Origin of the sequence: Mesorhizobium sp. M1428, from assembly GCF_040317515.1 — a bacterium.
GTDB lineage: Bacteria > Pseudomonadota > Alphaproteobacteria > Rhizobiales > Rhizobiaceae > Mesorhizobium.
Window position 1 is genome coordinate 1 of sequence record NZ_JAMYKT010000029.1, and the last position, 54,213, is coordinate 54,213.

The window sequence follows — 54,213 nt, forward strand, 5'->3', positions numbered from 1 at the left end:
CCTTCTCTTCCGGCGCCGCATCGATCTGGTCGTAGCGCTTGTATTCGCCAAAATACTTGGTGATCGCCGCCGTCAGCGACGTCTTGCCATGGTCGACGTGACCAATCGTGCCAATGTTCACATGAGGCTTAGTGCGCTCGAATTTACCTTTTGCCATAGTCTCTTTCCTTGGACGGCCTGGGGACGGCCTGGACCTTCAGTTCAGTCGAATGCGGGGCGATTAGCGACTAAGGCCGAAAAACACAAGTGCCTTGTCGCCGAGCGCGCCCGCCCGCCCGAACGCTTGTTCCGGTTTCGGAGAATGTGGCGCGGATATAGGAACGAACAAGGGCAAATGGAATGGTTACGGCGGCGGCTGACGGCTTTGACGGATTTACAGCCGGATCTGGCCCATTGCCGCCCTGGCGCGGGTCTGATTTCGTGGGCCGATGCATTTCATCCCGACTGCCATACGAGGCCCGCTGTTCATGGTCGTTTCGACCGGGTCCTACATCGTCAACGACACGATGATGAAGCTCGCAACCGCGGGACTGCCGCCCTATGAGGTGCTGTTCCTGCGCGGCGCTGCGGCAACATTGTGGGGCATTCCGCTGCTGTTCATGCTGGGCTATGGCAAGCAGATTCCGCTGATCCTCGACGCCAAGGTTTTGCGCAGGAACATGCTCGAACTGGGTGCGATCCTTTGCTACGTGGTGGCGCTCGCCAACATGCAGATCGCCGATTCGACCGCGCTCGGGCAGATCACGCCCTTGCTGATGCTGGTCGGCTCCTCGATGCTGTTTGGCGAACGGATCGGCGGGCTACGCCTGGCGCTGATCGGGCTCGGCTTTGTCGGCGCGGTGATGGTGGCACAACCGACAATGCAGGGGATTTCGGTCTACGCCCTGCTGGCGCTAGGCAATGCAGCCCTGTCCGCGGCGCGCGATCTGGCCGGACGCAAGGTCGCCGCCGACGTGCCGGGAATGGTCGTGGCTATTTCCGCGGTGATTGTGGTGCTCGCGGGCGCCGGCGTTGCGCATCTGGTTTCCGAGCAGTGGGTGGTGCCTGAGACCCGTCACCTGCTGCTGATGGGCGGCGCCGGACTGTTCCTGATCTTCGGCCACTTCTTCATCTTCATGGCCTATCGCGTCGGGCCGACCAGCGTGGTAGCGCCGTTCTACTATTGCTTTACCGTCTGGGCGGTGATTTCGGGCCTGGTGGTTTTCCGGCAGCTCCCGAATGCGCTGGCCATCTGCGGCATCCTGCTGGTAGTGGCCAGCGGGTTGACCATCGTCTCGCTCGACGAGCGCAAGCGCCGGTTGACCGTCGTCGCTTGAAACTGAAATCGGCCTGCACAATAGGAGGAGCGCGTGGCAAGCCCGGACAACGAAAGCAACCAGAATGCAAGCAACCGCACGCTCGCCGGAATGTGCCTGTGCGGCGCCGTTCAGTATGCGGTGGCGGACGCGTTCGTCTATGCCGCGAACTGCCACTGCTCGAACTGCCGGCGCACCACCGGCTCGGCCTTCAAGCCATTGGCCGGCATCGAGCGCGACAGGCTGAGCCTGGCGAGCGGCGAGGACAATCTCATGATCTTCGGCGACGAAACCGGCCATAACGCGCACTGCAAGACCTGCGGCTCGTTGCTCTATTCGGTGGTCCGCGACGGTGCCTTCGTGCATGTCGCCATGGGAACCCTCGTCGACGAGCCGACTATCCGGCCGACACAGCACATCTTCGTCGGCTCCAAGGCGAAGTGGTTCACGATCACCGACGATCTGCCGCAATACAGAGAACACGCGGTCGCCGGAGATGCCGGCGAGTAGCTGACCGTTAGAAACGCTCAACCAAATTATCGTTTCGTTTTCGCGTCCGCCGCCAAGGAAACTATGCTGTGCTCAGTCACTGAACTCATGTCGCGGAGATTTCTGTGGCATTGCCGCCCGACTGGTTGCCCAATGTTGCGATGAGGCGCGTCATTTGCCACTGGACGGCCGGCTCGCATTCGGCCGGCGATACCGACAGGGATGCGTATCACATACTGGTCGAGGGGAATGGCCGCCTGGTCAGGGGCCGGCCTTCGATCGCGCTCAATTCGGGCCGGGTAAAACCGGGATATGCCGCGCACACGCTCAACTGCAACGGCGGCTCGATCGGGGTTTCGCTCTGCTGCATGGCCGGGGCGGCGGAAAGGCCGTTCGATGCCGGCCGCTATCCGATGACCAGGGCGCAGTGGGACGCGATGACCGGGGTTGTCGCCGAACTCTGCAAGTACTACCGCATCAAGGTCACGCCCCAAACGGTGTTGTCGCATGCCGAAGTCGAGAGCAATCTCGGCATCGAACTACGCGGAAAATGGGATTTCACCCGGCTGCCCTTCGATCCGACGATCAGCGGCGCAAGCGCCTGTGGCGAGCGGCTGCGCCGCGACGTGACGGCAATGGGCGCGATGCCAAATCTGCCGGTGAGGATTGGGCGCGATGCCGCATGGCAGCGACTGCTCGAGGAATTATGGCCGATCATGGTGAGAGGACTGGAAGCCGGCTTCAACACGCTGATCCGCGAAATCCTCAAAAGGATCAGATAAGCGGTCGGCATTCGGGTGAATGCCGACGCAACTGCCGGACGGCTTCTAGAGTGCCCTCTTGCCGCTGAACTGGTGATAGGCCCACAGGACAACCACCGCACCGACCACGGCTACGATCAGGCTATAGATGTTGAGCCCGGTAACGCCCGACGCGCCAAAGGCGCTGAAGATGAGCCCGCCGACGATAGCCCCGACAATCCCGAGGACGATGTCGAGCACAAGGCCTTGCCCGCTTTTATTGACGATCTTGCTGCCAATGAAGCCGGCGATGACGCCGAGAATAATCCAGCTTAATATTGACATTTTTCCTCTCCGTTCCCCGCACCCGATTACTTCCACATTATTAAGCAAAGCTCAAGCCAACTTGAAAATCATGATTACGGAAAGCTCAAACCGGCTTGAAATTCGCCATGAATGCGTCATTGTCGGCGACGGACGGGCAATTTGACATGGAGATCCACAATGGGACTGTTTGACAATGCCGTTCCCGGCGGCAACGTTGCCAAGCCGCTGATGATCGCGCTCGGCGCACTTTTGGTGGGAAAAATGCTGAGTGGTGGAAGTTCCGCCCAGCCGGAGGCGGCGCAGAGCCCTGCCGCCGTCCCGCCTGATACAACCGCATCCGCCGACGGCGGACTGCTCGGCGGTCTGGGCGGCCTGCTCGACAAACTGAAGGACGCCGGCCACGGCAACGTCGCCAATTCGTGGGTCGGCACCGGTCAGAACCAGCCGATCAACCCCAACGATCTGGGCAGTGCTCTCGGCCCGCAGATCATTCAGGAGATCGCGCAAAGGACGGGTCTGAACCAGCAGGAATTGCTCCAGCAATTGTCCGCGGCCTTGCCCGGGCTTGTCGATCAGCTGACGCCGAACGGGCAAGTGCCGCAGCAGAACCAGCTCGCGTCCATATTCAGCAAATTCGCTAGCTGACGCCTTCCGCGCTGCCTGCGGTTCGGGACAACGATAACACAGATTAAGATGCGCGCCCGTTTGGACGCGCAACCTTGAATTAACGGCAAAGCGCTTCGCTTGGCGCTGCCTGTTTCGGGATCGTGCGCGAGGTGCCCGCGGCTGGGGGAAATCTGGAGCGGGTAGCGGGAATCGAACCCGCATATTCAGCTTGGAAGGCTGCTGCTCTACCACTGAGCTATACCCGCGCCCTTTCAGTCAGCATCGGATCCGCTCCGACGCTCGCTCTGCGTTTCAGGGCTTCCGGGCCGGCAGTGGTGGAGAGGGTTGGATTTGAACCAACGTAGGCATAGCCAACGGATTTACAGTCCGTCCCCTTTAACCACTCGGGCACCTCTCCAGTCTGCCGCCGGAGCCATGCAACGAGGCATCGACGCGTCGCGGCTGCCAAAGCAGCCCTTCCGCGAAGCGCCTTATGGCGGCAGCGCCCAAAACTGTCAACCGCAACAGCCCGGCAAAAAGCGCTGAATTTCGCACCTCGCCTGACATGCAGCTTATGCAGCTGTATCCATGGCCGGACGACACGGCTATAGAAGCCGGCCATGAGCAACGATAACAAATCAAAGACCCCGAAAGACACCCACTACGCCAAGCTGCGCCGCGCGCATCGCGACGAGAAGAGCGGCGGCGCGCCGACGTTCAGGCCGCGCCAGCCAGTGCCGCCCGGCGAGAACCCGGCGGATGGGCTGGTGCGGCTCTACGGGCTGCACACGGCGCGGGCAGCACTCGACAATCCGCGCCGCAAGATCAGGAAGATGCTGGTGACGCGCAACGCTGCCGAGCGACTGGCAATCGCCGATCTCGGCGCTTTGCCCTTCAAGGCAGAACTGGTCGAACCCAGGGACATCGACAAGGTCACCGGCTCGGATGCCGTGCACCAGGGCGTGCTCATCGAGGCCGAGCCGCTGAAACCGAAGCGGCTCGATGCGCTTGGCGACGCCAGGCTGGTGCTGGTGCTCGACCAGATCACCGATCCGCACAATGTCGGCGCGATCCTGCGCTCGGCGGTGGCCTTCGGCGCCGGCGCACTGATCACCACGGCGCGCCACAGCCCGCAGGAATCCGGCGTACTGGCGAAGTCGGCCTCCGGCGCGCTCGAACACATCGATCAGATCGAGGTGAAGAACCTCGCCGACGCGCTGGGCCAGTTGCACGAGGCCGGATTCCAGACGATAGGGCTGGACTCGGACGGGCCGGCGGAGCTCGAAACGAGCTTTGCCGGAGAAAAGATCGCGTTGGTGCTTGGCGCCGAGGGCAAAGGCCTGCGCCAGAAAACGCGCGAAACGGTGACGACGCTCGCCCGCCTCGACATGCCCGGCGCCATCCGCTCGCTCAATGTGTCGAATGCCGCGGCGGTGGCGCTTTATGCGGCCCAAAGGTGGTTCGCGCGCGGCAAATAGGACGCAATGCATGTCATTGGATTTTGCCGTTCTCAATCCAGATGGACATATCGATCGATGCGTATCGGTAGGTCCCTCTGCGCATCATGAAATCGTGTCAATTGCAAACCAAAACGCGTTTGAACTCATACTGAAATTCGAAGATTTCTATGAGGACGCGACTCTTCCGATCGAATCCTTAACTTCCTTGACCAAGCAAGTTGAGGCACTTGGGCGAACTGAAGGAATGTCGGAGGAATCCAAAGATTTTCTGAAACATTTTGCCGATCTCATACGCTATGCGGTCGAACGAAGTCGGCCCATCGAAGCTATTGCAGACTAATTCACCTCACTCTCACCCAACCTCGTGGCCAGCCATCCGCTCCAGTGCCCGCACCAGTGCCGAATGATCCTCCTTGGCGCCGCCATTGGCTGCGCAGGAATTGAACAATTGCTGCGTGGACGAGGTGTTGGGCAGCGCAACACCAAGCGCCTTTGCCCCTTCCAGCGCGAGATTGAGATCCTTCTGGTGCAGCTCGATGCGAAAGCCGGGCGCGAAGCTGCGCTTGATCATGCGCTCGCCGTGCACTTCGAGAATGCGCGAGGCGGCCAGCCCACCCATCAGCGCTTGCCTGACCTTGGCCGGATCGGCGCCGGCTTTTGAAGCAAAGACAAGCGCTTCGGCAACGGCCTCGATGGTTAGCGCGACGACGATCTGATTGGCGACCTTGGTGGTCTGGCCGACGCCGTTCGGTCCGACCAAAGTGATGTTCTTGCCCAGCTTCTCGAAGATGGGCCTGGCGCGTTCGAAGGCCTTTTCCTCACCGCCGACCATGATGGTGAGCGACGCTGCCTTGGCGCCGACCTCACCACCCGACACCGGCGCGTCGAGATAGTCGCAGCCGAGATCGTTGATCTTTTTTGCGAATTCCTTGGTCTCGATCGGCGAGATCGAGCTCATGTCGATGACCAGCTTGCCTCTTGTCAGCCCGGACGCGACGCCGTTCTCGCCGAACAGCACATCGGCCACCTGCGGCGTGTCGGGAACCATGGTGATGACGATGTCGGCCGTTTTCGCGACGGCGCTGTGGCCGGTGATGGTCTTCAGACCCCTTTCGACGAGATCGGCCGGCGGTTTCGAGCGGTGGTCGCTGGCGAAGACGGTGTAGCCCGCGTCTAGCAGATGCCCCGCCATCGGCGCGCCCATGATGCCGAGGCCGATGAAGCCGATGGTTTCCATTTTGGTTCTCCGTTTCTTGTTAAGGCGGCGTTCCTGCGCGCGCCCCTCTGGCCTGCCGGCCATCTCCCCCACAAGGAGGGAGATTGGATGTCACCGCCGCTTTCGCCAATTTTCGAGGTCAGGAAAGTTTAAGGGCCGGCGCGGGAACTGCCGATCTCCCCACTCGTGGGGGAGATGGCCGGCAGGCCAGAGGGGGGCGCGCAGGAACGCGACGTGCGATACGTAGCGTCTACGCCGCCGCACTCCCCTGCCCAGCCAGCTCCCGAAACCACCCGAGCCCGGCTTCTGTTCCGCCCTTCGGCTTGTATTCCGCCCCGACCCAGCCGGAATAGCCGATGCGGTCGATGTGGCTGTACAGGAAGGGAAAATTGATCTCGCCCGTCCCCGGCTCATGACGGCCGGGATTGTCCGCAAGCTGGATATGCGCGATGCGGTTGAGGTTTGCCTCAATGGTACGGGCGAGATCCCCCTCCATGATCTGCATGTGATAGATGTCGTATTGCAGGAACAGGTTCTTCGAGCCGACGCGGTCGATCAGCCCCAGGGCCTGATCCGAGTAATTCAGGAAGAAGCCCGGAATGTCGCGGGTGTTGATCGGCTCGATCAGCAGCCGGATGCCGGCCTGCTCCAGCTTTTCGGCCGCGAAAGCCAGATTTTCGGCGAAGACGTCTTCCAGCACGGAGCGATCGACGCCCTGCGGCGCGATGCCGGCGAGGCAATTGACCTGTTCGCAACCCAGCGCGTGCGCATAGGTGACGACCTTGGCAATGCCTTGCCGGAACTCCGGCACGCGGTCCGGCAGGATCGCAATGCCGCGCTCGCCCTTGGCCCAGTCGCCGGCAGGCAGGTTGAACAGGACCTGCGTCAGCCCGTTCTTCTTCAACCTGGCCGCGACGACATCCGGGGCATGGTCATAAGGGCCGATATACTCGACGCCCTTGAAGCCGGCGCGGGCAGCGGCATCGAACCGGTCGAGAAAGTCATGCTCGGGAAAGAGCATCGAAAGATTGGCTGAAAACCGTGGCATGGCAGTAGTTCCTCATAAACGGCTTAATCGAGCATGACGATTGCCGTGGGGGCATCTTCGTGGTGTTCGGCAAGCTCCTCGAATTCGGTGATCTTGTCGATTTCGGTACCCATCGAAACATTGGTGACGCGCTCGAGGATGAATTCAAGCACGACCGGAACTTGGTGCTCGTTCATCAGCCGCTGCGCCTCCTCGAAGGCACCGGCGAATTCCTCCGGCCGGCGCACCCTGACCGCCTTGCAGCCCATCGCCTCGGCAACGGCGACGTGGTCGACGCCGTAGCCCGCCTCAGGCTCGTCTTTCCGGTTGACGTTCTCGAAGGCCAGGCTGACTTCGAAATCCATCGAAAAGCCGCGCTGCGCCTGGCGGATAAGCCCAAGATAGGCGTTGTTCACCACGACATGGATATAGGGCAATTTGTGCTGAGCGCCGGCCGCCAGCTCCTCGATCATGAACTGGAAATCATAGTCGCCGGACAGCGCGACAATGGGGCGGTCCGGATCGGCGGCGCGAACGCCGAGGGCTGCCGGCAACGTCCAGCCGAGCGGCCCGGCCTGGCCACAATTGATCCAGTTGCGCGGCTTATAGACATGCAGGAACTGCGCCCCGGCGATCTGCGACAGGCCGATCGTGGTGACATAGGTGGTGTCGCGGCCGAACGCCTTGTTCATCTCCTCGTAGACGCGCTGCGGCTTCAGCGGCACCTGGTCGAAATGGGTCTTGCGCTTCATTGTCTTCTTGCGCTGCCGGCATTCGCCGGCCCAGCCCGACCAGTCGCGCAATTTTCCGGCCGTCCTCCATTCGGTCGCGACGTCGAGCAGCATTTTAAGTGCTGCACCGGCATCCGAGACGACGCCAAGGTCCGGTGCGAAGACCCGGCCGATCTGCGTCGGCTCGATATCGACGTGGATGAACTTCTTGCCCTTGGTGTAGACGTCGACCGAACCGGTGTGGCGGTTGGCCCAGCGGTTGCCGATGCCGAAAACGAAATCGGCTTTGAGCATCGTCGCATTGCCATAGCGGTGCGAGGTCTGCAGCCCGCACATGCCTGCCATCAGGCGGTGGTCGTCGGGGATCGCGCCCCAGCCCATCAGCGTCGGAATGACAGGCACGCCGGTGACCTCGGCGAACTCGATCAGCAGATCGGACGCATCGGCGTTGATGATACCGCCGCCGGCGACGATGACAGGCTTTTCCGCCGCGTTCAGCATCGTCAACGCCTTCTCGGCCTGGGCGCGCGACAATGCCGGCTTGAACGGCACCAGCGGCTCGTAGGCATCGATGTCGAACTCGATCTCGGCCATTTGCACATCGACCGGCAGATCGATCAGCACCGGCCCCGGCCGCGATGAGCGCATCAGGTGAAACGCCTTCTGCAGCGTCATCGGCACCAGATAGGGTTCCATGACGGTGACCGCCCATTTGGCGACGGGTGCGGCGATCGCCGCAATGTCGACGGCCTGAAAATCCTCCTTGTTGAGACGCGCGCGCGGCGCCTGCCCGGTAATGCAGAGGATGGGAATTGAATCGGCGGCGGCCGAATAGAGGCCGGTGATCATGTCGGTGCCGGCGGGACCCGAAGTGCCGATGCACAGACCGATATTGCCCGATCTGGCGCGGGTAAACCCTTCGGCCATATGCGAGGCCGCCTCGACGTGACGCGCAAGGATGTGGCGGATACTGCCCCTCGCCTTCAGTGCCGAATAGAGCGGGTTGATCGCAGCACCTGGCACGCCGAAGGCACAGGAGATGCCTTCCTTTTCGAGAACGAGAACCGCTGCGTCGACTGCGCGCATCCTGGCCATGCCAGCCTCCACGAGATGTGTTGATGGCTGATAATGCCAGCGCGCCAATGATGTTTCAATTTTTTCAGAATATTTTTTCATTTCTAGAAAACAGCTACTATAATTTGAATTGATTGATTTTTTTGTTTTCCACGAATTCGCTCCGCAAATCGGTGAAAAACTTTTTCATTGCCTGTTGGGGCGAACAGGGCGAAGAATGGCCCGATGGAAACCACCGAAAAACGTCAGCGCGGCCGCCCGCGCGCCTTCAACGGGCCGTCCGAGGCCGCCTCGGTGCAGTCGCTGGACCGGGCGCTGCGCATCCTGGCAATCGTCGCCGATGGCAGCGGCCTGTCGCTGAGCGAGATCGCCGCCAGTTCCGGTCTGCCGGCATCCACCGCCTACCGCATGCTGACGACGCTGGAGAACCATGGCATGGTCGAGTTCGACGGCACCGACCAGCTGTGGTCGATCGGCGTCGAGACCTACCGCATGGGCGCGGCGTTCCTGCGCCGCCGCAAGCTGGTCGACCGCGCCCGAATCGTCATGCAGGAATTGATGGAGAAGACCGGCGAGACGGCCAATCTCGGCGTCGCCGAGGACGATTGCGTCGTCTTCGTCAGCCAGGTCGAGACGCACCAGGCGATCCGCGCCTTCTTCCGGCCGGGCACGCGCAGCTCCTTCCATGCCTCGGGCATCGGCAAGGCAGTGCTGGCGCATCTCGAGCCGGAGCGCGTCGCCACCATCCTGCGCCGGGCCGGGTTGGAGCGCTTCACTGAAAACACGCTGTCCGACATCTCGGCGCTCGCCCGCGACCTGGTGACGATCAAATTGCGCGGCTGGTCGGTCGACGACGAGGAGCGGCATCCGGGCATGCGCTGCGTCGCCGCCGCCATCTTCAACGAATTCGGCGAGCCGATCGGCGGCGTTTCGGTCTCCGGGCCGACGGTGCGGGTCACGCCGGAACGGCTGGCCGAGATCGGCCCGCTGGTGCGCGATGCAGCAGCGGACGTGACGAGGATGATCGGCGGCCTGCCGACCCCTCCCGGCCTTGGCAGCGAACCGAGCGCATGGCAGCGCTGACCAGCGCCGATGGTGCGACATCTGCCAGGATGGCCAGAGCTAGGCCCCGGGCACCGCGCTCTTGGTCGACAGGTCGTAGAAATCAAGCAGCATCGCCAGCCCAACTCCGCAGGCGGTGAAGATGAGGCCGGCAATGAAGATACGATTGGCGCGCTCATAAACGCGCCGTTGTAGAGACGTTAAGTCGAGCAGCAACCGCAGCGCTCGTATCTGCAGGGCAATGCCGATCAAAATCGGCACGACTGCGGCCAGGTGATAGATTTCCCATGGTATCGGGTTGGCGGCCCAATGCGTGATGAAGCCCAACGAGAACGCCAGCAGGATGCCGACGGTGGTGATTGTGCCGTTGCGGAAAACCGTCTCGATCGGCTGTTCGTTCGGATCGTGCTCGCCCAAGCGCCCTCTCCCTATTTCGGCTTGGCAGTAGATTGCCGTTCGGCCTGTAGATTAGGGTGCTGCGAAACCCCTGTACATCGGCAAGAGCCGAACGGCGGGATAAGGCAGTCTTCGGTGTTGGCGGTTGGCGAAAGCCGTGCGGCAATCCAATCTCCCCCCTTGCGGGGGAGATGTCCGGCAGGACAGAGGGGGGTGGGAAGGATCGCCGGCTTCGATGTTTAGCCACTCCAACTGGAATTGGCGTAGGGCTTGATTGTCATCTATTGACAGGTAGTGCGGGACAGCACCCCCCTCTGCCCTGCCGGGCATCTCCCCCGCAAGGGGGGAGATTGGCAGTTTCATCGACGGCGCCCAATTCGAAAATGATGCGCTATGCCGACGGTGGCGGTCGACCATTCGAATAGGAGCCCAGACACACAGAAAAAGCGGCAGTGGGGTGCCCCTTCTTCCGGTTGCCTGAAACGGTCACCTCCTCTCAAAGCTGGCATAGTGGCTCTCAAAGCTGGCATAGTGGCTCTCAAAGCCGGCAGCGATGGCGATAGCCGTCGTGGCCGACATAGGTGTCCGAGTACGGGTCGTAGCTCTGGTAGCGATTGAGGCAGCGCCGGACGTGCCAGGAGTCGCCGTCTTCCTCGATATAGACAGTGCGCGGCTGGGCCAGCGCGCTGCCGAGCAGGAAGCCGCCGACACCTGCGGCAATGCCGATGCCGAGGTGCTTGTGCTTGTGATGGGCGGCCGACGGCTGAACGGTGCCGACCAGCATGGCGGCGGCGACAGTGGTGGCGACGAGGCCGGAAACGATGGGGCGATTGAACATGACGATCTCCTTGTTGTGGGAGGCGATCCAACCGCCTCTTGACCATCAGTCGTCCCGACAAGGAAAAAGGTTCGAAGATCTTTTTTGATTTTTTCTCGACGGGGGAAATCGCCCGGTCCGGTGCTGTCAGCCGCGCGACCATGAACGGTCGCGCCGTTCGACAGTTCACCGGAACAATCGGCAGGCCTCAGCCCATCCCGGTGATATGGCGAAGCCAGAAGGCGAGCGCGATAAAGCCGATGATGGTGGTGACGCCGGTCCAGTCGATATTGGCGCGCTTCAGATCCTTGATAAGCTTCACCAGGAGAACCCAGGCCACGATGACGAGCGGGAGAATGATGACAAACCTGATCATGCGACAGCCTCGCTGATGCGATTGCACCTTCGATCAATATAGGGAGCGAATTGGCCGTTTTCAGGACGCCCTAGCGGCAGAACCGGCGCGTTCGCCGGGAACCGAAAAACGGAGTTTTGTCTTTACTGGCGCAGCAAATATGCTAACCGGAGCGCCGTGCCCTTGTAGCTCAGCTGGTAGAGCAGCGGTTTTGTAAACCGAAGGTCGGCGGTTCGATCCCGTCCGGGGGCACCAGTACCGGGCTTCTTGAGACCTCTGGGGCGCTTGATATCTGCTCATCCCCGATATCCACAGGCCGGGGCCGTCAGGATCGGTAGCACATCAGCTTCAACACATATATTCCCTGGCGGAAACCATAGTTCCCTAGCGGAAAACCTAGGAGTCTTCGTTGGAGCAGAAACGCACGACCGCCCCCTTCATCAACGGAATGTTTGGTGGCCTTGTCGTCTTCGCCTTCGCGCTTGGTTTCCGTTTCCTGATAAGTCCCGATCCCGATCCAGCATCAAGAGCAACGACAAGCCTTTCGTACTGGCCTTTGCGATTTGTTTCGGCGCGGCATTCCTTCGCGAGCATCGACGCCAGATTGCCGCCGCCAGAGAATTCTTAAGCCGCCCAAGAACCAATTAGGCTCGCGCGTTCCGTCCCCGTCGGGGAACCACAAACTTTGCCTGAAATTGCCGGCTTAATCTGACACCGGATTGCGCTTTGGCATCTCATACCAGGAGACGCCGAACCTATTCGTGTCTCGCCCTTACAGTGCCAGCATTTCGGCCCTCCCCGGGCCATTTAACAGCATTCGATTCAATTGCTTCTGTGTATATTAGCACTCGCTCAATTAAGCGCGCCGACAATGTCCGTGCGGCGGGCCAAAACCAACGGGTGTTGTCATGCGAAGTGATTTCGCCGCGGCGCGCGAGCTTTTGGAGTGCGCACAAAACCGCCTCTGCGGCGCGGATGAAACGAGCCGACGCGTCAACGAGGCCCTCGACGCGCTGATTGAAGAAATAGCCATCGCGGAATTCCGCAAGGCGCCACTGACGGTCGTGCCGTTTCCGCGGGCGCGGCCGCCCAAGCATGTTCGGTAGAGCGTCGGTCGCCCGCGTTGACGAAGAGCCGGCAACTGGTGTTTCCGCAATCGCCCGTTCGAGCGTCGTTGAACGACCAAGCCTTTGACGATAGAGTTGCCGGGCAGTGGTGCTCGGAAACTCCGGAGCCGTTCCATGTCACGCTGTGGAGATGTCTACGAGAACAAGGTGACTGGCGAATATGCAGTCATCCTGCGTGGCACCGAAGACCGCGGCCAGGGACCTGGCATCGCTCATCTGACCGCCCGGCCGGGAGCCGCCGTGGTGGGCGAGCACTTCCACCCGACCCTGACAGAACGGTTTACCGTCCTGCGTGGCCAACTCGACGCTTGCATCGCAGGGAAGACCTTGTCCCTGGGGCCTGGCCAATCCGCCACGGTCGAAGCAGGCGTCGCACATGATTGGTGGAACAGCAGCAAAACCGAAGAAGCGCATGTGCTGGTCGAAGTCGACCGGGCGCCAGGTGCGGACAATGTCGACCCGAACCGTTTCGAGTTGCTGATCGGCATGCTCTTCGGCCTGGCCAATGCCGGCAAGGTGGACAGAAAAGGCAGACCTTCACCGCTTCAGGCGGCGGTCATTGCCAGGGAATTTGCCGACGTGATCGTCTTCACGCACCCGCCACCTGCGATTCAGCGAGTGGCGCTGGGAATCCTGGCGCCACTCGGCCATCTGCTCGGCTATCGCGCGATCGACCCCGTCTACTGCAAGCCGCACGGGCATGTCACGCCGGCTCCTGAAATCCTCGCTCGAGCAGGCCTAGTAGCCGGGTGATCCGGGTCCACACTGGGCGCCCGGCATTTTTGTCGGCAGCCATACATAGGACTCGCGGCAAGCTCTATGAAGCACTCGCGACCTGACCGGATATCGCGGCCATGTCGAACGTGTTTCTCACCCTGACCGACTTGTAGACGTAGGCGACCCAAATCCCGGTCAGGACAAAAGAAACTACGGGCATTACCAGCGCATCCCCTGCAAGCACCAAGCTCACAGGAGCACTCATAACCGCTGAGGTCCACGCCGCGTCCAGAATAAACACGATTGGTATTGCAAACCACTGACACAGGAATAGCTGCTTGAAGCGGGAACTCCGCCGAAGCATTGCCACGAACACAATCACCTGAAGCACCAGAAACGCCAGCAACAGGGCAACCTCGCCGTAGATCGCCAAGGTGCCATTGGGGAGCGTCATTAGCTGTCGATAGCCCTCGCTCGAAGAGAACAGCTCAGCCAGCGTGCGGAAAGGTGCCAAGCACTGTCCAATCGCCAGCAGCATGAGCCAGCCTCCGAAACCTACGAGAGCCGAAGGATCCTGTAATGGCTTTGCGGCTGACCGAACGGCAAAGAAAACAGGCACGCCGATCAGCAGCAGCAGTATAGCCCAATGCCAGATGGAAATCTGCATCCAATCCCTCCCTTGATGCTCTTTTAGGTTGTATCAGATTTCAACCTCAACTCAAGAGGCAACATCGAAAGGAAGCGCTGCTTGCAAGACCCGTCAACACCATATTTCTGGCACGATGCTATTTCCGGCAGGATGCTGCCATGTCGCGAACTCTGATCGTCGTTGGCCTCAGCATAGTCGCCATAGGCCTGCTGTGGCCTTGGTTGGCCCGGACCGGCCTTGGCAGGCTGCCCGGCGATATCGTGATCGAGCGTGAGAACTTCAGGCTTTATGTCCCCATCACCACGGGGATACTGGTCAGCATCGTGCTCTCGGCCATTCTATGGCTGATCAACCGTTAGGCGATGCTCCGGGCGATTTGTGTTGCAGGCCCTACTCGCTCTTGATCTTCTTACACTCCGATCGCTGCCACCAATATCCGGTTCTGCCTCCGTATCGCCGTGCGCAACTCTGCAATCCTCGCCTCCTCGCGCTTCACGAATTCGATGAACATCATGTTCATGTTGTTGAAGATGAGTTCGCCGAGCGCCGGCCCGTCGATGTCGCGGCGCACCAGGCCGAGCGCCTGTAGCCTGGTGATCAGCGCACGGATCTGCTCGGTCAGTGCGCTGTCGAGCGCGGTGTAGGCCTGGCCGAACGGGCTGTCCGGCAATTGCGTCGAGATCGCCATCGCCTGCCGCCACATCTCCTTGCTGAGATAATGCAGCGAGTGCTCGATATAGATGCCGAGCAGCGTGTCCAGCGCGTCGCCGACATTTGCCGGCGGGTTGGCCACCACTCCGCGCCCGGCATTGAGCACCTCGTTGACCTCCATCGAAACGATCGCGCCGAGGATGTCGCCTTTGTTCTGGTAGTAGTTATAGATGGTGCCGACCGAGACTTCGGCCTGCGCGGCGATGGTTTCGATCTTGGCGCCTTCATAACCGGCATCGCGGAAAAGCGCCGCCGCCGCCTCGATGATGCGGCGGTGCCGATCCGCCTTCTGCCTTGCCCGCAATCCGCTCATAGCGGCTGTTTGCCACAAAAACAGAATTGACTCAATTTTAGAATTGGTTCAATTTTTTGCTACACGCCAAAAAGGCAAGGGAGAACACTCGATGTCCGTCAATCCAAAGACCCCCAACCCAACCGTCAGGAATCCGCTTTCCGTTCTGAAGAGCCATCTCCAGGGCGCGTGTGCCGCGGCAGCCCTGCTGCTGGCGGCGGGCAGCCTCGCTCAGGCGCAGGACCTCAACGCGCTGATCTGGTGCGATCACGCCGATCCGGCACTGTTGCAGCCGTTCGAGGAGGCGAACGGCGTCAAGGTCAATGTCAAGGAATTCGAAGGCACCGGCGCTGGCCTGGCCATCGTCGAACAGTCGCAGCCCGGCGACTGGGATGTGATGGTGATCGACAGCATCGACGTGCCGCGCGGTGTCGAAAAAGGCCTGTTCGAACCGCTGCCGGAAGACAAGCTGCCGCTGTCCGACCTCTTCCCGCAGGTGAAGATGGATAGCTCTACCGTGGTCGACGGCAAGCGTTACGGCATCACCGAAAAGTTCGGCTACAACACGATCGGCTACAACAAGACCAAGGTCGACCCGGCCGACATGCAGTCGATGGCTGCGCTGACCGGCGACAAATACAAGGGCAAGATCGCCATCTACGATTATTACCTGCCGGTCATCGGCATGGCCGCACTGGCGATCGGCAAGAAGACGGCGGAACTGACCGAAGCCGACCTTCCCGCCATCAAGGAAGAGCTGCTCAAAATGAAGGCCAACGCCAAGCTGGTCGGCGAAGTGACCGCCAGCCAGACGGCGCTGGCGACCGGCGAGGTCGATATACTGGTCGGCGGCGGCGAATGGGTGACGGCGGGGCTGGCCAAGGAAAACCCGGCGCTGGACTTCTCTATCCCGAAAGAAGGCGCCGTGCTGTGGTCGCAGTCGCTGGCAATGTTCAAGGATTCCAAGAACAAGGAGTTGGCGCTTAAATTCATCCAGTACATTATGAGCCCCGAAGGCCAGGCGCGGCTCGCGACCTCGTCCTGCTATTGGGGCATGCCGGCCAACGCCAAGGCGGCGTTGAGCGACGAGCAGAAGAAGATCCTGCGCTTTGACGAGCAGCCGGAGTTCCTCGCCCGCGCCCAGTCCTATCCGGCGCCGAACGCCGATCTCGACAAGAAGATGCAGGACGTCTGGACCGAAATGCTGCAGGCGCAATGACTGGCTGCCGGCCGTGAACGCCGTCAACAGCGGGCGTGCCCTGCCCTGGGCGCTGGTCACGCCGGCGCTCGGCTGGACGTTGCTGTTCTTCGTGCTGCCCTTCGTCGCCATGGCCGTATCCAGCCTGACGGCGCATGAAGGCGGCGGCTTCACGCTGTCCAACTACAGCCAGTTCTTTGCCAATCCATCTTACTGGCAGGCGATGGTGAACTCGCTGCAGGTCACCGCCATCGTTACTCTGATTTCGGTGCTGCTCGCCTATCCCTTTGCCTGGATTCTGGCCGAACAGGTGCCGGAGCGCTGGCAGCGGCTGGCGCTGATGCTGGCGGTGCTGCCGTTCTGGACCTCCTATGTCGTGCGCTCCTATTCGTGGCTGCTGGTGCTGGCGCAGAACGGCGTCGTCAACCGCGCGCTGACCGGCTCTGGCCTGTTCGGCGAACCGCTGCAGCTCGCCAATACGCGGCTAGCGACCGTCACCGGCTTCGTGCATTTCTTCGTCATGCTGCTGACGCTGACGATCTTCGCCAATCTGAAGCAGCTCAGCCCAAGCTACCGCAAGGCCGCCGCCGACCTCGGCGCCGGGCCGGTGCGCACATTCCTGCATGTCGTTCTGCCGCTGACGCTGCCCGGCATCATGGTCGGCGCCTTCCTCACCTTTGTGCTGTGCATCGGCGACTACATCACGCCGCAGATCCTCGGCGGCAACAACGAGCTGTTGATGCCGCAACTCGTCATGATGCAGATCGGCCGGCGCGGCGACTTTCCGCTCGCCTCGGCGCTGTCGATCATCCTGATGGCGGTGGTCACCATCGCCTATCTCGCCTGCGCCCGCTGGCTGAAGATCGAACGGGCCTGACCATGCGCGCGCTCATCCGCACTGTCTCGAGTCTCTATGCCCTCGCCATCTATGGCTTCATCTTCCTGCCGGTGGTGGTGCTGGTGCTGTTTTCGCTGCAGGCAACGTCGTTTCCGATCCCGCCCTTCACCGGGCCGTCGCTGCTCTGGTACGAGGCCGTGCTCGCCGACACGCGGCTGACTTCGGCGCTGGTCAATTCGCTGCTGGTGGCGGTCGTCTCGTCGGCTGCCGCCGTTACGCTCGGCTTCCTCTCCGCCTGGGGTTTTGCGCGCTTCGCCTTGCCGGGCTCGGGCCTGATGCGCGGGCTGATCACGCTGCCCTTGACCGTCAGCTATCTCATCATCGGCATGGGGCTGCTGGTGCTGTTCAATTGGGCCGGCGTGCCGAAGTCGCTCACTGCCGCCGGCATCGGTCATGTGGTGATCAATCTGCCGCTCTGCTTTGCCATCGTCTACAGCCAGATGGGCGACCATCAGATCAATATCGAGCGCGCGGCGCGCGACCTCGGCGCGCCCGAATGGAAGGTGCTGCTTTTGATCACGGTGCCTGTCATGGCGCCGGCCATCTTCGCCGGCTTCTTCCTGTCGATGACCTTCTCCTGGGACGAATTCGTCATCTCGTTCCTGTTGACGCGCTTCGACACGACGCTGCCGGTCGAGATCTGGAACCTGCTGCGCTCCGGTCTCAATCCCAAGACCAACGCCGTCGGCTCGCTGGTCTTCGCCGTTTCCATCGTACTGGTGGTATTGTTCGAGCTGATGCTGTTGCGGAGGAAGCCGGCATGAGTGCGCCACTGGTCGATATAAGCTCTGTCTCGCATCGCTTCGGCCAGCACACCGTGCTGAAGAACGTCTCGCTGACGATCGAGCCTGGCAGCTACACGATCCTGCTCGGGCCGTCCGGCTCCGGCAAGACGACGCTGCTGTCCATCCTCGGCGGCTTCGTCACGCCGAGCGAAGGCAAGGTGCTGATCCGCGGCGAGGACTGCACCGCCGTGCCGCCGGCGAAGCGGCCGACGACGACCGTGTTCCAGGACTATGCGCTGTTCCCGCATATGAGCGTCGGCAGCAATGTCGGCTTCGGCCTGCGCATGCAGGGCGTCGATGGCGCAACCCGCGCAGCGAGAGCGCGCGAGGCGCTGGCGCTGGTTGGCCTCGCCACCGCCTTCGACAAGAAGCCGCACCAGCTTTCAGGCGGTCAGCGGCAGCGCGTGGCACTGGCGCGCGCCCTGGTGGTCGAGCCGGCGGTGCTGTTGCTCGACGAGCCGCTCGGCGCGCTCGACCTGAAATTGCGCCGGCAGATGCAGGACGAATTGAAGGCGATCCAGAAAAGAGTCGGCACCGCTTTCATCCACGTCACCCACGACCAGGAAGAGGCGATGGCGCTGGCCGACCATTGCGTGGTGATGAATGACGGGCGCATCGAGGACGAAGGACCGCCCGAGCGCGTCTATGCACGGCCGGCGACGCGCTTTTCCGCGACTTTCATGGGCGAAAGCACGCTGATATCGGGAACGGTGACCGAGGCGAAGAGCGGCAAGATCACCGTCACCACGAAGCTTGGGCCGCTCTCGCTGGCCGGCACATTGCCGGTCGGCTCGACCGTTGCGCTGGCCATCCGGCCTGAGCACCTTGTCCTCGGCACGGCCGGGGGCGCCGTGGCGCTTGGCATGGCCAAGGTCAGCGACGTCGTCTTTCAGGGCAGCTTCAAGCGTGTGCTGGGGACCTCCGCGGCCGACCCGGCGCTGCACTTCATCGCCAAGGTTCCCGCCGTATCGGCCGTCCAGCCGGGCGACGTGGTCGCGGTATCGTGCGATGCTGGCGACATCATCCTGCTTGCGGACTGAACATGAGCGCGCTTCCAACCATCGACGCTCCTAACTGGTACGAAACCATCCGTATGGGCGATGGCGTGACGCTGATCCACGAGCCGTGGATCAAGCCATTCTTCCGCTGCAACATCTGGCACGTGCGCGGCCGCGACCGCGATCTGCTGTTCGACACCGGCCTCGGCCATTTCAGCCTGCGGCGCCACGTGCCGCTGGTCACGGAGCGCAAGCTCACCTGCGTGGCCAGCCACACGCATTTCGACCATATCGGCTGCCATCACGAATTTCCCGACCGCTGCGTGCACCCGGCCGAGGCCGAGATCCTCGCCGATCCGCGCAATGAGTGGACGGTCGCCGACCGCTATGCCACCGACGCAATGTTCGACGGCATGCCGCAAGGCTGGGATACGGCACGCTATCGGATCCTGCCCGCACCAGCCGGCCGCTTGCTCGAGCAAGGCGATATCCTCGATCTCGGCGACCGTGCCTTCGAGGTCATCCACACGCCCGGCCATTCACCCGGCGGCATTGCGCTCTACGAAAACAGGACGGGCATCCTGTTTTCCGGCGACATCATCTATGACGGCCCGCTGATCGACGACGTCTATCACTCCGATATCGACGACTATGTCGCATCGCTGCTGCGCATGCGCGATCTCGAGGTCTCGGTCGTGCACGGCGGCCATTTCCCGAGCTTCGGCAAAGTCCGCTATCGCCAGCTTGTCGACGAGTATCTCGCGCAAAAGCGCCAAGCCGGCTGCCATCTGCTCGCCCGATAAGGACCAGCGTTACAGCGTCAAAGCGCCCTTTGCGGACAGGGTGTCCCCGCCGCGTCGCCGCAGCGTGATGCCGTGGGCTCGGGTCTAAAACTCTTTTCCTCCGACTGGCGCACCAGTTCCGCGAAAGCCAGGGCAAAACTTGCCAGCATCAGGAATACGATAATCAAGCGTGCCAGCGGCAATAGATCGGCCTCGACTGGTTAGCCCCCACGCCGCCCGTCCGCTGCCGGCTAACATGATCGATCCGGCTTTACGAGAGTTTAAGGCGGGTCTTAACCATCACATCATTTTGTCCTCCGACATGATGCGCGAGTGCGGCTTGTTTGGCGGCCAACTCAAGGCACCTCCCTCCCTTTGCAGAAATGCCCACCCATGCTAACCCGGCGCTGGCGCGGCCCAGCAACCGGTCGCCGCCAATCGGTCGCCAAACGGTCATCGCCAATCGGTTGTCGTTGAGAGCCATGAGCAAAACCGCCAGCCGTTTCGCCTTCGTCTCATCCGGTACAGCCGACGCCAATGCGGCGCTGGAAAGCCTTTCGGCACGTTACGGCCAGGCATCCGTCGAAGAAGCCGGGATCGTCGTGGCGCTCGGCGGCGACGGCTTTTTGCTGCAGACCTTGCGCGAGACGATGAGCACGGGAAAGAAGGTCTACGGCATGAACCGTGGCACCATCGGTTTCCTGATGAACGAATACCGCGCCAGCGGCTTGACCGGGCGCATTGCGGCGGCCGTTGCCGAAACGATCCGTCCGCTGGAGATGCAGGCGGTGACGGCGGAGGGCGAGACGATTTCGGCGCTGGCGATCAACGAGGTCGCGCTTTGGCGCCAGTCCTACCAGACCGCCAAGATCCGCATCACCGTGGATGGGCAAGAGCGGCTGGAGGAATTGCACTGCGACGGCGTGATGATTGCGACGCCGGCCGGCTCGACCGCGTATAATCTGTCGGCGCACGGGCCGATCCTGCCGCTCGACGCTCCGCTGCTGGCGCTGACCCCGGTCAGCCCGTTTCGTCCGCGCCGCTGGCGCGGCGCGCTGCTGTCCAACAAGGCGATCGTGCGTTTCGACATTCTGGAGCCGGAAAAGCGGCCGGTAAACGCCGCCGCCGACCACACCGAGGTCAAGGCGGTGACCACGGTCACGGTGAGGGAATCGCCGACGGCAACGGCGACGCTGCTGTTCGATCCCAACCATTCGTGGAACGAGCGCATTCTCGCCGAACAGTTCAGGTATTGAGCCGGCGCAGCAGCCACTGCGCAAATTAAGCATCGCGATTAACGCTACGACTTCACAATCGCGCCAATGCCGCCCGTTTGTGTTGACAAATCGTGGGCTTGCGCCTACCTGCAATACCAATCTTGCAGGCGCGCGGCGCTTGCCGCGACTGCTTATGTTGCGCCCCCGAACCAGCCAAAGACAGCCAAACTTGTCCTCAGACACCCAGATCGCTCAAGAAGCGTTGACCTTCGCAGACCTCGGCCTGTCGCCGAAGGTCCTTTCCGCAGTTACCGATGCCGGCTACACCGAGCCGACGCCGATCCAGGCTGGTGCTATCCCGCACGCCTTGCTCGGCAAGGACGTGCTGGGCATTGCCCAGACCGGCACCGGCAAGACGGCGTCCTTCGTCCTGCCCATGCTCACCCGGCTGGAAAAGGGCCGCGCCCGCGCCCGCATGCCGCGCACGCTGATCCTCGAGCCAACGCGCGAGCTCGCCGCGCAGGTCGAGGAAAACTTCGTCAAATACGGCAAGAACCACAAGCTCAACATCGCGCTGCTGATCGGCGGCGTGTCCTTCGACGAGCAGGACAAGAAGCTCGAGCGCGGCGCCGACGTGCTGATTGCGACCCCCGGCCGTCTGCTCGACCATCGCGAGCGCGGCAAGCTCCTGCTCAACGGCGTCGAGATCCTCGTCATCGACGAGGCCGACCGCATGCTCGACATGGGCTTCATCCCCGACATCGAGCGTATCTGCGAGATGATCCCGTTCACCAGGCAGACGCTGTTCTTCTCTGCGACGATGCCGCCGGAGATCACCAAGCTCACCGAGAAATTCCTGCACGCGCCGGTGCGCGTCGAAGTGTCGAAGGCAGCATCTGCCGCCACCAACATCATCCAGCGGCTGGTGAAATCCGGGCCAAAGCCCTGGGACAAGCGCGAGACGCTGCGCAATCTGATGAAGGCCGAGGATGCCGAGCTGAAGAACGCCATCATCTTCTGCAACCGCAAGATCGAAGTATCGGAGCTGTTCCGCTCGCTGCTGAAATATGATTTCGACGCCGGCGCTCTGCACGGCGACATGGACCAGCGTGCGCGCATGCAGATGCTGGCCAATTTCCGCGACGGCAAGCTGCGCTACCTCGTTGCTTCGGACGTCGCGGCGCGCGGCCTCGACATTCCCGATGTCAGCCATGTCTTCAATTACGACGTGCCGATCCACGCCGAGGATTACGTCCACCGCATCGGCCGTACCGGCCGCGCCGGACGCTCCGGCAAATCCTTCACCATCGCGACCAAATCGGACACCAAATACATCGACGCCATCGAGCGGCTGATCGGCACCAAGATCGAATGGCACGACGGCGACCTGTCGACGGTCGTCGCCAGCGAGGGCGGCGAGGATGAGGCCCCGCGCCGTGGCCGCGGTGCACCACGCCGCGCCGGCCGAAAGGACGACGCCAAGGACAGGGGCGAACGCAAACCGCGTGAACGCCAGGCCAAACGTGGCGAGGAAACGGCGCCGGAAGCGGTTAGCGAGGAACAGCCGGTCGTGGCCGAAGCCGCCGTCGCCGACATTGGCGAGCGGCGTACCCGCAAGGACGCGATCCGCTCCGAAAACACCGAACGCAAAGCTTCGCCCGATCGCAACGAACGGCGCGCGCCGGAACCCGGCGACACCAGGCCACAGCGCGAGCGCCCTGCCCGCCAGCGTCAGGAAGACAATGACGCAACCGTCGGCTTCGGCGACGACATGCCAGCCTTTATGCGCATCGTCGCCAAGGTCTGAGACGGCGTTCGCGCGTACACCGACGCGCAGTTCCTTCCAGATGACACCCTTCCGTGGCACATTTCCAGGGCTTGCATCGCTTTGCGCTAAAGGTTCTTGAGCTCCAGGCGGGATGCCAGCAGGTCCAGAAAAGCGCGAACTTTGGCCGAGGACGATCTGCCTTCCGGCCACACGGCGTGTATTGGCACCGGCACTGGCTCGAATTCGGTCAGAACCAGTTCCAGGCGGCCATCGTCCACGAGGTGTTTTACCTGCCAAAGCGGCGAGTAGCCCAAACCCAATCCGTGAACCGCGGCCGCATAGATCGATATCATCAAATTCGACCGGAAGGTGCCCGCGACCTTCACCGGCCGGGGCTTACCTTCAATCTGAAACATCCATTCGCCTGGGCGGCCGTCGACGGTTCGTACGATGCATTCATGCTCACGCAATTCGAGCGGATGGGCCGGTCGGCCTTGTTGCTGGAAGTAGGCAGGTGCGCCGAACACCACGCGCCGCAGCGCCCCCAGGCGCTTCGCACGTAAATTGGAATCCGGCAAATTGCCGATCCTTACCGCCAGATCGAGACCCTCGGCATCAAGATCGACAAATTCGTCGGAAAGCTGGAGGTCAACCTCGACCCGGGAATATGTCCGCATATAGTCGGCGATAACCGGCACGAGGAAGTCCGGGCCGAACAGAACCGGGGCACTCACACGCAGGATGCCGGATGGCTCCGACCGTCGATTGGCTGCTTGAAGCCTGGCTTCGTTAATTTCCTCGACGGCGGGTTTGATGCGCTGGAAAAAGACCGCTCCGGCTTCGCTCGGCGTCGAGCGGCGTGTCGTCCTGTGCAGAAGCTCGACCCCGATTGATTCCTCCAATGTCGCCAGGGACCGACTGATCGACTGCAGCGAGCGGTTCAGCCGGCGTGCGGCAGCCGTCAGGCTGCCATGTTCGACAATGGCAATGAAGGCTTCGAAATCATCTATCCGGCTCATCGCCTATTTCTCCCGAAAATCGAGAGAAACTATCGCAAAATCGATGAATTGTAACGAAGTTCGCCAGACTTTATCTTCCCCGCATTGGCCGAAAGGCAGACTCGAGGGAAGGAGATCGTCATGCGAACACCCAGTCCAACCATCCTGGTCGTAGGCGCCGCAGGCCGCGTTGCCGGCTTGGTGGTGCCTGAACTCGTCCGCCGCAATGCCGGGGTTCGGGCGCTTGTTCGTGACGCCGCGAGTGCCGAAAAAGCCCGGAAAGCCGGCGCATCCGAGATCGCGATCGGAGATCTGCGCAACCATCAGAGCCTTGAGCAGGCCGTGAAAGGTGTCGACGGTGTCTTCCACATCGGACCGGCCTTTGCTCCCGACGAAGCCGCCATGGGGGTTGCCATGGTTGAGGCAGCGGCGCGAGCAGACGTTCGAAAGTTCGTCTTTTCGTCGGTGATCCAGCCCACCAATACGAGGCTGGAAAACCATGCAAGCAAGATACCCGTCGAAGCTGCCCTCTATTCGACAAACATGGAATACACCATTCTGCACCCGGCCAATTTCATGCAGAATATCGCGGCCGCCTGGCCGTCCGTTGTCGAGCACGGCGTTTTCGCCGAGCCGTTTCCAAAGACGGCGAAGCTCGCCCGCGTCGACTACCGCGATGTCGCTGAAGTGGCGGCGATCGCACTGACCGAAGCGCGTTTGTCCTATGCGACCCTCGAGCTGTGCGCCGACGGTATGCACAGTCGCGAAGAGGTCGTCGCCATGATGAGCCAAGCGCTTGGCCGGCCGGTTTCGGCGGGCGAGCCGACATTTCAGGACTGGGCGGCGAAGGCCCGCCTTCCCTATACCGACCGCCAGTTGCAGATGCTGGCCAAAGTACACAGCCACTACGCCAAATACGGCCTCGGCGGGAACAGCCTGACGTTGCGCGCCGCGCTTGGCCGCGAGCCGCGTTCGCTGCGAAGCTTCATTCGGGAATTGGCGCTGCAGACGGCATATGCCGCCTGATCGTCCTCACAACGCTTACGCACATTTTTGATTGGAAGATTTCGATGCAAGCATCACCGGACCGAGCCTTCAAATTGAGAAAGCTGCCGCCCTCCTACGGCGCGGTGGTGATGCCGTTGGTTCTTTCAATTCTGATGTCCTCGATTGTCTCGGCGGTTTCGACGGCAATCGGCGCAGGCTGGACGAACGGGTTTATAGCGGCCTGGAGCTATGCATGGGGCGCTTCATGGCTTGTCGCGTTTCCCAGTCTGCTGATCGTGCTTCCGATCGTGCGCCGGATCGTTGCCGCGATTGTCGATCAGCCGGCCCGGTCCTGACATCACGAACCCCGTCCTGACATCACGAACGAAGGGCGCCGGCGGCCGGCGGTCCGCCACAACCATTTAGAGCGGCCCCTTTGCGGGGCCGCTCCCGGTTCGGGCGCTTGCCTCAGGTGAGCGGCGACAGCTGGATCTCGACGCGGCGGTTCTGAGCCCGGCCGGCAGCGGTCGCGTTGGAGGCGATCGGACGCGTCTTGCCGAAGCCGGTGACGGCGAAGCGGCGGGAATCGACGCCCTGTCCAGACAGATAGTTGGCGACCGCCAATGCGCGCCGCTGCGACAGGTCGAAATTGTGCTCGTCGCTGCCGGTCGAGTCGGTGTGGCCGAACACGTCGACCGTGGTCTGGCGGAACTTTTTCAGCACAAGGGCCACTGAATTCAGCACCGGATAGAAACCGGCCTTCACCGCATCCTGGTCGACGTTGAAGGTGATGTCGGACGGCATGTTGAGGATGATCTGGTCGCCGGTGCGGGTGACGCTGACGCCGGTGCCCTGAAGCTGCCGGCGCAGTTCGGCCTCATTCTGGTCCATGGTGGCACCGATGGCACCGCCGGCAAGCGCACCGATGCCCGCGCCGATCAGCGCGTTGCGGCGGTCGTTGCCGCCGGCAAGCATGCCGAGCCCGGCACCCGCCAAAGCACCGAGACCGGCGCCGGCAGCGGTGTTGGAAACCTTCTGTTCCCCGGTGTAGGGATCGGTGGTGCATGCGCTCACGAGCACAGCCGTCGCCACGACGGCGAGCACAATCTTTTTCATACGGTGGTCCCTCTCCATTCCACGGCCGCGCAACGGCGCACCGCATCAGCCCTTCCAGCAGACTTGTAACATGAAATGCGGCGAAAAGCGGACCAGCAAAAGCCGCTCCCGCGGCTTTCCCCGGCTCAATTCCACACGCCTGCAGCGGCTCGCGCGACCACCGCAATTCGACCGGCTACCAGAGATTCTTGCCGTCGATGACCACCACTTCGACCTTGTCGAGATCGAAATCGTCGAACAGCCGCGAGTTCACGCTGATCTTCGGATTGTCGAAATTCGGCTCGCCTGTCGACCAGTCCGGCGTCTCGGTGAAGGTGCCGCAGCCACAGGCGGCGCAAAAACCGTGTTTTATGGTTTTTGATCCCCACTGGTAGAACGAGACATTCTCCGGCGGGCTGGTGAGCCTGAATTGCGATGGGGTGTAATAGGCCCACAACGAACCGCGTTTCGAACAGAAGGAACAGGTGCATCGCGTCACTGTCTGTGGCGCTTGCGAAACCTCGAATGTCGTCGCCTTGCAGTGGCAGCTTGCCTTGATGGTCATGGATTTAGTCCCTCACAATGCCGCCGCCCCGTACGGCAAAGGCAGCATAAAGGAACGCTCCTGACAACTGCCTGTCAGCGACCTGTGAGCCTGCGATGCACAGGTTAAAAGTACTGGGTTGCCGTTCGAAGGCCCACCGATTCAAAACCGCTGCACCCCTCGGTGTCACCCCGCGGGCAAGCTTTTGGGCGTCATGCGCTAATAGGACGATGGGGGCACGAACAGGCAGATGGTCTTTCCGTCATTGGCACCGGCAACGGAGCACCAATGATATTCGCCGTCGGGCGAATTCTTGATCCGCTTGTCGCTATAGGCCACGACTTCCCCGGTCCCTTTGATGACATAGCCCTCGGGACGTTCGCTGATCGATGTCTGAGAGACCTCGCGGCAATCATAGCCCGAGCAGCAGGAGAACGGATAGCTCCAGCCTTGCGGCATGGCCGCGGTCGGCTTGGCATCATGCGCCAGAGCAGGCGCTGCAAATGGAATGGCGGCAGCTATCAAAACCGCTGCCGCGACAAGTGAATTCAGGAGTCGGCGCGCCGTGCGGGCGACTGGGGCCGGTCTGGTTGTGAGAGCAGGCATGAGCGCAGTTCCTATCAACGGTTGTCAAGCATCTCGCTTGCCCGTTCCCGGAACGTGTCTTCCCAGTGGCCGGATCGTCAGGTCGCAGATACGCCGCGTCCGGCCATAAATGCTTTTTTCCTCCCCAGCGCATGAATGCTGGGCTGATTCCTTGGTTGGCGCAAGGAATTGCTGTCGCAACCGAACGCCGACCTCTGCAACCGGAACCAACCTGCCGTCCTGATTGACGAAACCTGGTCAACCCCGGCAGTGGGATCGCCAATAACGGGATCGGCTCGCGCTGGTTCCAGGCTTGGCACCGGCAGGCCCGAGGCATCCGCGTCAAAAGCCGAAATCGATTTTGAAAAATTCGATGAAAAACAAAGTTGTAGAACGACAGGTAAGTTCAAATTGAGAGCTCGTCACTCTCGCGCGATGGCCGTAACTCTCGCGTGATGAAACCAGGTACTGCCGGACTGGTGCCGCCACCCTCAGTCGATATCGGCCACCGTTTCACCAGCGCCACCCTCGATCCGCTGCGACAGTGAGGCTTCCATGAAATCGTCGAGGTCGCCGTCGAGCACGCTCGACGGGCTGGTGCTCTCGACACCGGTGCGCAGATCCTTCACCAACTGATAGGGCTGCAGCACGTAGGAACGTATCTGGTGGCCCCAGCCGATATCACTCTTCGACGCTTCCGTGGCGTTCGCCACCGCTTCGCGTTTCTTCAGCTCTTCCTCGTAAAGCCGCGAGCGCAGCATTTCCCAGGCTTTCGCCTTGTTCTTGTGCTGGGAGCGCTCCGCCTGGCAGGCGACCGCGATGCCGGTGGCGAGATGGGTGATGCGCACCGCCGAATCGGTGGTGTTGACGTGCTGGCCGCCCGATCCCGAGGAACGATACGTGTCGATACGGACGTCGGATTCGGAAACGTCGATGTCGATCGTATCATCGATGACGGGATAGACCCAAACGCTGGCGAAGGAGGTGTGGCGGCGCGCATTGCTGTCATAGGGCGAAATCCGCACGAGACGATGCACGCCGGATTCCGTCTTCAGCCAGCCATAGGCGTTGTGGCCCTTGACCAGCAGCGTGGCGGACTTGATGCCGGCTTCTTCGCCGTCATGCACTTCCAGCACCTCGACCTTGAAGCGGCGGCGCTCGGCCCAGCGCGTATACATGCGCAGAAGCATCGAGGCCCAGTCCTGGCTTTCGGTGCCGCCGGCGCCGGCATGGACTTCCAGATAGCTATCGTTGGTATCAGCCTCGCCCGACAGCAGCGTTTCGATCTGGCGCGCCTTGGCCTCGCCGCGCATCGAGCGGATCGCCGCTTCGGCCTCCGCGATGACGCCCTCGTCGCCCTCTTCCTCGCCAAGCTCGATCAGGCCGATATTGTCTTCCAGGGCCTGGGTGAGGCCTTTGACCGCGGCAATGCCTTCCTCGAGGCCCTGACGCTCGCGCATCAGCTTTTGCGCTTCCAGCGGCTCGTTCCAGAGGCTGGAATCCTCGGCGCGGACGTTCAGGTACTCAAGCCGCTTTATGGCTTGGTCCCAGTCAAAGATGCCTCCTCAGCAGGGTGATCGCCTGCCTGATCTCGTCGACAATATTTTGCGTTTCCGCGCGCATGGCTGGCTGTTCTGTCCTGTTGCTGGATGGCGGTTTGGTGGCGCGATACATAGGGACGGCACGGTCTCCTGTAAAGCGCCCGCCCCTGTAAAGCACCGGCCCCTGTAAAGCGGGATGGGCCGGCTCGACCATGATCGTCAAGCCGGCCCGACACAATGTAGCGATTGTCAGTAGAGCCCGCCGCCGCCCGACTGGATGGCCTGGTTGGCCTGCGGCGACAGCGCCCCGCCGGTGGCGTTGGAGCCGTCCGCACCCATGCCGATCACCCAGTAGCTGTCGGCGGGACCGGTACCCGGCTTGAAGGCTTCGATGAAGGCTCCGGCGTCGCCCGCGTTGGCCCGCATGCCGGTCTTGCGATTGATCGCAATCAGCTTCATGCCTTCCGGAACCTTGAAGTCGACATTGGGCGTGCCGTCCAGCGCCACGCGCATGAAGTCCTTGAAGATCGGCGCGGCAAGGCCGCCGCCGGTCGCGCCCTTGCCGAGACCTTTCGGCTGATCGTAGCCCATATAGAGGCCGACAACGAGGTTCGGCGTAAAGCCGATGAACCAGGCATCCTTTTCGTCGTTGGTCGTTCCGGTCTTGCCGGCGATGTGACGGCCGAGTTCGTTGATGGTGGCGCCGGTACCGCGTTGCACGACGCCCTCCATCATCGATGTGATCTGGTAGGCCGTCATCGGATCGAGCACCTGCTCGGAGTTGTCGACCAGCTCCGGCTCGGGCTGGTTCTGCCATTCTGCGGCGTTGCAGTTCGAGCAGCCGCGTTCGTCCTGCCTAAAGACGGTCTTGCCATACCGGTCCTGGATGCGGTCGATCAGCGACGGCTTGATCGACTTGCCGCCATTGGCCATGATCGAATAGGCCGACACCATGCGCATCACCGTCGTCTCGCCGGATCCCAGCGCCATCGGCAGATACGGCGCCAGATGGTCGTAGACACCGAAACGCTCGGCATATTCCACGACCAGCTTCATGCCCATGTCGTTGGCAAGCCGCACCGTCATCAGGTTGCGCGATTTCTCGATACCGGAGCGCAAGGTCGCCGGGCCGGCCACCGTTCCGTCGTAATTCTTGGGCGTCCAGGTCGTGTTGCCGCTCTGGATGGTGATCGGCCCGTCCATGATCACCGAGGCAGGCGTATAGCCATTGTCGAGGGCGGCCGAATAGACGATCGGCTTGAACGACGATCCGGGCTGGCGCATGGCCTGCGTCGCCCGGTTGAACTCCGATTGCGCGTAGGAGAAACCGCCGACCATGGCCAGGACGCGTCCGGTATGCGGATCCATGGCGATCAGGCCACCTTCCACTTCAGGAACCTGGCGCAAGCTGTAGCTGTTGTCCGAGCCGTCGTTCTTCTGCACGAAAATCACGTCGCCCGGCTTCAGCACGTCGGCCGGCGACTTCGCCTTGACGGTCCTGCCGTCGACCACGTGGCGCATGGCGAAGCTCATGTCTTCCTTGCTGACAGTGCCTTCGACGCGGTCCTTGACGATTTCGCCGGAGATCTGGCGCGTCGGCTGCAGGCCGATGGACAGGCCGGTGGCCGAGCTGTCGAGCACGACGGCGAGCGACCATTCCGGCACGTCCTCCAATCGCTTGACGTTGCCCAGCGGCACGCCCCAGTCGCCGGAAATGTCGATGCTCGTGACCGGCCCGCGGTAGCCGCGCAGCGTGTCGAACTTCATGAGACCGTTCTGCATGGCCTTGCGGGCAATCAGCTGCATCTTCGGATCGAGCGTCGTGCGGACGGAAAGGCCGCCTTCGTAGAGCGCATTCTCGCCATAGCGCGCGATGATCTGGCGACGCACTTCCTCGGTGAAATACTCCCCGGCGAAGAGATAATTGCCGGTGCGGCGCGGCGTGACGCCGAGCGGCTCGGCCTTGGCCTTCTCGCCTTCTTCATGTGTGACGTAGCCGTTCTCGACCATCTGGTCGATGACCCAGTTGCGGCGCTCCAAGGCGCGATCGGCATGCTTGAAGGGATGATAGTTGTTCGGACCCTTCGGCAGAGAGGCGAGATAGGCGGCCTCGGCCACGGTGAGCTCGTTCACCGATTTATCGAAATAGGTGAGCGCAGCACCGGCGACGCCATAGGCGCCGAAGCCGAAGAAAATCTCGTTGAGATAGAGCTCGAGAATGCGATCCTTCGAGTAGGCCTGCTCGATGCGGAAGGCGAGGATCATCTCCTTGATCTTGCGCTCGTAGGTCTGGTCTGAAGACAACAGGAAGTTCTTCGCCACCTGCTGGGTAATGGTCGAGGCGCCGACCTGGCGCTTTCCCGAGCCGACATTCTGCAGATTGACGACAATGGCGCGGCCAAGGCCAGTCACGTCGATGCCGGGGTGGTTGTAGAAATTTTTGTCCTCGGCCGACAGGAAGGCCGCCTTGACGCGATCCGGGATCGCCTGAATCGGCAGATAAAGCCGCCGCTCACGCGCATATTCGGCCATCAGCGCGCCATCCGACGCGTGGATGCGGGTCGTCACCGGCGGCTCGTATTTGGCCAGCACCTCGTAATCGGGCAGGTCCTTCGACAAATGGCCGATATAGATCGCCACGCCCGCCGCGACCAAAAGGGCCAGCGTCGTGCCGATGCCGAAGAAATAGCCAATGAGACGAATCATACCCGCTCCAGTCCTTGGTTCGGGAATTTCCTAAACGAAGCCGCCCTTCACGCAAGCTTTCGGGACGATCCCAAACCGTAATCGCAAAACCCATGTCGCGACCATGTGGGCAAAATACGGCAGCATGGAATTTCGGTTTCGAATGCCGGAAATAAAAGCACAGGGTGTTGTCGCCGTGCAACGCTGCTTCAGGTTGTGGGCGCCGGCGGGCATTTCAGCCTCCGGCCCCCGTTCCGCTCTTGGCCGAAGCAAACAGTGCAACGGCGTTGGTTATGCTCTGGGTCGCCTTGTTGCGCCAATCGGCGCTGAGCAACTGTGCTTCGTCCTTGGCATTTGACAGATAGCCGAGTTCGACCAGCACGGATGGAACATCCGGCGCCTTCAGCACCTTGAAGCCGGCAGAACGCTGCGGGTTGTTGATCAGGCCGACGCTGGTGGAAAGCTGGCCGACGAGAGTATGGGCAAAGCTCATCGAAAAATTATGCGTCTCGCGGCGGATCAGGTCGATCAGGATATCGGTCACTTCCTTGCTGTCGTCCTTGATCTCCATGCCGGCGAACTGGTCGGAAAGATTTTCACGGTCGGCAAGCGCTTGCGCCTCGGGATCGGAAGCCTTGTCGGACACGGTGTAGACGGTAGCGCCGCGGATGCCCTTGAGGCTGATCGTGTCGGCATGGATCGAGATGAGCAGGTCGGCCTCATGCTGGCGGGCAATGCGCACGCGGTCGTCGAGCCGCAGGAACACATCGGTCTCACGCGTCAGGAACACGTCGTATTTGCCGCCGGCGGCGAGCTTGTCGCGCAGTTCCATGGCGAAGGCGAGCGTCACGTTCTTCTCGACCGTACCGTTCAGGCCCTCGGCACCGCCGTCGATGCCGCCATGGCCGGGATCGATGACGACGGTGAAACGATGGCCCGGATTGGAGACCGGCCCGGTACCGACCCTGCCGGCCTTGTCGGCGGAGACCGTCGAGCCGGTGGTCAGCGCCTGATTGGCGAGCGCCGCATCGAATTCCCGCTGCGACGCCGCCGACATGTCGATGGCGATGCGGTAGCCCTTGCCGTCATCGTTCTTGAGCACGTCGAGATTGTCGACGGCGAACGGTCCCTTGCCGGTGAGAATCAGCCGCGATTTCCTCTCGCCGAGTTCGCCGTAACGCACGGCGCGGACAAGCCCGCGCGGCTTCACATCCTTGGCATTGAGGGCGAATCTCGTGGCCGGCAGATCGATGACCAGACGATTGGGGCCGCGCAGCAGGAACCATTTGATGTCGGGCTCGCGGTCGAAATTGATGACGATGCGCATCTTGGTGGCATCGCCGGCCATCTTGTAGCTTGTGGCACCGAGCGGTGCGTCGGCAGCACGCGAAAGCGGCGAAAAGACCAGGCAAGCCAGGATCAGCGGCAGCAGGCAGGCGGTGCGGAAGAACCGGCCTCCATGATGACGGCCCTTGTCTGCGAAGCCTGCCAGTCCCATCTTTCTACCAGTCGCTCCCGTTTGGCGTCATGCCCGATGGCTTGTCGAAGTGCCTTATTGCTTGTCAAAGTTCTGGCAGGCCGCGAACTCGATTAACGATTGGTATCCAGAGAAGGTTAACCAAGCCTTTTCATGGAAGGCTTGGGACCGGGGCTTCCGCTGCGGAACGGCTTTTTGCCGGCATCGGGAATCGGGGTTGCCTTCCAACCCGCCAAATCATAAAAGCGATGGTGGATCACTGCAATCCTGGAACCGTCCTCCTCCGCAGCTTCCTGCTACAGGTCAGACGCAAGACGGCTCCTTTCGCTTCAGGCGAAGAAGGCATCGGTGATCGCGACGATTTTCGCAGGCGTGCTCCCGTGGCGGGGGAATCGCCTGCGTGAGCAAAACGGCCGGGATTGTCCCGTGCCGGCTCTGTATGAGCAAACAAGCTGGTCCGGTTTTTCCCGGGCTTTGGTTCAAAAGGTTCTGCTGGTGACGATGGCTTCAAGCGCAATCATGGAAAGGTCCGCAACAAACCGCGCCACTACGGCTGCGGGCGGCACCGCCATGGCGCTCAGGCAGCGGCCGGCGGACGTTCAATTGTCCGGCACCCATGTTCCAGGTCCACGGCAGCGGGCATTGTCCTGCAAGCTGCGGCCGACGGCTGCCGGGAGGAAACGAGATAATGCCCAACAAAATGCTGATAGACGCCTCCCACCCGGAGGAAACACGCGTTGTCGTCGTTCGCGGTAACCGTATTGAAGAATTCGACTTTGAATCCCAGGACAAGAAGCAGCTCAAAGGAAACATCTATCTCGCCCGCGTAACGCGCGTCGAACCTTCCCTCCAGGCAGCCTTTGTCGAATATGGCGGCAACCGTCACGGTTTCCTCGCCTTCAGTGAAATACACCCCGACTACTACCAGATTCCGGTCGCCGACCGTCAGGCGCTGCTGCGTGCGGAAGCACAGGAGGCCCAGGACGAAGAGGACGAGGAAGTCGCCGAAGGCGAGGACCGCCAGAGCCGCGACCGTGGCAAGCGCGGACGCCGGCGCGGCGGCAAGACCCGCGACCGCGGCGAACACAGGCGCGAGGCAGGCGCGTCCGACGGTGAGAATAGCGAGAACGGCGAAGATGCCGTCGCAGAAAACCTGGATTCCGCTGCCGACAACACCATGTCCGACATTGCCGGACAGAGCGAGGATGCTGCCGGACAGAGCGATGAAGTCGCCGATCGCGGTGAGACCGAGCCGTCCGAAGGCGGTTCCAGTTCCATCGCTGCCAGCATCGATGCCGACGTAATCTCGGAAGCCGTCCCGCAAGTCGAGCTAAGCGGGCCCGAGACAAGCGGGGCCGAGACAAGCAGCGAAGCAACCTCCGAAGACAATGACCGCGGCATGCTGGAAGAGGTGCAATCCTCGCATCCGGACGATCACGAGGTCGAATCGGTCGGCGCCGAAGACGCGCTAGAAGAAGTGCGCAACCGGCGCAAGCCAGTGCGCCGCCAGTACAAGATCCAGGAAGTGATCAAGCGCCGGCAGATCCTGCTGGTGCAGGTCGTCAAGGAAGAGCGCGGCAACAAGGGTGCAGCGCTGACCACCTATCTGTCGCTGGCCGGCCGCTATTCGGTGCTGATGCCGAACACGGCACGCGGCGGCGGCATTTCGCGCAAGATCACCAATGCGCAGGACCGCAAGCGGCTGAAGGAAGTCGTCGCCGATCTCGAAGTGCCGCAGGGCATGGGTGTCATCCTGCGTACGGCCGGCGAAAGCCGCACCAAGGCAGAGATCAAGCGCGACTACGAATATTTGATGCGGCTTTGGGAAAACGTCCGCAATCTGACGCTGCAATCCACGGCCCCTGCCCTGGTTTACGAGGAAGGCAGCCTGATCAAGCGTTCGGTGCGCGACCTTTACAACAAGGATATCGACGAGATCCTGGTTTCCGGCGAAGAAGGCTACCGCGAGGCCAAGGACTTCATGCGCATGCTGATGCCGAGCCACGCCAAGGTGGTTCAGCCGTTCCGCGACACGACGCCAATCTTTGTGCGCAACGGCATCGAAGCGCAGCTCGACCGCATGCTGCAGCCGCAGGTGACGCTGAAGAGCGGCGGCTACATCATCATCAACCAGACGGAAGCGCTGGTCGCCATCGACGTCAATTCGGGCCGTTCCACCAAGGAGCACTCGATCGAGGACACTGCACTCCACACCAATCTGGAAGCCGCCGAGGAAGTCGCCCGGCAATTGAGGCTGCGCGATCTCGCCGGCCTCATCGTCATCGACTTCATCGACATGGAGGAGAACCGCAACAACCGCTCCGTCGAGAAGCGGCTGAAGGATCACCTCAAGAACGATCGTGCCCGTATCCAGGTCGGCCGCATCTCGCATTTCGGCCTGATGGAGATGTCGCGCCAGCGCATCCGTGCCAGCGTGCTGGAATCGACCATGAAGCCTTGCCCGTATTGCGGCGGCACCGGCCACGTGCGCTCCGATTCCTCGGTCGCGCTGATGGTGGTGCGGGCAATCGAGGAATTCCTGCTCAAGGATTCGCGCAGCCACATCACGGTGCGGACGCCGGCAGCAACCGCGCTCTATGTGCTCAATCACAAGCGCGGCACGCTGGTGGAATTCGAGCACCGCTTCGGCGTGACCATCACCATCGAAGCCGATGACGCGGTCGGTGCACAACACTATGCCATCTTCCGCGGTGCGCTGGCCGAAAAGCCGGAAGGCTTCGTCGAGGTCCGCACGTTCCCGGCCTATGTCGAGCCGGAAGAACCCGAGGACGAGATCGTCATCGAGGAGGAAGACGAGGCACCGGTGCAGGCCGAGCAGCCACGCCCTGTCCAGCAGCCGCAGCAGCCAAGGTCCGGCGAGGACGGCGAAGGCCGCGATCGCAAGCGCCGCAAGCGCCGCAGACGGCGCGGCGGCAAGGATCGTGAACATGGCGATCGCGACCACGGGGATCGCGAACATGGCGACCGCGAGCACGGCGCTGCTATGGAAGGTGCTTCCGTTTCGGCGCCGACAGACGACGCCTTCGTAGCCTCGGACGACCAAGCCGCCGAAGCGGAACGTGAAGCGCCGGCCGATGTTGCCGAAACGGCGGAAGCGGCGGACGACGGTCACGGCAAGAAGCGCCGGCGCGGCAAGCGCGGCGGCAAGCGCAATCGCCGTGAGGACGGCGAGGATGGCTTGGAAGCCGGCGCCGGCGAGCCAGCCGCCATAACAGAAGGTGCCGTATCGGAAGCAGAGCCCGTGACCGGCGAGCCGGAAGGTGCGCCGCCGGCCGAAGAGCTTGCGGTGCTTGCTCCGGCGAACGACGACATGCCGAGCGCCGAAAAGCCGAAGAAGCCGCGCCGTGCCGCCAAGCCGAAGAAGGTTGCGGCGGAAGCAGTTGCCGAGATTGCGGGCGCCGAGACATCGGCTGCCGAGGCGGCGTCGGTGGCTTCCGGCGAGACCGCTGCGCCGGTGTCGCAGGAGACCGAAGTGGCGGCTGCTGAGGAAGCGCCGAAGGTCCGGCCGTCGCGGCGCAAGCCCGTACCGGTGGATGCTCCGGTCGTGCCGGTCGTCTCCTCGATCGTCCCCGACGAGGCAAAGACCGAGGAAGCAAAGGCCGAGGACAAGCCGAAGCGTGCCGGCTGGTGGCAACGGAAGGGCTTTTTCTAAGCCTTTCCGTGCATTAGCCAGACTTTCTGATTAAAAAGTCCCGCGCTGGCGATCGGCTGCGCGGGACTTTTTGTCCCAATCCCAGGCGACAAGACTATGGCGCGAAGATCGACCAGTTCATTGTCTTCGCCAGTTTCTCTAGCGCGATCGAGCCCAGCCTGGAATTGCCGTTGGCATTAAGGCCAGGCGACCAGACGGCAAGCGACGCGACGCCCGGCACGATCCCCAATATGCCGCCGCCAACGCCGCTCTTGCCGGGAATGCCGACGCGGAAAGCGAAGTCGCCGGAGCCGTCATAGTGGCCGCAGGTCAGCATCATCGCGCCGATGCGGCGGGCGCGCTCGGCCGACACGACGGAATGCTCGGTCGCCGGGTTCTTGCCGCCATTTGCAAGGAAGCGGCCGGCCAGGGCCAGTTGCCGGCAGCTCATGGCGATCGCGCAATGGTGGAAGTAAACGCCCAGCGCCAGTTCCGGCGCGTGATTGAGATTGCCAAACGATTTCATGTAATTGGCAAGCGCGAAATTGCGAAAGCCAGTGGCGCGTTCGGACGCCGCGACCTCGCGATCGATGATGATCGTGTCGTCATCGGCCAGGAACTGGATGAAGCGCAGGATCTCGCCGATCGCCTCGCGCGGCTGATGGCCGGCAAGCAGGATGTCTGAGACCACGATGGCGCCGGCATTGATGAATGGATTGCGCGGAATGCCGTTCTCGTGCTCGAGCTGGACGATCGAGTTGAACGGATTGCCCGAAGGTTCGCGCCCAACCCGCTGCCACAGCGCGTCGCCGACATTGCCGAGCGCCAGCGTCAGCGTGAACACCTTTGAGATGCTCTGGATCGAAAACGCCTCGTCGGCATCGCCCGCGGTCAGCACGCGGCCGTCATTGGTCACCGCGGCAATGCCGAATTTTTTCGGATCGATCTTGCCGAGCTGGGGAATATAGCTGGCGACGTCGCCGCGATCGGTACGCTCCGCCATTTCGGCAGCGACGTCGCGCAACGCATGTTCGAGTTGAGGCGCCTGATCAAACTCCGGCATCGTCGCCCCTGCTACTTCAGCCAGCGTTCGATACGCGCCATCGCCTCGACCATGTCGTCGTGGCTGCCGGCATAGGAAAAGCGCATCGTGCGATGGCCTTGCAGCGGATCGAAATCGCGGCCTGGCGTCGCCGCCACATGCGCCTCGGCCAACATCCTGCGCGCAAACGCCATGCTGTCATTGGTGTGCCTGGTGACGTCGCAGAAGGCGTAGAACGCGCCATCCATCGGCGCGGCAAGCGCAAAGCCGAGTTCCGGCAGGCGTTGCATCAGGAGCTCGCGGTTCCAGGCGTAGCGCGCCTTCACCGCCTCCAGCTCTTCTGTCGCCTTGAACGCCTCGATCGCGGCAATCTGGGACAGTTCGGGCGGCGAGATGTAGAGGCTCTGGGCGATGCGCTCGACTGGCCGCACCAGTTCCTGCGGCAGCACCATCCAGCCGATGCGCCAGCCGGTCATGCAATAATATTTCGAGAAGGAATTGATCACCGTCACATCCGCGCCGAAAGAAAGCGCGGTCGTGTCGGGCGCAGCATAGGCCAGCCGGTGGTAGATTTCGTCTGAGATCACGGCGATGCCGAGCTCTTGAGCTGTCTCGACCAGCGCCTCGAGATCGCCGGCGGGAATGACCGCGCCGGTCGGGTTGGCCGGGCTGGCGAACAGCACGCCCTTCAGAGGTTTTTCGCGATGCGCGGCTTGCAGGTGCTCGGCGTGGAGATAGGCGGCGCCGTCGAGCTCGATCTCGGCGATGTCGATGCCGAGCGCGGCCATGATGTTGCGATAGGCAGGATAGCCGGGTGCAGCGATGGCGACGCGGTCGCCTGGATCGAACATTGCCAGGAAAGCGAGGTTAAAGGCAGCCGACGATCCGGTGGTGACGGCTATCCGCTCGGGCGAAACGTCAAGCCCGTAGTGCTCGCCATAATGCGCCGCGATCGCCTTGCGCAGGCCGGCGAGGCCCAGCGCGTCGGTATAGCCGATGCGGCCTGCTTTCAGGGCATTGGCCGCCGCTTCGCGAACCCCGGCTGGCGCCGGATCGGAAGGCTGGCCGACGGCCATGGAAACGACCGGCAGGCCCTTGGCTTTCAGCCGATTCGCCTCGGCCAGGATGTCCATGGCATGGAACGGTTCGACCGCGCCGCGGCGCGAAAGCGAAACAACCATTTTTCAATCCACCACACTTGTCCGCACGTGCCGGCCATGCTGGCCGCGCCGCACAAATGCCCGATTGGTGTGGGGATCACAAGTTCGGTAAGTTTAGGCTGCCGACTTTTCATCCTTCGCCCACTCGTCTACCAGTGGAGCTGCCATGTTGAGCCGACCCAAATCGACGATCGCCAGGACAGCGCGCGCCCTCGCGACGCTTTCGCTTGCCGCGGTGGTCGCCATCGCCGGCTCGGTCAATGCCTTTGCGCAGAATGTGCCGGTTGTGCGCGATGCAGAGATCGAGGCGCTGGTACGCGATTACGCGCGGCCGATCTTCAAGGCAGCGGGCTTGTCGGGCGACGCCATCAACATCGTGCTGGTCAACGACCAGAGCTTCAACGCCTTCGTTGCCGGCCGTCGCCTGTTCATCAACACCGGCGCGCTGATGACGGCCGAAACGCCCAACGAGATCATCGGCGTCATCGCCCACGAGGCCGGCCATATCGCCGGCGGACACCAGCAGAAATTGCGCGAACAGCTCGAGCGCGCCAAGACGATGGCGATCCTGGCGACGCTGCTTGGCGCCGGCGCCATGGTGGCCGGCGCCACCAGCAACAGCCGCGGCCTCGCCGGCGCCGGCATGGGCGTGGTGGCCGGCGGCGGCGAGATGGCGCAACGCAGCATCCTCGCCTATCAGCGCACCGAGGAGATGACCGCCGACCGTTCGGCGATCACCTATCTCAATGCAACCGGCCAGTCCGGCATGGGCATGCTGAAGACGTTTGGCCGCTTCCAGAACGCATTGTCGCTCTCGGGCGCGCAAGTCGATCCCTACAGGATCAGCCATCCGATGCCGCAGGAGCGTATCGCCAATCTCGAAGTGCTGGTGAAGCAGAGCCCTTACGTCGACAAGGTCGACCCGCCGGCACTGCAGCAGCGCCACGATATGATGCGCATCAAGATCGCCGCCTATATGCAAGGCCAGGCCGCGGCGTCGCGATTGATGCGCAAGAATCCCGGCAGCCTCGCCTCGCGCTATGGCGACGCGCAGATGACTTATCTTTTCGGCAATCTGGCCTCGGCGCTCAGCAAGACCAACGCGTTGATCAAGGAACAGCCGAAAAATCCCTATTTCCAGGAATTACGCGGCGACATCCTGATGAAGGCGAACCGGCCGAAGGATGCGGCTGACGCCTATGCCAAGGCGGTCAGCCTCGATCCGGCGCGATCCGGGCTGCTGCCGGTCTCTTATGGCCAGGCGCTGATGGCCATCGGCACGCAGGATTCGCTGAAGAAGGCAGTGGCGCAGATCAACACCGGCCTCGGACGGGATCGCGAAAACGCCGACGGATACCGCTATCTGGCACAGGCCTACGGGGAACTCGGCAACATCCCGGCCGCCGAGCTTGCAACCGCCGAAGGGCATTTTTATTCCGGCGACTACAAGAATGCGAAAATCTTCGCCATGCGGGCGCAGCAGACCATGAAGCGGGGCGAGCCGGGCTGGCTTCGCGCGCAGGACATAATAAACTACGCACCATCAGGTAAGAAGAAGTGAACCTTTCGGACGCAGGCTGCGACGCAGCCAAACCGAGCAGACCCGAACACAGGCAAGAGGATCGAGGATCATGACCAAGGCAATTCTGCTGGGCACTACCGGAGTGGCAGCGGCCCTCGCCATGCTGGCGTTCGGCTTCGTCGCCGGCAATCCGCAGACGGCGAAGGCCGGCACGGCGCGGCTTGTCCAGATGGCATCCTCGGAAACCAAGCTCGACCGCACCGAAGTCGAAGGCATCGTCCGCGACTATCTGCTGAAGAACCCGGAAGTGCTTCTGGAGGCCCAGCAGGCACTCGAGGCCAAGCAGAAGGAAGAACAGCGCGTCGCCAGTCTCGGCGTCATCAAAGACGCCAAGGACCAGATCTTCAATTCCTCATTTGACGGTGTTGTCGGCAATCCGAACGGCAAGGTCACCATCGTCGAGTTCTACGATTACAATTGCGGCTACTGCAAACGCGCCATCGACGACATGCGCGCGCTGACCAAGGCCGATCCGGACCTGCGTTTCGTGCTCAAGGAGTTCCCGATCCTCGGCCCGGATTCGCAGAAGGCGAGCGTCGTCTCGATGGCCTTCCATTTGATGAAGCCGGAGAAATACGGTGAATTCCACAATGCGCTGCTCGGCGGCCAGGGGCGCGCCACCGAGGCGGCGGCAATCAAGGTGGCGTTGTCGCTCGGCGCCGACGAGGCGGCGCTGCGCGAAAAGATGAAGGACCCGAGCATCACTGAGGCCTTCTCCAAGACCTATGATCTCGCCACCAAGCTCGCCATCACCGGAACGCCGTCCTATGTGGTCGGCAACGAGGTGGTGTTCGGCGCGCTTGGCCAGGAAGTGCTGGCCGAAAAGATCGAGGCGGCGAAGGCCGCGCTCTGATTAGCGTTCGGGTTTCGATTAGGCTGCGGGTTTCCGGCACGGGCCGTTTTCCGGCTGTTGTGGACGGCGAAAGAACGCACTTGCGCTCTTTTCGCCAGCGTCTATGCCCATTATAGAGGGTCCGGCGCGCCGGCTGAGCCGCGCCGGGAAAGGTCGGCATTTTTTGAAAACGGTTTTCGTCCTGAACGGCCCCAATCTCAACGCGCTCGGCAAGCGCGAGCCGGGCATCTATGGCGGTAAGACGCTTGCCGCGATCGCCGACGACTGCAAGCAGGCAGGTGCTGCACTTGGGCTGGAGATCGATTTCCGCCAGTCGAACCATGAGGGCGACCTCGTCGACTGGATCCAGGAGGCCGCCGACAAGGCCGCCGCAATCGTCATCAATCCGGGCGCCTACGGCCATACCTCGATCGCCATTCACGATGCCATCCGCGCTGTCGCGCCGCTGCCGGTCGCTGAGGTGCATCTCTCCAACATCCACGCGCGGGAACCATTCCGCCACGTTTCCATGGTCGCGCCGGTCGCCGTCGGCATGATCTGCGGGTTCGGGCCGCTCGGCTACACGCTGGCGCTGCAGGCGCTGGCTGCACGCCTATGACCGGCCAACAAACAGAAGGCTCGAAAATGTCGATAAAGAAGAACGGTGTTGACCAGCAGCTGATCCGCGATCTGGCGGGCATACTGAACGACACCAACCTGACCGAGATCGAGGTCGAGCTAGGCGATCTGAAGGTGCGCGTCTCGCGGCAGGCCCCGGCCGTCCATGCCGTCGCCGCAGCTCAGCCGGCCTATGCCCCGGCAGCCGCGCAGCCTGCGGCAGCGGCCGTGCCAGCGACGCCCGACGTGTCGAAGAATGCCGTTGCCTCGCCGATGGTCGGCACCGCCTATCTGGCACCGTCGCCCGACGCCAGGCCGTTCATCGAAATCGGCCAGAAGGTCAAGGAAGGCCAGACGCTGCTGATCATCGAAGCAATGAAGACGATGAACCAGATCCCCTCGCCGCGCGCCGGCACAGTGACGGCGATCCTGTTTGAAGATGCGCAGCCGGTCGAATATGGCATGCCGCTCGTCGTGATCGAGTAGAGCCGGGAACAGGCGAAAGATGTTCCAGAAAATCCTCATCGCCAATCGCGGCGAAATCGCCCTCAGGGTGCTGCGCGCCTGCAAGGAGCTCGGCATCCAGACGGTGGTGGTGCATTCGACCGCCGACGCCGACGCCATGCATGTGCGTCTCGCCGACGAGAGCGTCTGCATCGGCCCGCCGCCGTCGCGCGACAGCTATCTCAACATCCACCAGATCGTCGCCGCCTGCGAGATCACCGGCGCCGACGCGGTGCATCCCGGCTACGGTTTTCTGTCGGAGAACGCCAAGTTCGCCGATATCCTCGCCGCGCACAACATCACCTTCATCGGCCCGACCGGCGACCATATCCGCATCATGGGCGACAAGATCGAGGCCAAGCGTACCGCAAAACGCCTCGGCATTCCCGTGGTGCCCGGCTCCGACGGCGCGGTCACCGAGGACAAGGAAGCCAAGCGCATTGCCGCCGCGATCGGCTACCCCGTCATCATCAAGGCGTCGGCGGGCGGCGGCGGGCGCGGCATGAAAGTGGCGCGTAGCGAGGCCGATCTCGAGGTGGCGCTGCAGACGGCACGCTCGGAGGCGGGTGCGGCCTTCGGCGACGACGCAGTCTATATCGAGAAATATCTGCAGAAGCCGCGCCATATCGAAGTGCAGGTGTTCGGCGACGGCGCCGGGCGCGGCGTGCATTTCGGCGAGCGCGACTGCTCGCTGCAGCGCCGCCACCAGAAAGTCTGGGAAGAAGCGCCCTCGCCGGCTCTCAATGCCGAGGAGCGCGCGCATATTGGCGGCGTCTGCGCCAGGGCGATCGCCGATCTCGGCTATTCCGGCGCCGGCACGATCGAATTCCTCTATGAGGATGGCCAGTTCTATTTCATCGAGATGAACACGCGCCTGCAGGTCGAACATCCGGTCACCGAGGCGATCACCGGCATCGATCTCGTGCACGAGCAGATCCGCGTCGCCTCGGGCGGCGGGCTTTCGGTGCGCCAGGAGGATATCCGCTTCCATGGCCATGCCATCGAATGCCGTATCAACGCCGAGGATCCGCGCACCTTCACCCCCTCGCCGGGCACCATCACCCACTTCCACACGCCGGGCGGCCTCGGCATCCGCGTCGATTCCGGCGTCTATTCCGGCTACAAAATCCCGCCCTACTACGACAGCCTGATCGGCAAGCTGATCGTGCACGGCCGCAACCGCGTCGAATGCATGATGCGGCTGCGGCGCGCGCTTGACGAATTCGTGGTCGACGGCATCAAGACGACGCTGCCGCTGTTTCGCGACCTCGTTGGCAACGCCGACATCGCCAATGGCGACTACGACATCCACTGGCTGGAAAAATACCTGGCCGAAGGCGAGTGATACAGGGGCGAAGCGATGACCCGTCCCTACGCACCCGGTTATCGCATCCCGACTGACCTTTTGCTCAAAGCCTATGCCTCCGGCGTCTTCCCGATGGCCGAGAGCGCCAATGACCCCGAAGTGTTCTGGGTGCGGCCGGAGACGCGCGGCATCATTCCGCTCGACGGGTTCCACATACCGAAAAGCCTGAGAAAGACGATCCGCAAGAACCTGTTCGAGTTCCGCATCGATTTCAACTTCGAGGCGACGATCGAGGCCTGCGCCGAAAGGCGCGAGGAACGGCGGTCGACCTGGATCAACGCACCGATCCGCGAAGCCTATATCGAGCTGCATCGGATGGGCCATTGCCATTCGGTCGAGGCCTGGCACGACGACCGGATGGTCGGCGGGCTCTACGGCGTATCGCTCGGCCGCGTGTTTTTCGGCGAGAGCATGTTCGCCAGGGAGACCGACGCGTCAAAGGCCTGCCTGGTTCACCTCGTCGAACGCCTGAAGGCGCGCGGCTTTGCACTGCTCGATACGCAGTTCACCACCGAGCATCTCAAACGCTTCGGCGCAATCGACGTGCCGCGCGGCAAGTACGAGAAGATGCTGGCCGAGGCGCTGAAGGGCGAGGCCGTGTTTTTTCCATAAACTGGAATGGTTCATCGTTTCACAGAAACGCAAAACCGTTCACACTTTTCCTGGAATTGCTCTAGCAGCCGGTCAGCCTTTTGCTGCCGTCGCCAGCGGCGTCTGTGCGTGAAACATCATCTTCCAGCCGTTGACGCGGTGGACATAGCCGGTGCTGACCAGCGCTGCATAGGCTTCGCCATCTTGCCGCGTCGCACGCGCCTCGTAGGTCAGCATGACGATGTCGCTGCCAGGCTCGATGATGCCCTTGAGGTCGATGTCGAGATCGCGCCAGCGGTTCGGGTCCGTGGCAGTTGCGGCCAGATCGGTATTGCTCATCACCCGCGCCATCTGCGGGAAGGCCACCAGGCATTCGGTATCGGCATTGGCCTTGAAATAGTCGGCACCGCCGCTCCAGAATCCCCTTTCGATGTCGAGAAGTTCGTTCTTGTTGGCCATCATCATGGCAACCTCCACCGTAGAGAGGCCCCAACGCGCGGGCAACAATGCGGTTCCGCAAAGCGCGGTATCCGCCGCGCGCTGACAAAGTCTAGTTGGTTTTGGGGGCGGCGGGTGCCGGCACGTCGGACTTCTGCTTGCAGCCCTTCAGCCAGATATCATAGACGGCATGCTCGACGGCGTTGATCCCGGGGCTTTCGGCAAACATCCAGCCGGTGAAGATACGGCGTATTTTCCGGTCGAGCGTGATCTCGTCGACCTCGACGAACGAATCCGTCTTAGGCTCTTCGTTTTCGGGCCGCGAATAGCAGATGCGCGGCGTCACCTGCAAAGCGCCGAACTGCACCGTCTCGTCGATATAGACATCGAAGGTGATGATACGGCCGGTGATCTTGTCGATGCCGGCGAATTCAGCGACGGGATTGGTGATGCGCTCGGATACTGCGGGTGCTGCAGGCGCCACCGACGCGTCCGGCGCAGGCGGCGCCAACTCCTGCGCAGCAGCAAGCGCCACCATAGAAGCGAGAACGACCGCGGTTAATCCGCCCGTCAAAATTCGGCTGAACATGCTCATGCAAGGTCCGGTGGTTTGCGCCCGGGTGATTCTCTTAACGCCAAGGCTAGTTGCTGCTGTCGGATCAGCAAACAGCTAAACAGCAATTGTGGCGACAAAGGACCGTCGTCGTGGGGACCGCCCCGTGGAGACCGCGCGCATGTCGCGCCGATCGATCACGAACCAGGCGTCCAGGCGTCGTAGTCGCCCGTCACCTGCGGACGATGCTGGTTGGTCAGCACTGAGCCTTTCGGGCGATAGGCTGCGGGGCTGCCGGTGAGGTTCGGCACATGCGGCTTTTGCCAGTCGCGTGGCTTGTACTCTTCGCTTGGCGGCGCAACGTCGACACGGTGATGGATCCAGCCATGCCAGCCGGGCGGAATCGCCGAGGCTTCCGAATAGTCGCGGTAGATGACCCAGCGACGGGTGCGGCCTTCCGAATCGACGCCGCCCTCATAGTAGACGTTGCCGACCTCGTCCTGCCCGACCTTCTTGCCGTGCCGCCAGGTGTGGAAGCGCGTTCCCAATGTCTGGCTATTCCACCAGGTGAAAAACTGCAGAAGGAAAGTTTTCATCCAAATCCTCGTGGCAAGTCCTTGAAGCAAGTCCTCGCGGCGGCTGCGGCGCCTGTTCCTGCTTATGGCGTCACGGCATTGCGAAGGCAAGCGTCTTGCCGCAACCGAGGAGCAAATGGCTGGCGGGAAAGCGAAATGATCATGTTATTTTCGCGTCCGCGCGAAGCAGATGAAATGGGTTGTTGGCAACCTTACGCAGCGTTATTCTAGGAGTTGAAGCTTCGTTGCCTCAAGGACGGCAAATGAGAGGGGCTCATGTCATCGCTGGCGGGCACGGCCGGTCGCGCGCTGCCGCAGGTCGTTGAGGCGATCTACGATTCGATTGCCGACGTCGACCGCTGGCAGGCGACACTCGAGGCCATCTGCAACCTGGCGGAAGGCCAGCTTGCCATGCTCGCCGTCATCGACACGATCAGCAGTTCCGCGCGGTTTTCGGTGTCCTGCGGCGATCCCGCAGTTCTTGAGCCGTTGAAGCATGACTACGGCTCGCAAGTGCCGTTCTATGCGGCGGTTCCCAAGATGGAGATCGACGTGCCGTTCACCGTCGATTCGATCTACGCCCTGCAAGGCCCGGATACGCGACAGAGATGGCTCGAAAGCCGCATCGTACGCGAATGGGTGCAACCCAACCGCCTGGACGATTTCTTCTGGGTGGCGTTGATGAAGCGGCCGACCCGGATCGGCACGTTGATGGTGGTCACCGACAAGGACAGGCGCCAGATTTCCCGCGAGGATCTCGAGCTTGTCTGCCTGCTGGCGCCGCATGTGCGGCGCGCGGTGACCATCGGCGACCTGTTCGAGGCCGAGCGGCGCAAGGCCGAAATCTTCCGCTCCATCATCGAAAGCCTCGACCATCCGGTGCTGATCGTCGCCGAAGACATGACCATCATCTTCGCCAACCCGTCAGCCGAAGCGCTGCTCGCCGAAAACATTTCGGTTGCTTGCGTGCGGGCCAGCTTTCATTCACCTATGCCAACGCCAACGCCGCAATCGGCCGCGCCGTCCAGCTCGGCACGCGCGACGAATTCGCGCTCGGACCTTGCGGCATCAACATTCCCCTGGCCAAGACGGCCGTTCCGGCGGTGGCCCATGTGATGCCGCTGGCACGGCGTGAAATCTCGGCGCGCATCGCGCAGCGCGCCGCCGCAGCGATCTTCATCGCGGCGGCCGGTTCGGCGCCTATCCCGGCGCTGGACGCCATTGCGGCGCTGTTCGGACTGACCGCGGCGGAAAGGCGCGTCGCCGGTCACGTTGCCGCCGGCCTGACGCGAAAGGAAATCGCCGCGGCCGGCGGCGTCTCGGACGGCACCGTCAAGTCGCAGCTGGCGACGATTTTCGACAAGACCGGTACAGGCGATCAGCGCGAGCTCGAACTGTTGATGCGCGAATTGTCGCCGCCCTTGCGCTCCAGTTGATTTGCACTGGGTTCCCCCCGACCGGCAGCGGTCCAAAAGGCCCGGCCCGTCAGTTTTCCAAGCCTTTCTGCGAAACGAAACCGGCATCGTTGCAATTCGGCCAAAATCATGGTGCGGTCGTTCGCGGTCCAGAAACGCGGCACTATGCTCGGCTGGAATGAAAATTGTTTCTGGCACGGATCTCGATCTTTGACACCGACATCTACCGAGCGGCTACTCCCCTACCTCCTTCTGCTTGGGCTGATCGTAATCGCGGTCGCTTTCCGGCCACTGCTGCCCGTCGACGAAACGCGATATCTCAGCGTCACCTGGGAAATGTATCTGAGCGGACAGATCTTCGTCCCGACGATGAATTTCGCGCCCTATCTGCAAAAGCCGCCACTGCTGTTTTGGCTTATCGACCTTGTCTGGACCGTTTTCGGCGCCAGCCGGCCGGCGGCGATGTTGGTCATCTTCGCCACCTCCTCGCTCGTCATCTGGCTGACGACGGCTTTGGCAAAGACCCTGTTTCCGGGCCGTGACGACATCGCGCGGCGCATCCCCTGGCTGGTCGCTGGAAGCAGCGTGTTCGTCATCTATTCGACGCTGATCCTGTTCGACCTGTTGCTGACGGTCTTTGTGCTTGCCGCGCTGTTGTCGCTGATTGCCTTTGGCCGCAGCGGCAACCGCTGGCAGGCCGTTCTGGCCGGGCTGTTCATCGGCATGGGCGTGCTGACGAAAGGCCCGGTGGTGCTGATCCATATCGGCGCGCCCATCCTGTTCTACCCGTTCTGGCGCGACCGGCGGGCGGGACTGGCGACACCGAACTTCCTCGCTGGAGTGGGCCTGGCAGTGCTCGCCGCGCTGATTCCGGTGGCGATCTGGCTGGTGCCGGCGACCATCCTGACAAAAGGCAATTTCGTCTATGATCTCGTCTGGAACCAGTCGGCGGGGCGTGTCACCGGCAATTTGCGCAATTCGCACGGCCGGCCGTTCTATTTCTATCTGCTGCTGCTGCCAGTCATGTTCATACCGTGGATCTTCATACCCGAGGTCTGGCGGTTGAAGCTGCGCGCGCGGATCCGCAGCCTGATCGAGACGAAGTCGCCGGATCTGCGCGCCTTACGCCTGCTGTCGTTCTCGTTCGTTGCCGTCTTTCTGGTGTTCAGCGCGATATCCGGCAAGCAGCCCCATTATGTCGTGCCGATGTTGCCGTTCGTGGTCATCCTGTTCGGCTATTTCATGGCGGAGATCCCGCTCGCTAGGCTGAAGAGCTCGGCCGTCGTCATGCTTGTCATTTTCGGCATTGGCCACGCGCTGGCATCGGCAACCGCGTTCAAACGCTATGACCTGACGCCGCTCGCCAACTTCATCGACGAGCGAAAGGATGCGGACTGGGCTGTGGCTTTCGATTATCAAGGCGAAGTCGGCTTCCTGGCCCGGTTGCAGAAGCCATTCGAAACCACCGACAAACCGGAAGAATGGCTTGGCTCGCATCCCAGCGGCTATGTCATCGACAAGGTTTCCAAGGATCCGGGCACTGCAGGGCAAATCGCGTTCCGGCTTCGCGTCGAACGCGGTTATCTCGTCGTGCTGAAGGGACAGCATTGACGATCGTCACCGGTATGCGAGTTCGTCCCCCGCGCGGGAGATGAAGGCGTTGCTGCTTCGTGGTTCCATCGTTCGATAGAACCGGGAGGTATTCATGCGCAAGCTCATCTCGACGACGCTTTTTGCCTTATCGCTCGCTGTGGCCGGCCTTGCCGCCGATCCGGCATGGAGCTTCAAATGTCAGTCCGGAACGATTGGGCAAGGCAGTTGCTCCTGCTCCGGGACCGCCGACTGCACCGACATGCGGCATTCCAAAATGTGCAAGGGCGACCTGAACTGCGGTTCGGGCAAATGCTCCTGCACGGCCGCATTGGTAGTCGACCCAGGGCCAAAAACCCCCAAGCCGAAGGTCGTCGCGCCGAAGGCGACAACCGAAGGCGCCGTGAAGCAGTAGCCATCCGATCCGAAAGGACGGCGGCGGCTCAACGTCGCTGGGCCCGCCCGATGTTTCGCGATTCATCCCCCGCGGGCGATGAACCGCCATCGGACAAATGCTGCCGTCTAGCCGGAGGGTGGTTTCCAACGACAGAGCGAGGATACCATGTTGAAAACCTGCACGATGCTGTTCTTCTGCCTGATGGCGGCCACTGCGGCCGCCCAGCCGCCGCCTTCGGGGCCGCCGGTTCCCAGTGCGGCACTTGCCCCATGCAATCCCACACAATCGAACAGGCCCTGCAAAGCCGAACTCGGCGTGTTCCTGATCACCAACACCGTCCGCAACCTGGCGCAAGCCAAGGTCGACGCCACCAACGCACAGCTGGCCGCCCAGGGACGATCATCGCGCGCATCGATCGAATCGCTGAAGCAATGGCGGCCGTCGCGCTTTGCGACGCAGATGCTGAACCAGCCGAACAGCTGGTTTGTCAAAGTTCCTTACATCCTGACCATCAAAGTCTCGATCCCGGTGACCTCCGACCGTCACATCGGCATTCCCATAGACGTCAACGTCTTCTGCAGCGGCTGGCAGACCGATTCCAGCCAGGTCATCATCCGCTCGCAACCCGGCCCGGCGAGCTTCGAGGGCGGCAACATCCTCGAAGACGTTTTCAACGTCGGCAATTACATCGACGCCCAGGTACGCAGCTCGTTTTCGGCACCCCTGCCGGTGACGACGCCGGTTCCGAATTCGAAATGCTCGGCCATAGACGGCTCCGATGCCGGCACGCAGGCCACCGACGATGATCTCATCTTTTGGACGGTGCCGCGACGCAACCTGGTGGTGACGGACGCCATAGCCAAGCCGACGATAGAAGTGACCTTCGACAGTCTCACGCGCCTGGCAGCCCGCGACTTCCACAACAATGTCGTCTACGCGGCCTCCGAGGCCATAAACCTCAACGTCTATGCCAATGAGGATGGCCTCCAGAAGGCGCTGACGATGCGCGAAGGCGACGTGGCTGCGCTGAACCTTCCCGCAGTACGGCTCGACGCGCGAAAATACGATTCGCTGGTCGTCATCGGCAATGTCGATCAGCCGCCGAACGATCCCAGAGACAGCGCCTTCGCAGTAGCGGCCAAGACTGCGGGATTCGGTGCCGGTTCCAAGATCATGCAGATCCCGAAGTGGTATTCGAGGCCTCCGGACCAGTTCAATCACAAACCTACATGGATCAGAGTTCCGGGCTATGAGCTGCACTATACGGTGCGCTATCTCAACAGCGGCGGGCTGGCCGTCGATGGTGGAACCAGTACGGTCCGGCCTCCAAAAGTCGCCGTTCCGATAAAGACGCTCATCAAGCCGAAAACGCCCTGACGCGGCCGCTCGCGGATGACGGCGGCGGTTCAGACCGCTGCCGCCTCCCCCGCGCGGCAGATGCGGCAGCGCCGGCTTCATGGCCTGATCTTGCAGGAACAAACGCGCCGCTGCGCCACGAGCGAGCGGAGCCATCGATGGAGACAAACGATGCTGCACTTCCCCCACACCATGCCCGCCGTCCGGATCATTGCGGCAATCTCGCTGCTTGCCTTCCCGAGCTTCCTGCCGCCGGTCACGAGCCCGGCGAACGCGCTGCCGGTCAGCCAATCCTGCCGGATCACCACCTATTACAAGACTGCGGCAAAGGCGACGGAGGTTGGCGTGCGCTCGACGTGCCAGGGCGTCAAAAGATGGGGCGTTACCTCGAAATATTACGAGGTCGAAAAGATCGAAGCCGCCACGCCCCCGCACACGTCGGGTGGCGGCGGCAGCCTGCCGTGCGAGTTTCTCGCTGCCGGCTGCTCCAACCTGCCTGTGAAACGCAACTAGCGTCAGGCGAACGAGCTAGCCGATCGCCTTCTCCAAAACCAGCGCCGGCAACCCCGAGGCGCCGCCGCAATCGGCTGTGTTGCCGGCGGGCAGGAACCCTCTCGAGCGGTAAAAGGCGATGGCCGGAGCATTTGCTTCCTCGACCTCGACGCGCAGCGTTCGAGCCTCCGGAAAGCTGGCCTCGATCTCGTCCAGCAGCGCCTGGCCGATGCCTTGCCTCTGCCAGGCCGGATGCACGTAAAGCTGGTTCAGCATGACGATTCCGGGATCCGTAGTGGCGGCGGCGAAAGCCATGCCGCCGATGCTCTTGCCGTCGTCGGCGAGCAGGAACTCCGAGTTCGGCCGCGTCAGCCGTGTTTTGAGCGCGGCGATAGAATGCCATTCATCGGTGATTTCGGTGACCCGCGGCGCGCCGTAGATGGCATCATAGGTGGCATGCCATGTCTCGACCAGCAATGCGCGCACCGCCGCAAGATCGCGCTCGCTGGCGGTGCGAACGAACATCCTACTCGATCCCGAGCCTGGCCTTGACCAGCTCGTTGACCGCCTGCGGATTGGCCTTGCCGCCGGTCGCCTTCATCACCTGGCCGACGAACCAGCCGGCCATGGTCGGCTTGGCACGCGCCTGCTCGACCTTGTCCGGGTTGGCCGCGATCACCTCGTCCACCGCCTTTTCGATGGCGCCGGTATCGGTGACCTGCTTCATGCCGCGGCTTTCGACCAGCTGACGCGGATCGCCGCCCTCGTTCCAGACGATCTCGAAGAGATCCTTGGCGATCTTGCCGGAGATGGTGCCTTCCTTGATCAGGTCGATGACCGCGCCAAGCTGGTCGGGCGAAACAGGAGCGTTTTCAATATCCTTGCCGGCCTTGTTCAAGGCCCCCAGGAGGTCGTTGATGACCCAGTTGGCGGCGAGCTTGCCGTCGCGCCCGGCCGCCACCTTCTCGAAATAATCGGCAATCGCCTTTTCCGAAACCAGGATCGAGGCATCGTAGGTCGACAGGCCGAGCGAGGTGATCAGCCGCGCCTTCTTGGCGTCCGGAAGTTCCGGCAGGTCCTTTGCCAGCGCGTCGACATAGGCCTGGTCGAATTCCAGCGGCAGAAGGTCGGGATCGGGGAAATAGCGATAGTCGTGCGCTTCTTCCTTGGAGCGCATCGAGCGCGTCTCGCCCTTGTTGGGGTCGAACAGCCGCGTTTCCTGCTCGATCCTGCCGCCGTCCTCGAGGATGGCGATCTGCCGGCGCGCCTCATAGTCGATGGCCTGGCCGATGAAACGGATCGAGTTGACGTTCTTGATCTCGCAGCGCGTGCCGAATTCGCCGCCGGGCCGGCGCACCGAGACGTTGACGTCGGCGCGCAGCGAGCCTTCGTCCATATTGCCGTCGCACGTGCCGAGATAGCGCACGATCGTGCGCAGCTTGGTGACATAGGCCTTGGCTTCATCGGCGGAGCGCATATCCGGCTTGGAGACGATCTCCATCAGCGCCACGCCGGAGCGGTTGAGATCGACATAGGACATCGTCGCATGCTGGTCGTGCATCGACTTGCCGGCATCCTGCTCCAGGTGCAGGCGCTCGATGCCGACCTCTATGTCCTCGAATTCGCCCTGCCGGTCCGGGCCGACCGAGACGATCACCTTGCCCTCGCCGACGATCGGCTGCTTGAACTGCGATATCTGGTAGCCCTGCGGCAGATCGGGATAGAAATAGTTTTTCCTGTCGAAGACCGATTTGTGGTTGATCTCAGCCTTCAGGCCCAGCCCGGTACGGATCGCCTGCTTGACGCATTCCTCGTTGATGACCGGCAGCATGCCGGGCATCGCCGCGTCGACCAGGCTGACATTGGCATTGGGCGCGGCGCCGAAAATGGTCGAGGCGCCGGAAAACAGCTTTGCCTGCGAGGTCACCTGCGCGTGGACCTCGAGGCCAATGATGATCTCCCAGTCGCCGGTAGCGCCGGGAACCAGGCGCTTGGCGTCGGGCGTGCGGGTATCGATGATGCTCATAAGGGCCTGCATATTGAAATTGCGGACATGCGAGAACGCATATTTTGATGTGCAACTTCGCTAGTGCAAACCGCCAAAAGAGACAAGCGCAAAGCCGCAGACGCCGACGCGGCACAGGCCCGCACCTGCCGCGATGGACTGCTATAGCGGCTTGAAAAGATTCAATGGCCGGCAACCCGGCCGCCGTCGCCTCATGCCGTGGCGATGTAGGCCCTGATCTCCTCGGCCTCGCGCTCGACATCCTCGATGCGCCGCTTGACTACGTCGCCGATCGACACGATGCCGTCGAGCAGCCCGTTCTTTTCCACCGGCAGATGGCGGAAGCGGCCCTTGGTCATGATCTCCATGACCTCGTTGACGGTGTGGTTCTCATTGCAGATCTTCACCTTGGGCGTCATCGCCGAGCGGATGGCGAGGTCGAGCGCCGCGGCCCCCTCCTTGGCGAGGACCCGCACCACATCGCGCTCGGAAAGGATGCCGACGATCTTGTGATCGCCGTTGGTGATGACCAGCGCGCCGATCCTGTGTTCGGAAAGCATGCGGATGGCTTCGCTGAGCCTTTCGTTCGGCCCAAGCGTCACCACGTCGTGGCCTTTTGCCTCGAGAATTGCCTTAACAGTCATGGCGTCCTCCTCTCCATTTCCTTGCCGGCTCCTGCCCTGGCCGGCTTTCCCTGGGATGAACATGGTGCGCCGCGATCGGTTGCTTTTCAAGTGCGGAGGTCTCAGGTCTCCGGCTCGTCCGCCTGCCGGGGTGCCTGCTCTCGCCGATCAAAAAACCGCAGGCCGAAGAAGCCGGCAAGAAAGCCGCCAATATGGGCTTCCCAGGCGATCTGGCCGTCAATGCCAGGCGCCAGGCCGAAGAGGCCGGTCGCGAGGTTGATCACCATCCACATGGCGAGAAAGGTGACGACGCCGCGCGAGCGCAGCACTGCCGCCATCGGCAAAGGCTGACCGGCGAAGGCGGCCTTGCCCGACGAGCGGTCGATGCGGAAGCCGTAGCGTGCCGCCGCGCCCATCATACCGGAAATCGCGCCGGAGGCCCCGACCAGCGGCGCCTCGCCAAGCGGATGCATGGCCCAGAACAATGCCACCGCCGCCAGTCCGGTCGCGGCGAAGAACAGGCTGAAGCGCAGCGCGCCGAAGCGGTTGGCCAGCGGTGAGCCGAAGGCCGCGAGCCACACCATATTGATGGCAAGATGGGCAAAGCCGCCATGCAGGAAGGCGTAGGTGAAAGGGCTTGAAAACGCAAAGAAATCCAGGTCGAAGCGGCCGGAATAGCGGATCGGCACAAAGGCAGCCCTGACAAGCAGTTCGAAGTCCTGGTCGTCAGTTAGCCAATAGACCCGGATCAGATGGACCGCGACGCAGATGCC

At 62.2% G+C, this 54,213-nt stretch carries 59 protein-coding genes and 3 tRNA genes (1 of these 62 only partly in view); 34 read left to right on the plus strand and 28 right to left on the minus strand.

Annotated features, from left to right (window positions below; translation table 11 throughout):
- Positions 1–157: GTP-binding protein (locus tag NKG60_RS27275; protein WP_352668298.1), on the minus strand; the 157-nt coding region annotated here is incomplete at its 3' end.
- Positions 158–428: 271 nt separating this feature from the next.
- Here NKG60_RS27275 and NKG60_RS27280 point away from each other — a divergent pair.
- From NKG60_RS27280 to NKG60_RS27290, 3 genes are all read left to right on the plus strand, one after another.
- Positions 429–1,316, plus strand: a complete 888-nt coding sequence (locus NKG60_RS27280) for a DMT family transporter (protein WP_352668177.1) — start codon at positions 429–431, stop codon at positions 1,314–1,316.
- Between the two features lie 90 nt (positions 1,317–1,406).
- Positions 1,407–1,805, plus strand: a complete 399-nt coding sequence (locus NKG60_RS27285) for a GFA family protein (RefSeq protein ID WP_352668299.1) — start codon at positions 1,407–1,409, stop codon at positions 1,803–1,805.
- Positions 1,806–1,909: 104 nt separating this feature from the next.
- Positions 1,910–2,566: a peptidoglycan recognition protein family protein gene (locus NKG60_RS27290; RefSeq protein WP_352668178.1), complete on the plus strand. Its 657-nt coding sequence runs from the start codon at positions 1,910–1,912 to the stop codon at positions 2,564–2,566.
- Between the two features lie 45 nt (positions 2,567–2,611).
- On the opposite strand, the gene NKG60_RS27295 is transcribed toward NKG60_RS27290, so the two are convergent.
- On the minus strand, positions 2,612–2,869 hold the full coding sequence (locus NKG60_RS27295; RefSeq protein ID WP_023717513.1) for a GlsB/YeaQ/YmgE family stress response membrane protein: 258 nt from the start codon (positions 2,867–2,869) through the stop codon (positions 2,612–2,614).
- 159 nt (positions 2,870–3,028) lie between these two features.
- Between NKG60_RS27295 and NKG60_RS27300 the strand changes: the two genes are divergently transcribed.
- Positions 3,029–3,496: a YidB family protein gene (locus NKG60_RS27300; RefSeq protein WP_352492496.1), complete on the plus strand. Its 468-nt coding sequence runs from the start codon at positions 3,029–3,031 to the stop codon at positions 3,494–3,496.
- Between the two features lie 153 nt (positions 3,497–3,649).
- Here NKG60_RS27300 and NKG60_RS27305 read toward each other — a convergent pair.
- Positions 3,650–3,723 (minus strand) — tRNA-Gly (locus NKG60_RS27305).
- 67 nt (positions 3,724–3,790) lie between these two features.
- Positions 3,791–3,875: transfer RNA gene (locus NKG60_RS27310), tRNA-Tyr, on the minus strand.
- A 202-nt stretch (positions 3,876–4,077) separates the two neighbouring features.
- Between NKG60_RS27310 and NKG60_RS27315 the strand changes: the two genes are divergently transcribed.
- Together NKG60_RS27315 and NKG60_RS27320 are read left to right on the plus strand one after the other, a co-directional pair.
- A complete protein-coding gene (locus NKG60_RS27315; RefSeq protein ID WP_352668181.1) occupies positions 4,078–4,935 on the plus strand; it encodes a TrmH family RNA methyltransferase in 858 nt (285 codons plus the stop codon).
- 10 nt (positions 4,936–4,945) lie between these two features.
- Positions 4,946–5,257: a hypothetical protein gene (locus tag NKG60_RS27320; RefSeq protein ID WP_352668182.1), complete on the plus strand. Its 312-nt coding sequence runs from the start codon at positions 4,946–4,948 to the stop codon at positions 5,255–5,257.
- A gap of 12 nt (positions 5,258–5,269) precedes the next feature.
- On the opposite strand, the gene NKG60_RS27325 is transcribed toward NKG60_RS27320, so the two are convergent.
- From NKG60_RS27325 to gcl, 3 genes are all read right to left on the minus strand, one after another.
- Complete coding sequence (locus NKG60_RS27325; protein ID WP_352668184.1) at positions 5,270–6,154, minus strand: 2-hydroxy-3-oxopropionate reductase; 885 nt, start codon at positions 6,152–6,154, stop codon at positions 5,270–5,272.
- Between the two features lie 229 nt (positions 6,155–6,383).
- Positions 6,384–7,181 (minus strand): hydroxypyruvate isomerase, encoded by a 798-nt coding sequence (hyi, locus tag NKG60_RS27330; protein ID WP_352668187.1) that lies wholly within the window; start codon positions 7,179–7,181, stop codon positions 6,384–6,386.
- Positions 7,182–7,204: 23 nt separating this feature from the next.
- On the minus strand, positions 7,205–8,986 hold the full coding sequence (gene gcl / locus NKG60_RS27335; RefSeq protein WP_352668189.1) for a glyoxylate carboligase: 1,782 nt from the start codon (positions 8,984–8,986) through the stop codon (positions 7,205–7,207).
- Between the two features lie 204 nt (positions 8,987–9,190).
- Between gcl and bhcR the strand changes: the two genes are divergently transcribed.
- Positions 9,191–10,048: an HTH-type transcriptional regulator BhcR gene (gene bhcR / locus NKG60_RS27340; RefSeq protein ID WP_352976055.1), complete on the plus strand. Its 858-nt coding sequence runs from the start codon at positions 9,191–9,193 to the stop codon at positions 10,046–10,048.
- Between the two features lie 39 nt (positions 10,049–10,087).
- Here bhcR and NKG60_RS27345 read toward each other — a convergent pair whose 3' ends face one another.
- The 3 genes from NKG60_RS27345 to NKG60_RS27355 all read right to left on the minus strand — a co-directional run bounded on the left by NKG60_RS27345 (position 10,088) and on the right by NKG60_RS27355 (position 11,616).
- Positions 10,088–10,444 (minus strand): hypothetical protein, encoded by a 357-nt coding sequence (locus NKG60_RS27345; protein WP_352668192.1) that lies wholly within the window; start codon positions 10,442–10,444, stop codon positions 10,088–10,090.
- A gap of 517 nt (positions 10,445–10,961) precedes the next feature.
- A complete protein-coding gene (locus NKG60_RS27350; protein ID WP_352668195.1) occupies positions 10,962–11,261 on the minus strand; it encodes a BA14K family protein in 300 nt (99 codons plus the stop codon).
- Between the two features lie 187 nt (positions 11,262–11,448).
- Positions 11,449–11,616 carry a hypothetical protein gene (locus tag NKG60_RS27355; protein WP_352668197.1) on the minus strand — a complete coding sequence of 56 codons (168 nt, stop codon included), beginning with the start codon at positions 11,614–11,616 and terminating at the stop codon, positions 11,449–11,451.
- A 158-nt stretch (positions 11,617–11,774) separates the two neighbouring features.
- On the opposite strand from NKG60_RS27355, the gene NKG60_RS27360 reads away from it, so the two are divergent.
- The 4 genes from NKG60_RS27360 to NKG60_RS27375 all read left to right on the plus strand — a co-directional run bounded on the left by NKG60_RS27360 (position 11,775) and on the right by NKG60_RS27375 (position 13,475).
- Positions 11,775–11,850, plus strand: a tRNA-Thr gene (locus NKG60_RS27360).
- Positions 11,851–12,004: 154 nt separating this feature from the next.
- On the plus strand, positions 12,005–12,223 hold the full coding sequence (locus NKG60_RS27365; protein ID WP_352976058.1) for a hypothetical protein: 219 nt from the start codon (positions 12,005–12,007) through the stop codon (positions 12,221–12,223).
- Between the two features lie 280 nt (positions 12,224–12,503).
- Entirely contained in the window at positions 12,504–12,701 is a 198-nt protein-coding gene (locus NKG60_RS27370; RefSeq protein ID WP_084641813.1) for a hypothetical protein, read from the plus strand.
- A 135-nt stretch (positions 12,702–12,836) separates the two neighbouring features.
- Positions 12,837–13,475, plus strand: a complete 639-nt coding sequence (locus tag NKG60_RS27375; RefSeq protein WP_352668200.1) for a cupin domain-containing protein — start codon at positions 12,837–12,839, stop codon at positions 13,473–13,475.
- A gap of 64 nt (positions 13,476–13,539) precedes the next feature.
- Here the strand turns inward: NKG60_RS27375 and NKG60_RS27380 are convergent, their stop codons facing one another.
- On the minus strand, positions 13,540–14,106 hold the full coding sequence (locus tag NKG60_RS27380; protein ID WP_352976060.1) for a DUF2569 family protein: 567 nt from the start codon (positions 14,104–14,106) through the stop codon (positions 13,540–13,542).
- Between the two features lie 140 nt (positions 14,107–14,246).
- Here NKG60_RS27380 and NKG60_RS27385 point away from each other — a divergent pair, with 140 nt between their 5' ends.
- Positions 14,247–14,447, plus strand: coding sequence for a DUF2905 domain-containing protein (locus NKG60_RS27385; protein ID WP_023679908.1), 201 nt, complete (start codon positions 14,247–14,249; stop codon positions 14,445–14,447).
- Positions 14,448–14,497: 50 nt separating this feature from the next.
- Here NKG60_RS27385 and NKG60_RS27390 read toward each other — a convergent pair whose 3' ends face one another.
- Positions 14,498–15,112 (minus strand): TetR/AcrR family transcriptional regulator, encoded by a 615-nt coding sequence (locus tag NKG60_RS27390; protein WP_352668205.1) that lies wholly within the window; start codon positions 15,110–15,112, stop codon positions 14,498–14,500.
- A 91-nt stretch (positions 15,113–15,203) separates the two neighbouring features.
- On the opposite strand from NKG60_RS27390, the gene NKG60_RS27395 reads away from it, so the two are divergent.
- The 7 genes from NKG60_RS27395 (at position 15,204) to NKG60_RS27425 (ending at position 22,776) form a co-directional block, all read left to right on the plus strand.
- Positions 15,204–16,310 carry a polyamine ABC transporter substrate-binding protein gene (locus NKG60_RS27395; protein WP_352668206.1) on the plus strand — a complete coding sequence of 369 codons (1,107 nt, stop codon included), beginning with the start codon at positions 15,204–15,206 and terminating at the stop codon, positions 16,308–16,310.
- 13 nt (positions 16,311–16,323) lie between these two features.
- Positions 16,324–17,166, plus strand: a complete 843-nt coding sequence (locus NKG60_RS27400) for an ABC transporter permease (protein WP_502903447.1) — start codon at positions 16,324–16,326, stop codon at positions 17,164–17,166.
- A gap of 2 nt (positions 17,167–17,168) precedes the next feature.
- Complete coding sequence (locus NKG60_RS27405; RefSeq protein ID WP_352668208.1) at positions 17,169–17,951, plus strand: ABC transporter permease; 783 nt, start codon at positions 17,169–17,171, stop codon at positions 17,949–17,951.
- A complete protein-coding gene (locus tag NKG60_RS27410; protein ID WP_352668211.1) occupies positions 17,948–19,012 on the plus strand; it encodes an ABC transporter ATP-binding protein in 1,065 nt (354 codons plus the stop codon). The genes NKG60_RS27405 and NKG60_RS27410 overlap by 4 nt, the downstream gene beginning before the upstream one ends.
- Before the next feature lie 2 nt (positions 19,013–19,014).
- The gene (locus NKG60_RS27415; protein ID WP_352668213.1) at positions 19,015–19,773 is read left to right on the plus strand and encodes an MBL fold metallo-hydrolase; all 759 of its coding nucleotides are present in this window, start codon (positions 19,015–19,017) and stop codon (positions 19,771–19,773) included.
- Between the two features lie 461 nt (positions 19,774–20,234).
- Positions 20,235–21,008: an NAD kinase gene (locus tag NKG60_RS27420; protein WP_023679915.1), complete on the plus strand. Its 774-nt coding sequence runs from the start codon at positions 20,235–20,237 to the stop codon at positions 21,006–21,008.
- A 190-nt stretch (positions 21,009–21,198) separates the two neighbouring features.
- Complete coding sequence (locus NKG60_RS27425) at positions 21,199–22,776, plus strand: DEAD/DEAH box helicase (RefSeq protein WP_352668215.1); 1,578 nt, start codon at positions 21,199–21,201, stop codon at positions 22,774–22,776.
- Between the two features lie 86 nt (positions 22,777–22,862).
- On the opposite strand, the gene NKG60_RS27430 is transcribed toward NKG60_RS27425, so the two are convergent.
- A complete protein-coding gene (locus tag NKG60_RS27430) occupies positions 22,863–23,756 on the minus strand; it encodes a LysR family transcriptional regulator (RefSeq protein WP_352668217.1) in 894 nt (297 codons plus the stop codon).
- A 120-nt stretch (positions 23,757–23,876) separates the two neighbouring features.
- Here NKG60_RS27430 and NKG60_RS27435 point away from each other — a divergent pair, with 120 nt between their 5' ends.
- Together NKG60_RS27435 and NKG60_RS27440 are read left to right on the plus strand one after the other, a co-directional pair.
- Complete coding sequence (locus tag NKG60_RS27435; protein ID WP_352668219.1) at positions 23,877–24,761, plus strand: NmrA/HSCARG family protein; 885 nt, start codon at positions 23,877–23,879, stop codon at positions 24,759–24,761.
- A 44-nt stretch (positions 24,762–24,805) separates the two neighbouring features.
- A complete protein-coding gene (locus tag NKG60_RS27440; RefSeq protein ID WP_023679921.1) occupies positions 24,806–25,078 on the plus strand; it encodes a DUF2798 domain-containing protein in 273 nt (90 codons plus the stop codon).
- Positions 25,079–25,190: 112 nt separating this feature from the next.
- On the opposite strand, the gene NKG60_RS27445 is transcribed toward NKG60_RS27440, so the two are convergent.
- The 6 genes from NKG60_RS27445 to NKG60_RS27470 form a co-directional block, all read right to left on the minus strand.
- Positions 25,191–25,838, minus strand: a complete 648-nt coding sequence (locus NKG60_RS27445; protein WP_254817106.1) for a YiaD family glycine zipper/OmpA-like lipoprotein — start codon at positions 25,836–25,838, stop codon at positions 25,191–25,193.
- A 175-nt stretch (positions 25,839–26,013) separates the two neighbouring features.
- The gene (locus NKG60_RS27450; RefSeq protein WP_352976064.1) at positions 26,014–26,382 is read right to left on the minus strand and encodes a GFA family protein; all 369 of its coding nucleotides are present in this window, start codon (positions 26,380–26,382) and stop codon (positions 26,014–26,016) included.
- 198 nt (positions 26,383–26,580) lie between these two features.
- Positions 26,581–26,967, minus strand: a complete 387-nt coding sequence (locus NKG60_RS27455; protein ID WP_352668221.1) for a hypothetical protein — start codon at positions 26,965–26,967, stop codon at positions 26,581–26,583.
- 470 nt (positions 26,968–27,437) lie between these two features.
- Positions 27,438–28,569 (minus strand): peptide chain release factor 2 gene (prfB, locus tag NKG60_RS27460; RefSeq protein ID WP_352668223.1). Its coding sequence is split into 2 segments (ribosomal slippage): positions 27,438–28,502 and positions 28,504–28,569, totalling 1,131 coding nucleotides; the frame shifts between segments, so codons are not numbered across the junction.
- Positions 28,570–28,736: 167 nt separating this feature from the next.
- Complete coding sequence (locus NKG60_RS27465; RefSeq protein WP_352492524.1) at positions 28,737–31,193, minus strand: penicillin-binding protein 1A; 2,457 nt, start codon at positions 31,191–31,193, stop codon at positions 28,737–28,739.
- Between the two features lie 214 nt (positions 31,194–31,407).
- On the minus strand, positions 31,408–32,670 hold the full coding sequence (locus tag NKG60_RS27470) for an N-acetylmuramoyl-L-alanine amidase (RefSeq protein WP_352668225.1): 1,263 nt from the start codon (positions 32,668–32,670) through the stop codon (positions 31,408–31,410).
- Between the two features lie 667 nt (positions 32,671–33,337).
- Here NKG60_RS27470 and NKG60_RS27475 point away from each other — a divergent pair.
- The gene (locus NKG60_RS27475; RefSeq protein WP_352976068.1) at positions 33,338–36,322 is read left to right on the plus strand and encodes an Rne/Rng family ribonuclease; all 2,985 of its coding nucleotides are present in this window, start codon (positions 33,338–33,340) and stop codon (positions 36,320–36,322) included.
- A gap of 94 nt (positions 36,323–36,416) precedes the next feature.
- Here the strand turns inward: NKG60_RS27475 and NKG60_RS27480 are convergent, their stop codons facing one another.
- On the minus strand, positions 36,417–37,364 hold the full coding sequence (locus NKG60_RS27480; RefSeq protein ID WP_352668229.1) for a glutaminase: 948 nt from the start codon (positions 37,362–37,364) through the stop codon (positions 36,417–36,419).
- Between the two features lie 11 nt (positions 37,365–37,375).
- Complete coding sequence (locus NKG60_RS27485) at positions 37,376–38,524, minus strand: pyridoxal phosphate-dependent aminotransferase (RefSeq protein ID WP_352868318.1); 1,149 nt, start codon at positions 38,522–38,524, stop codon at positions 37,376–37,378.
- A gap of 145 nt (positions 38,525–38,669) precedes the next feature.
- Between NKG60_RS27485 and NKG60_RS27490 the strand changes: the two genes are divergently transcribed.
- The 6 genes from NKG60_RS27490 (at position 38,670) to aat (ending at position 44,017) form a co-directional block, all read left to right on the plus strand.
- Complete coding sequence (locus NKG60_RS27490; RefSeq protein ID WP_352668234.1) at positions 38,670–40,064, plus strand: M48 family metalloprotease; 1,395 nt, start codon at positions 38,670–38,672, stop codon at positions 40,062–40,064.
- 70 nt (positions 40,065–40,134) lie between these two features.
- A complete protein-coding gene (locus tag NKG60_RS27495; protein WP_352868315.1) occupies positions 40,135–40,938 on the plus strand; it encodes a DsbA family protein in 804 nt (267 codons plus the stop codon).
- 163 nt (positions 40,939–41,101) lie between these two features.
- Positions 41,102–41,536 carry a type II 3-dehydroquinate dehydratase gene (aroQ, locus tag NKG60_RS27500; RefSeq protein ID WP_031211260.1) on the plus strand — a complete coding sequence of 145 codons (435 nt, stop codon included), beginning with the start codon at positions 41,102–41,104 and terminating at the stop codon, positions 41,534–41,536.
- A 26-nt stretch (positions 41,537–41,562) separates the two neighbouring features.
- Complete coding sequence (gene accB, locus NKG60_RS27505; RefSeq protein WP_352868312.1) at positions 41,563–42,021, plus strand: acetyl-CoA carboxylase biotin carboxyl carrier protein; 459 nt, start codon at positions 41,563–41,565, stop codon at positions 42,019–42,021.
- A 19-nt stretch (positions 42,022–42,040) separates the two neighbouring features.
- A complete protein-coding gene (accC, locus tag NKG60_RS27510; RefSeq protein ID WP_352492533.1) occupies positions 42,041–43,384 on the plus strand; it encodes an acetyl-CoA carboxylase biotin carboxylase subunit in 1,344 nt (447 codons plus the stop codon).
- 15 nt (positions 43,385–43,399) lie between these two features.
- Entirely contained in the window at positions 43,400–44,017 is a 618-nt protein-coding gene (gene aat, locus NKG60_RS27515) for a leucyl/phenylalanyl-tRNA--protein transferase (RefSeq protein ID WP_352868310.1), read from the plus strand.
- Positions 44,018–44,089: 72 nt separating this feature from the next.
- On the opposite strand, the gene NKG60_RS27520 is transcribed toward aat, so the two are convergent.
- The 3 genes from NKG60_RS27520 to NKG60_RS27530 all read right to left on the minus strand — a co-directional run bounded on the left by NKG60_RS27520 (position 44,090) and on the right by NKG60_RS27530 (position 45,583).
- Positions 44,090–44,458 (minus strand): hypothetical protein, encoded by a 369-nt coding sequence (locus NKG60_RS27520; RefSeq protein ID WP_352868350.1) that lies wholly within the window; start codon positions 44,456–44,458, stop codon positions 44,090–44,092.
- 88 nt (positions 44,459–44,546) lie between these two features.
- Positions 44,547–45,029: a DUF2155 domain-containing protein gene (locus NKG60_RS27525; RefSeq protein ID WP_352451095.1), complete on the minus strand. Its 483-nt coding sequence runs from the start codon at positions 45,027–45,029 to the stop codon at positions 44,547–44,549.
- Between the two features lie 155 nt (positions 45,030–45,184).
- The gene (locus NKG60_RS27530) at positions 45,185–45,583 is read right to left on the minus strand and encodes an NADH:ubiquinone oxidoreductase subunit NDUFA12 (RefSeq protein WP_352668241.1); all 399 of its coding nucleotides are present in this window, start codon (positions 45,581–45,583) and stop codon (positions 45,185–45,187) included.
- A gap of 255 nt (positions 45,584–45,838) precedes the next feature.
- On the opposite strand from NKG60_RS27530, the gene NKG60_RS27535 reads away from it, so the two are divergent.
- The 6 genes from NKG60_RS27535 to NKG60_RS27560 all read left to right on the plus strand — a co-directional run bounded on the left by NKG60_RS27535 (position 45,839) and on the right by NKG60_RS27560 (position 50,833).
- The gene (locus NKG60_RS27535) at positions 45,839–46,678 is read left to right on the plus strand and encodes a PAS domain-containing protein (protein WP_352976074.1); all 840 of its coding nucleotides are present in this window, start codon (positions 45,839–45,841) and stop codon (positions 46,676–46,678) included.
- Positions 46,678–46,998 carry a response regulator transcription factor gene (locus NKG60_RS27540; protein WP_352976075.1) on the plus strand — a complete coding sequence of 107 codons (321 nt, stop codon included), beginning with the start codon at positions 46,678–46,680 and terminating at the stop codon, positions 46,996–46,998. Before NKG60_RS27535 ends, NKG60_RS27540 begins: the two co-directional genes overlap by 1 nt.
- Before the next feature lie 189 nt (positions 46,999–47,187).
- Entirely contained in the window at positions 47,188–48,588 is a 1,401-nt protein-coding gene (locus tag NKG60_RS27545) for an ArnT family glycosyltransferase (RefSeq protein ID WP_352868305.1), read from the plus strand.
- 94 nt (positions 48,589–48,682) lie between these two features.
- Entirely contained in the window at positions 48,683–48,982 is a 300-nt protein-coding gene (locus tag NKG60_RS27550) for a hypothetical protein (protein WP_352868304.1), read from the plus strand.
- Positions 48,983–49,129: 147 nt separating this feature from the next.
- The gene (locus NKG60_RS27555) at positions 49,130–50,341 is read left to right on the plus strand and encodes a hypothetical protein (RefSeq protein WP_352976077.1); all 1,212 of its coding nucleotides are present in this window, start codon (positions 49,130–49,132) and stop codon (positions 50,339–50,341) included.
- Positions 50,342–50,491: 150 nt separating this feature from the next.
- Positions 50,492–50,833 carry a hypothetical protein gene (locus tag NKG60_RS27560; protein ID WP_352868301.1) on the plus strand — a complete coding sequence of 114 codons (342 nt, stop codon included), beginning with the start codon at positions 50,492–50,494 and terminating at the stop codon, positions 50,831–50,833.
- 15 nt (positions 50,834–50,848) lie between these two features.
- Here NKG60_RS27560 and NKG60_RS27565 read toward each other — a convergent pair whose 3' ends face one another.
- The 4 genes from NKG60_RS27565 to NKG60_RS27580 form a co-directional block, all read right to left on the minus strand.
- Positions 50,849–51,337, minus strand: coding sequence for a GNAT family N-acetyltransferase (locus tag NKG60_RS27565; RefSeq protein ID WP_352868300.1), 489 nt, complete (start codon positions 51,335–51,337; stop codon positions 50,849–50,851).
- A gap of 1 nt (position 51,338) precedes the next feature.
- Positions 51,339–52,838 carry an Asp-tRNA(Asn)/Glu-tRNA(Gln) amidotransferase subunit GatB gene (gene gatB, locus NKG60_RS27570; RefSeq protein WP_352868299.1) on the minus strand — a complete coding sequence of 500 codons (1,500 nt, stop codon included), beginning with the start codon at positions 52,836–52,838 and terminating at the stop codon, positions 51,339–51,341.
- 191 nt (positions 52,839–53,029) lie between these two features.
- The gene (locus NKG60_RS27575) at positions 53,030–53,461 is read right to left on the minus strand and encodes a CBS domain-containing protein (RefSeq protein ID WP_352976079.1); all 432 of its coding nucleotides are present in this window, start codon (positions 53,459–53,461) and stop codon (positions 53,030–53,032) included.
- A 101-nt stretch (positions 53,462–53,562) separates the two neighbouring features.
- A protein-coding gene (locus NKG60_RS27580) for a rhomboid family intramembrane serine protease (RefSeq protein ID WP_352868296.1) crosses the window boundary here: on the minus strand, positions 53,563–54,213 show its 3' portion. It continues 120 nt past the right edge of the window; 651 of the gene's 771 nt are visible here — the last part of the coding sequence; its start codon lies off the right edge, out of view — the gene reads right to left on this strand; it ends in the stop codon at positions 53,563–53,565.

What these genes read in the sequence shown, in the direction of transcription:
- NKG60_RS27280 (WP_352668177.1), top strand. Translation starts at nt 429, where the DNA reads ATGCATTTCATCCCGACTGCCATACGAGGCCCGCTGTTCATGGTCGTT.
- NKG60_RS27285 (WP_352668299.1), top strand. Translation starts at nt 1,407, where the DNA reads ATGTGCCTGTGCGGCGCCGTTCAGTATGCGGTGGCGGACGCGTTCGTC.
- NKG60_RS27295 (WP_023717513.1), bottom strand. Translation starts at nt 2,869, where the DNA reads ATGTCAATATTAAGCTGGATTATTCTCGGCGTCATCGCCGGCTTCATT.
- NKG60_RS27300 (WP_352492496.1), top strand. Translation starts at nt 3,029, where the DNA reads ATGGGACTGTTTGACAATGCCGTTCCCGGCGGCAACGTTGCCAAGCCG.
- NKG60_RS27315 (WP_352668181.1), top strand. Translation starts at nt 4,078, where the DNA reads ATGAGCAACGATAACAAATCAAAGACCCCGAAAGACACCCACTACGCC.
- NKG60_RS27320 (WP_352668182.1), top strand. Translation starts at nt 4,946, where the DNA reads ATGTCATTGGATTTTGCCGTTCTCAATCCAGATGGACATATCGATCGA.
- NKG60_RS27325 (WP_352668184.1), bottom strand. Translation starts at nt 6,154, where the DNA reads ATGGAAACCATCGGCTTCATCGGCCTCGGCATCATGGGCGCGCCGATG.
- hyi (WP_352668187.1), bottom strand. Translation starts at nt 7,181, where the DNA reads ATGCCACGGTTTTCAGCCAATCTTTCGATGCTCTTTCCCGAGCATGAC.
- gcl (WP_352668189.1), bottom strand. Translation starts at nt 8,986, where the DNA reads ATGGCCAGGATGCGCGCAGTCGACGCAGCGGTTCTCGTTCTCGAAAAG.
- bhcR (WP_352976055.1), top strand. Translation starts at nt 9,191, where the DNA reads ATGGAAACCACCGAAAAACGTCAGCGCGGCCGCCCGCGCGCCTTCAAC.
- NKG60_RS27350 (WP_352668195.1), bottom strand. Translation starts at nt 11,261, where the DNA reads ATGTTCAATCGCCCCATCGTTTCCGGCCTCGTCGCCACCACTGTCGCC.
- NKG60_RS27355 (WP_352668197.1), bottom strand. Translation starts at nt 11,616, where the DNA reads ATGATCAGGTTTGTCATCATTCTCCCGCTCGTCATCGTGGCCTGGGTT.
- NKG60_RS27370 (WP_084641813.1), top strand. Translation starts at nt 12,504, where the DNA reads ATGCGAAGTGATTTCGCCGCGGCGCGCGAGCTTTTGGAGTGCGCACAA.
- NKG60_RS27375 (WP_352668200.1), top strand. Translation starts at nt 12,837, where the DNA reads ATGTCACGCTGTGGAGATGTCTACGAGAACAAGGTGACTGGCGAATAT.
- NKG60_RS27380 (WP_352976060.1), bottom strand. Translation starts at nt 14,106, where the DNA reads ATGCAGATTTCCATCTGGCATTGGGCTATACTGCTGCTGCTGATCGGC.
- NKG60_RS27385 (WP_023679908.1), top strand. Translation starts at nt 14,247, where the DNA reads ATGTCGCGAACTCTGATCGTCGTTGGCCTCAGCATAGTCGCCATAGGC.
- NKG60_RS27390 (WP_352668205.1), bottom strand. Translation starts at nt 15,112, where the DNA reads ATGAGCGGATTGCGGGCAAGGCAGAAGGCGGATCGGCACCGCCGCATC.
- NKG60_RS27395 (WP_352668206.1), top strand. Translation starts at nt 15,204, where the DNA reads ATGTCCGTCAATCCAAAGACCCCCAACCCAACCGTCAGGAATCCGCTT.
- NKG60_RS27405 (WP_352668208.1), top strand. Translation starts at nt 17,169, where the DNA reads ATGCGCGCGCTCATCCGCACTGTCTCGAGTCTCTATGCCCTCGCCATC.
- NKG60_RS27410 (WP_352668211.1), top strand. Translation starts at nt 17,948, where the DNA reads ATGAGTGCGCCACTGGTCGATATAAGCTCTGTCTCGCATCGCTTCGGC.
- NKG60_RS27415 (WP_352668213.1), top strand. Translation starts at nt 19,015, where the DNA reads ATGAGCGCGCTTCCAACCATCGACGCTCCTAACTGGTACGAAACCATC.
- NKG60_RS27420 (WP_023679915.1), top strand. Translation starts at nt 20,235, where the DNA reads ATGAGCAAAACCGCCAGCCGTTTCGCCTTCGTCTCATCCGGTACAGCC.
- NKG60_RS27430 (WP_352668217.1), bottom strand. Translation starts at nt 23,756, where the DNA reads ATGAGCCGGATAGATGATTTCGAAGCCTTCATTGCCATTGTCGAACAT.
- NKG60_RS27435 (WP_352668219.1), top strand. Translation starts at nt 23,877, where the DNA reads ATGCGAACACCCAGTCCAACCATCCTGGTCGTAGGCGCCGCAGGCCGC.
- NKG60_RS27440 (WP_023679921.1), top strand. Translation starts at nt 24,806, where the DNA reads ATGCAAGCATCACCGGACCGAGCCTTCAAATTGAGAAAGCTGCCGCCC.
- NKG60_RS27445 (WP_254817106.1), bottom strand. Translation starts at nt 25,838, where the DNA reads ATGAAAAAGATTGTGCTCGCCGTCGTGGCGACGGCTGTGCTCGTGAGC.
- NKG60_RS27450 (WP_352976064.1), bottom strand. Translation starts at nt 26,382, where the DNA reads ATGACCATCAAGGCAAGCTGCCACTGCAAGGCGACGACATTCGAGGTT.
- NKG60_RS27455 (WP_352668221.1), bottom strand. Translation starts at nt 26,967, where the DNA reads ATGCCTGCTCTCACAACCAGACCGGCCCCAGTCGCCCGCACGGCGCGC.
- NKG60_RS27465 (WP_352492524.1), bottom strand. Translation starts at nt 31,193, where the DNA reads ATGATTCGTCTCATTGGCTATTTCTTCGGCATCGGCACGACGCTGGCC.
- NKG60_RS27470 (WP_352668225.1), bottom strand. Translation starts at nt 32,670, where the DNA reads ATGGGACTGGCAGGCTTCGCAGACAAGGGCCGTCATCATGGAGGCCGG.
- NKG60_RS27475 (WP_352976068.1), top strand. Translation starts at nt 33,338, where the DNA reads ATGCCCAACAAAATGCTGATAGACGCCTCCCACCCGGAGGAAACACGC.
- NKG60_RS27480 (WP_352668229.1), bottom strand. Translation starts at nt 37,364, where the DNA reads ATGCCGGAGTTTGATCAGGCGCCTCAACTCGAACATGCGTTGCGCGAC.
- NKG60_RS27485 (WP_352868318.1), bottom strand. Translation starts at nt 38,524, where the DNA reads ATGGTTGTTTCGCTTTCGCGCCGCGGCGCGGTCGAACCGTTCCATGCC.
- NKG60_RS27490 (WP_352668234.1), top strand. Translation starts at nt 38,670, where the DNA reads ATGTTGAGCCGACCCAAATCGACGATCGCCAGGACAGCGCGCGCCCTC.
- NKG60_RS27495 (WP_352868315.1), top strand. Translation starts at nt 40,135, where the DNA reads ATGACCAAGGCAATTCTGCTGGGCACTACCGGAGTGGCAGCGGCCCTC.
- accB (WP_352868312.1), top strand. Translation starts at nt 41,563, where the DNA reads ATGTCGATAAAGAAGAACGGTGTTGACCAGCAGCTGATCCGCGATCTG.
- accC (WP_352492533.1), top strand. Translation starts at nt 42,041, where the DNA reads ATGTTCCAGAAAATCCTCATCGCCAATCGCGGCGAAATCGCCCTCAGG.
- aat (WP_352868310.1), top strand. Translation starts at nt 43,400, where the DNA reads ATGACCCGTCCCTACGCACCCGGTTATCGCATCCCGACTGACCTTTTG.
- NKG60_RS27520 (WP_352868350.1), bottom strand. Translation starts at nt 44,458, where the DNA reads ATGATGGCCAACAAGAACGAACTTCTCGACATCGAAAGGGGATTCTGG.
- NKG60_RS27525 (WP_352451095.1), bottom strand. Translation starts at nt 45,029, where the DNA reads ATGAGCATGTTCAGCCGAATTTTGACGGGCGGATTAACCGCGGTCGTT.
- NKG60_RS27530 (WP_352668241.1), bottom strand. Translation starts at nt 45,583, where the DNA reads ATGAAAACTTTCCTTCTGCAGTTTTTCACCTGGTGGAATAGCCAGACA.
- NKG60_RS27535 (WP_352976074.1), top strand. Translation starts at nt 45,839, where the DNA reads ATGTCATCGCTGGCGGGCACGGCCGGTCGCGCGCTGCCGCAGGTCGTT.
- NKG60_RS27540 (WP_352976075.1), top strand. Translation starts at nt 46,678, where the DNA reads ATGCCGCTGGCACGGCGTGAAATCTCGGCGCGCATCGCGCAGCGCGCC.
- NKG60_RS27550 (WP_352868304.1), top strand. Translation starts at nt 48,683, where the DNA reads ATGCGCAAGCTCATCTCGACGACGCTTTTTGCCTTATCGCTCGCTGTG.
- NKG60_RS27555 (WP_352976077.1), top strand. Translation starts at nt 49,130, where the DNA reads ATGTTGAAAACCTGCACGATGCTGTTCTTCTGCCTGATGGCGGCCACT.
- NKG60_RS27560 (WP_352868301.1), top strand. Translation starts at nt 50,492, where the DNA reads ATGCTGCACTTCCCCCACACCATGCCCGCCGTCCGGATCATTGCGGCA.
- NKG60_RS27565 (WP_352868300.1), bottom strand. Translation starts at nt 51,337, where the DNA reads ATGTTCGTTCGCACCGCCAGCGAGCGCGATCTTGCGGCGGTGCGCGCA.
- gatB (WP_352868299.1), bottom strand. Translation starts at nt 52,838, where the DNA reads ATGAGCATCATCGATACCCGCACGCCCGACGCCAAGCGCCTGGTTCCC.
- NKG60_RS27575 (WP_352976079.1), bottom strand. Translation starts at nt 53,461, where the DNA reads ATGACTGTTAAGGCAATTCTCGAGGCAAAAGGCCACGACGTGGTGACG.